We start from the raw sequence: 52,889 nt of genomic DNA, 5'->3' as shown, positions 1-52,889 counted from the left end.
CTTCTAATTAATTCTTCTATCCTATTATCTACTTGCTCATAAGTCAATCCCAATAAATTAATTAAATCAGCATATATATAATTTTCTTTTACAGAATTCAAATAAAACATAATTAAAATATCTCTATAATCCATTTCCCCACCTACTTATAAAGTTTTAGCAATATAATTTGATCTTTTTTGTGTTTTTTTTCGCTCCGATAAAGATTGTTTTGAATAAAAAGGATTATCATTTTTAATTCTAGGAAATAAAGGATTCCAATTAATTATTTCATTTTCTTTCCAAAAACTACTAAGTGTGTTATTAGGAGTATTATGATAAAAAGCCATTAATGACTCTGAACCTTTATATCCCAATACATTATCTAATCTATTATTATTGATTTTAACTTCTAAATCATAAATCAATTTTTTTGAAGAATTTAATTCATCGGATAAAAAAATATATTGATTTGAGAATGCTTTTTTATGCAAATTTGAATATATTATAGTTAAATCAATCATTTGTTGCTCAACAAATTTATTAATGTAGTTTATTCCTTCTTCACATGCTTCTAATACTATCAAAAAAAAACGCTTATTTCTGATAGCTACTTCTTCAGCACACTCTTCGAAAATACTTTCTAAAAATTTCTTCATAGTTTTTCCAGTTCCAATCATATCATCAATAAATACAATATTATCAATTTTTTCAATTGGAAAATCCGAGTCTTTTTTAAGAAAATAAAGATCTGTTTTAAAACAATGTTTCGATAATCCATTTGTAATACGATAACAACCATGCATATCGTAAGAACTAGTTCGATCTTTATTATTTTTATACACTGGTAAAAAAAGAGTATTCTCATAAGCATTCTCTTTAAAATTTTTTAAAATACTTGAGTGTTCTTTTGTAAAACTTGAGTGTAGATCTTTAAAAATATTATTAACTCTTTCATGCGTATAATATGCAAAATTTTTAAGTAGCTTTAAAAAAACTTTTTGCTCTTCATTATTAGCTTGATTTATCCAATTTAACAATCCATCTATACTATTCATATTCCATTCAATTTTACAACAATCTAAAATTTCGTTTAATTCTTTTTGCTCTTTTTGCTCTTTTTCCATTCATACCATATCCCATCCAAATTAGTTATAAATTATTAATTATTTTTCATTATATCCATTAATTTTTTTCAAAAAAATTATATTTTAAAAATAGAATATTTGCTGTTATATTTATCTTTTAAGTTCTAATCTTTTTTAAACATGATCATGTGAAATATCTAGCATATAGTCTTGAATATTTTGTTCTTAGAATCTATTATCGTTTGTATTACGTTTATTCTTAAATCTACATCTGATTTTCATTGCTCTACTGCATATAATATATAGAGAAAATAAATAAATTAAGAGTACATAAAGCAATCCAAAATCTGCTCTTATTTTATTAAATGCATACATATAGGTTGAACTTAAAGCTTCTCTACTTTCTTTGGGATTACTTTGTTCTGGAGAGAGTTCGAATAGATTAAGTTAACTTGGAACCAAAAATAAACATTACAATGATGCTGCTATCGATAGTCAATCAATATGCAAAATGCTATACGTAAAATTAGTATTTACTGTGCGATCCGATGAGCCTATTGCCGAAATGATAAAACCTGCACAAAGAATGCAAATCGAAGCGAGAAACAAACTGCATCTTATTATTACTTTTATCATATTGTTCTCTCCTTTACTTATGTATTTATTGCTATACCTTTTATCATGCAACTTCTCTTTTTAATTTACGTCCATATACATAACCACCTTAACACAACCAAGAAAGGAAATCCTTACCATGAATAAAAAAATGATATTCTCTGCTTTACTATCGTCTACTCTGCTGTTGCAATCATCTTTATGTAATCCTGCACTAGCATCTAGTTCTTCCTTTCCAACTACATATACTTTTTATTTTGCTGATGATCCTAAAGGGTTTATTGTGAATCCTACGATCAATCAGAACGGTACCATCTTTGTAGATATCCGTGAGTTAGCCCAAGATGCTGGATTAACATTTGCTTGGGATTCGACGGTACAACGTGCTTCGATTAACGGATTTATGAAAAAAGCAGCGATTCGCTTAGGAAGTCACACTGCTATGCTAGATGGGAAAATGGTTACCCTAAGTGCAGCCCCTTTTAAATCTAAAGAAAAAAGAAATAATGTTGAAGCCGTCTATGTACCTATTCGCTTTGCTGTACAACTGCTTGGTGGAGATCATATAGAAATAGATCGGCAACAAGTTCATGTCACAGCTCGCAACATCAAGTCTTATGATGTCATTACTGATGTCTACAATGGCTCTACCTATACTTTGAAAAAGGATGGTGGAGACTTATATGTAGCTCATGGGAAGCAGGCTCCAGTGAAGTTGGTCTCGCTTGATACAGATTTTAATTCGACAGATATGGAATTCGAGTTGACTGCGGGTGGATTGTTAATTCTTACGATTAATGATGCGTATGGAGAGCCACATATTCATAACCAACAAGTGAAGCTTATTTTTCAAAAAGGGAAGTTGATCCGAAAAGCATATACAGACTTTACCACAATCAACGACTCCGACATTTCTACGTATCAAGGTAAGATTGTCTTAAGCGATGGGAAAATATTGCGAATGATTGAAGATGGAACAGGAAATGTTGTCGATCAGCTGGATCTCGTCAAGCTTGGTGGGGACAGTAATGAAAAATATGCTGTAGAAGGTCTGTACGATGATGCCATCATTATGCGTACAGCATCCAAAGGACGACTGCTTCTCATTGATCACAACACTAACCAAACTATCACATTATACAAAGAACTACTGGATACTTCGTGGCAAAAACAGATTAGTGAAGATGTAGATATCGATTCTTTTGGTTCAGGTGATTATCTTCAATTTGATAAAAGAGTCAATCATACATTCTATTTCACTTTTCGTGCTGGCTCTAATCAGGAAAAGCATTTCACCTATACTTTAAAATCGTAGAATGTCCTACTGCATCTATATTGGATACTATCTATTCTAATCCAGAGGGGAAATTTAAGTGATGTACAAAAAAATAGCTTTAGCGACTATGCTGACGTCTACCTTACTGATTTCTACATTCACATCTGTATATTTATTAGTATCATCACACAAAAAAGGCAACATCCTCTACATATTCAATAGTAGAAGATGTTGCCTTTTCACTTCAAATTTCTATAACCCAAACGTTAATTATACCGTTCTTTAATCATTAAAAAATCATATTCAGCTTATTTCTCCCACTGAATATATACCGTTTCATTCTAGTTTTACCAGCTTGCTTTCTGTACTCCGGGAATCTGACCTTTGTGGGCTAATTCACGGAATACGATACGGGATACTTTGAATTTTTGTAGGTATCCTCTGGGACGACCGGTGATCTGGCAACGGCTTTTGAGCCTTGTTGGAGAAGAATTGCGTGGTAATTGTTGCAATGCTTCATAGTCTCCCTTTTCTTTCAGTTCACGACGTAAATCTGCGTATTTAGCGACCATTTTTTCACGTTGTTGTTGACGAACGACTTTTGATTTTTTAGCCATAATGTAATAACTCCTTTTATCATTCATTTGATTTGTTATTGATTTTGTTTATATTGCTATACCATTGACCTGCTTATTGACCTAATTGTGGAAAAGGATCTTTGAACTTTTTCCAGTTGGAGTTCATTTCTTCTTCCGTTAGTAAAGCCTGATCCAAAGACTGTTCAATCTGTGCACGATCTAGGTCGATTCCGATCATAACCAGCTTGGTCACTCGATCTCCCCATACCTCATCCCAATCTGTTGGTAGCGGGTAACTGTCGCCCAAGTGATACTGTCGTTCTTCTTCGCTCAGCGCTGCAATCCATAAGCCCGCTGGTGATAATTGCTTGGAACTGCCTGCTTGACTGAATGATATCGCTGTCCGATTACGTGTAGCCATCCATAGAATACCTTTCGCACGAACCACTTCTTGGGGCCATGTTGTAATCCATTGCAATAACCGCTCTGGATGAAAAGGAACTTTGCGCTTGTACACAAATGAACTGATTCCGTATTCTTCGGTCTCCGGTATATGTTCTTCTTTCATCATTTCTTGTATCCAACCTGCGGATTGACTGGCTTGTTCGAAGTCGAATCGCCCTGTATTCAAGATCTCATGCGGATCGACCTTACCATATGTGGAACGGATGATTTTGGCGTTCGGTTGCAGTCCACGAAGTGCGGTTTCTAATCGTTCTAATTCATTAGGTTCAATCAGATCGCATTTATTCAAGATCAACACATCGCAAAATTCTACCTGCTCAATCAACAGATGCACTATTCGGCGTGTATCATCTTCTCCTGCGGCTTGTCCACGATCTGCAAGAGATTCACGTGAATGATAATCGTTCCAGAATCCTTGAGCATCGACAACGGTCACCATTGTATCCAGACGGGTAAATTGCGTCAGATCGATACCCTGTTCTTCGTCTACATAACTGAATGTCTGAGCAACAGGAACTGGTTCGCCAATGCCTGTCGATTCGATCAACAGATAATCATAACGTCCATCTTTGGCTAGCCTTTCTACTTCCACTAATAGATCTTCACGCAGTGTACAGCAGATGCACCCATTAGACATTTCGACTAATTTCTCATCTGTTCGAGACAATCCGCCTCCATCGCGGATAAGATCAGCATCAATATTCACATTACTCAAGTCGTTAACGATAACTGCGACTTTCAAGCCTTCTCGATTATTTAATACATGATTCAATAATGTCGTTTTGCCTGCCCCTAGATAACCACTCAACACAGTAACAGGCATTTTGGATGCTTGTTCGATCATAGTCATGATTTACACCTCGCATTTCTTTAATCGTAATAATTACTATTAAATCCATGAATACACTGTACTCCTCTTATTTCTAGTTTGTCAAATCATTTTCACCGTATTACACATATGAAAATAAGATCATACATTAATTAATATTTATATTTTTTAGTTTACAATCGTAATCGTAACGATTATTATTTATGAAGCATAGTTATTCATTCAGCAAGCAAAACGCTATGCAATATGTACATCGTTAGTCATATCGTTTACAGATTTGCTATATATAAGGGGGATTTTTCTTGTTATCATTATTATCCAAAAAAATAGGTTACTCGATTTCGTTCGTTATACTTGTTTTATTGTTAAGTGCTTGTACTTCACAGACTTCTTCTACTTCGGGTGAAGCGACAAATACCAAAAAGCTAACCCTTTTATTCAATGTGCAAAGCAATACCATTGATCCTCATACCGATGTGAACTATACCGCTTCTCGTGCAGGGATTAGCGAAACGCTAGTTAAGATTGACGATGAGCAACAACTACAACCGTGGTTAGCCACTTCTTGGAAAAGTAAAGATGGACAACATTGGACATTCCAGATTCGTCCAAATGTTACTTTTCACAGTGGTGCTCCTGTCGATGCACAAGCGGTCAAATCTTCATTAGAACGTGTCACTCAAGAAAATCCAGCGATTCGTAATGCGCTACATATTGAGAAAATGACAGCTAATGGGCAAACTTTGCAGATCGTTACCGATACCCCTCTTCCTCAGTTCCCTTCTGAACTGGTGCATCCTAATACGGGTATTATTGATACGTCTGTCGATGGAAGTACACCAAGTGGTACCGGCCCTTTTGTATTGACCCAATTCAAGCCCGGTATAGAAGTAGATGTGAAGCGGAATCCGAGTTACTGGAATGGACAGGTTAAGTTAGATGAAGCAACCTTCTCTTTTAATGAAGATGCGAATGCTCGTCTATTAGCACTGCAATCGGGTAATGCAGATGTAGTCTATCGCTTCCCTGTAGAAAGTCTGTCTCAATTGCAAACGGATCCTAATCTAGTGATTGAATCTGTACCTGGATTACGTGCACATCAGCTTATTTATAATATGGAGAATCCACACCTTGGCAAATTACATGTTAGACAAGCGATCGACGCATTATTAAATCGTCAAGAAATTGTAGATGCTGTTATGTCAGGTCAAGCTTCGGTAGCGGAAGGTCCTTTCTTAGCAGATTCACCTCTTTCTCCAAAATACACAGCGAAGCCATTTGATATAGAACGTGCACGTACGTTATTTGCTCAAGCTGGATATACGGTAACTAATGGGCAAGTGACTAATAACGGAGCACCTTTAACTTTCAACCTTGTAACGTATCAGTCACGTGCTGAATTGCCTATTATTGCCCAGCTTGTACAAGCCAATGCTGCCCAATTAGGCATCAAGCTGAATATTCAGCAGGTCGATAATGCAGATGAGTATCTAGCCGAAAATAAAAATTGGGATATGGCGATCTATAGCTTTATTACAGCGCCACGTGGGGATGCCAGTTATCTCCTCAACTCAGTCTATACACCAACAGGTGGGCTGAATTATGGACAAGTCAAAGACCAAGCACTCAACACATTAATCCAACAATTGAACCAAACGGTAGATGTAGAACAACGTAATCAGATTGCCCAACAAGCAGTAGAAATGATCGATCGCAACTTGCTACACTCTTATATTATTCATCCGAATAACTTTGTGGCGCATCAGAAACGTGTCAGTGGCTGGGTCACAAGCAAAAGCGAATATTATATGTTAACGAAAGATCTGGATGTGAATTAATATGCGTATTTTTGTACAGAAAATAACAGGATTATTGTTATTTCTTCTGATCTTATCGTTTATTAGCTTTTGTCTACTGCAATTAGTGCCGGGTGATCCCGTTCGTAGCATGTTACGAGTCGATGATGTAGCTGTGACAGATGATCAGATACAGCAGATGCGTGAACAACTTGGGCTGGATCAATCTGTTTTTGTTCAATATGGATACTGGCTTCAAAATCTATTTTCGTTAGACCTCGGTAACTCTTATATGACTGGACGACCTGTATTTATTGAATTTATCGAGAAGATTCCATATACCCTTATGCTGACAGGCACTTCATTGTTAGTGATGATTATGATTTCGCTTCCGCTAGGGATTCTGTCTGCCCTTTATCGTGGTCGTATGACAGATCATTTGAGCCGAATCTTTGCACTGATTGGCTCTTCGATTCCTAGCTTCTGGTTAGGTCTGTTATTGATTGATCTATTTGCGGTTAAGCTTAGAATATTGCCTTCGATGGGTGAAGGTTCATGGCAACATCTTATTCTACCTTCGATTACACTTGGAATTGCGATGTCTGCGGTATATGTGCGGTTGATTCGGGCGAGTATTTTGGAAAGTAGTCATCAGGAATTTATTCGTTCTGCTCGAGCGCGTGGTGTAGGTAAACAGCGTATTTTCACTTTTCATCTTATGCGTCATAGTCTAATTCCATTACTGACTGTTTTTAGTGAAAGTATCGGCAGTCTACTTGGAGGAACCGTCGTTATTGAAGTGCTATTTGCATATCCCGGTCTAGGCAAATGGATCGTCGATGCGATAACAGCACGAGATTATCCGATTATTCAAGGCTATATGCTATTTATGAGTATTTTTATTGTTTTACTGAATATGATCGTGGAATGGTCTTATCGCTACATCAATCCAGCTATTGCGATCGATCCGCGTAAAAAAGGAGTGACTTCCTGATGAGTTTAAGCATAGGATTACGTTACTCTTTTTTAACTCTATTTCTTTTATTTCTGATTGTCGCTCTAGTCTGGACACCTTACGATCCTTACCAAATTCAGATGGGTGATCGACTTCAGACGTCCAGCGCTATCCATTGGTTAGGTACAGATCATCTAGGCAGAGATTTGTTATCTCGAATTATGGAAGGTGCTCGTACCACTGTAGGTATCAGTCTAGCGATACTGTTTGTATCTTTATTGATCGGTGTTCCTTTTGGACTGTTATCCGGTTATATCGGTGGCTGGTTGGATAAAGCATTCAAAAAAATCATAGATGCTTTTATGACATTACCGGATTATATCTTTGCCTTAATATTAACTGGATTATTAGGACCTGGATTAGTGAACTTGATCTTTGCGATTACAGCTGTCAAATGGGTCAGCTATGCACGTTTGGTACGGAGTATTGTACTGGAACAACGCCAAAAAGATTATGTCCGACTAGCAGAAATTAGTGGTATGAAGCCGTGGAAATTAGTTGTAAAGCATATTTTGCCACATACCATCGGTAATCTGCTTGTACTGGCTACACTCGATATCGGTAAAATTATTCTGATGATCGCTTCACTGTCGTATATCGGTCTGGGTCCACAACCGCCTAGTCCGGAATGGGGCGCTATGCTAAGTGAAGGCAAAACGTATTTCCAGACCGCTCCACATCTTATGATTTTCCCGGGATTATGTATAGTCATCACTGTATTGTTGACCAATAGCTGGGGTGATTTTCTACGTGATCGGTACGATGTGCATATTCAATCCCATTCAGCCAAGCGTTCAATGTCTTCTATTCTTTTCCGCAAAGGGGTGTAATCCATGTTATCTATACGTGGACTGACGGTTCATCATCAATTACAGACACTGGTTCATCCGCTAGATCTTCAGTTACATCGTGGAGAATGGTTAGCCCTTGCTGGTGAAAGTGGAAGTGGTAAAACATTGACCAGTCTAGCCATTGGTGGTTTACTTTCAGCCGATCTTCATGCTCACGGCAGTATTCAATTAGAAGGTAAAGAATTACTTCATTTATCAGAACCTGAATTTCGGCATATTCGTGGGCGTGAGATTGCTTATGTATTTCAAGATTATCAGAGTGCGTTCACTCCTTTTATTACAATTGGTAAGCAAATGGACGAAATGATACGTGCTCATACATCGTTATCCCGTCAACAGCGCCAACATTCCTGTTTAGCGCATTTAGAGCAAGTTGAATTACCTGCCAAGCCAGTCTACAATAGCTATCCGTTTGAACTCAGTGGCGGGCAATTACAACGTGCTGCGATTGCTACAGCGCTGTTGCTTTCTCCTAAAGTCTTAATTGCAGATGAACCGACAACAGCGCTAGATAGTCTAACATCGCGTTCCATTATTCAGTTAATTCAACGAATCCAGCAAGAAACAGGAATCGCTATTTTGTGGATTACGCATGATCTGCGTCAAGTCCAACGTACTGCCGATACATTACTTATTATGAAGTCCGGACAAGTCGTAGAATCTGGAAAAAGTCACAGCATCTTTTTCCATCCTACACATCCGTATACAGTTCAACTTTTATCTTCTATTCCCAAATTACCTTCTCGCTACCGATTAGAGTTACAAAATAAGCAGGTGAACACATGATGACAACGACATTTACACCTATTTTGAAAGCAGATCATCTTACTAAAATCTATAGCGATCGCCCTACTCCTGCATTATCTGATGTATCTTTGACGATAGGTAAAGGAGAATGTGTCGGTATTGTCGGTGAAAGTGGTAGTGGCAAAAGCACACTGGCACGCTGTCTATTACGTTTAGAATCGTTAGATCAAGGTACGATTGAATTTAGGCAACAACTGTATCATTCGCTTAAAGGTCATTCTTTGCGTCAGGCAAGGCAACATATAGGAGCTGTATTTCAGCATCCTACAGCCGCACTTAATCCTAAGCTCACGATTATCGATTCATTAATGGAACCGTTAGATTTACAACCATCACTACGTCCTTCTTTTATATCGCAACCGATTCGTAATCGAGAGCAGATCGCTACACAGTTACTTGAATATGTTCAATTACCTACCAAGTTGTTATCAGCCTATCCACATGAATTAAGTGGCGGGCAAAAACAGCGTGTCACCATTGCCCGGGCAATCAGTACTGAACCTGATCTGATCATCTTAGATGAGCCAACAGCCAGTCTGGATGTGACGAGTCAAGCCGCTGTACTGAAATTACTGCAAGAACTTCAACAATCGCTTCATTTATCATATTTGTTTATTTCTCATGATCTAGCTGCGGTGTATCAAATGAGTGATCGTATTCTGGTGATGCGTCATGGACAAGTTGTAGATCAATTTGCATCAAACGATCTGTATCATGAAGAACGCCATGAATATACAGCTTCGCTTTTAGATGTATTTTTGGCATAAAGAATACTATTGGCTTAGTTCACATCTTATATAGACCCTTTTGAGAGTAGATATCATTCTGCTTTCAAAAGGGTTTTTTATATATTCATATTGTAATCATTATATATATAAATAGTTCTTTTCGACTGATTTAATAATCATTAACCATCTATTTATAATGTATATCGTCTAAAATATTGACAAAATGTCGATACATCCATATGATTTATAAAGACGTTTTAACTATATAGATAAGTGAGGTTGGTCATTTGTTAAAGAAGATATGGAAACAATGGAAATGGATTGTTAGCATTTGTCTTATCATAAGTGTCAGTACAGTTGGATATTATACATATTCGATTTACCAATTTGCTCATACAATTTCAATCGCAGATGATACGTACCGTTCTCCTTCTATGGATCAAGATCAGGCTGCACCTGTATCTATTCCGAAATGGGATGGCAAAGAGCCTGTCCACATTTTATTAATGGGTACAGATACTCGGGATGCTGATAGTAATGGACGTTCCGATTCTATGATGGTGGCTACGATCGATCCGATCACCAAAAAAGCCTATTTGATGTCTATTTTACGAGATACGTATGTGGATATTCCGGGTCATGGAAGCAGTCGGTTGAATGCGGCTTATTCGTACGGGGGTGTCGAGCTGGCTAAAGAAACAGTCAGTGGTCTGCTCGGAATTCCGATTGATTACTATGTCACGATTGATTTTGAAGGATTTAAGACATTGGTGGATACGATCGGTGGTGTCGAGATCGATGTGGAAAAAGATATGGATTATACCGATGGTGGCGATCAGCACCGCTATGATATTCATTTAACCAAAGGTTTACAACATTTAGATGGAACTCATGCTCTTCAGTATGTCCGTTTCCGTCATGATGCAACATCCGACTTCACTCGTACAGAGCGACAACGTAAGTTTTTGACTGCTCTTGCAGCAGAACTACAAAGCTCTACGTCTATCGTCAAATTACCAAGTATTTTGAGTTCGATTGCGCCTTATCTGCATACCAATCTGTCTCTCAACGATATGATCAAATTATCTTCACTTGGCTTAGATATTAATCTGGATAAAACCGAAAAATTACAGATTCCACCGAATCATCTACTGCAAGAAATCAAAGTCAAAGGAGCTTCGGTGATCGGTGTTGATCCACAAAAGTTACACGAGTATGTGCAAAAGCAACTCTCTTCTAGCAACGATGATTCCAGTTCAGATACAACCGATAATAAGTAAACACAACAATTAGCGTCTGTGCCAGTGACTTGGTATGGACGCTTTTGATTTGTATTTCGCCTCTCTCATTTATATAAAAATTAATCCTCTAACAAAGACAAAATGCCTGTAATTGAATGTTCGATAAACGAACGTTCAGGTCGTGACTTCAACATCACTGTAAGCCCTATTAACGATACGATTAGCGTCTGTGCCAGTGACTTGGTATGGATGCTTTTTGGTAATTGCCCTGCTTGCACTCCCTGCTCCAAACGCTCTTGAAAAATGACCGTCAAATACATCTGATGTTCTCGCGTCAAAATTTCAATCTTTTCATCATGAGTTGCTAGTTCAACCATCGTATTGATACAAAAACATCCTCTACTTGGTTTCCCTTCATATCCTTCTCTAGCAATCTGTTCAAAAAAAGCACGAAATGCTTCTTGTACTGATACATGATCCTGTAATTGCTGACGAACTGATACTGCATGCCATTGATTATATTTGCGCAAAGAAGCTTCAAATAATTCTTGCTTATCGCCAAACGTAGCATACAGACTAGGACGCTGAATCCCCATTCCTGTGGTGAGATCTGTCAAAGAAGTCGCTTCGAATCCATTTTCCCAAAATAATTGCATCGCTGCATCTAAAGCTTGCTCTTCATTAAATTCACGTTTCCGTACCATGATTACATGCCCAACCTTTCTGTACCAATCAGTATATTATCATTCTATAGATGATCGATTTGATTGTCAAAGTGAATTTATTTCTATTGACAATTGATTTGTAAAGGGGTTATATTGCTTGCGAATCATTTTGTACCAACCGGTATAATTAAAATATATTATAAAAGGATGATCTATCGATGAAGAAAACATTAGTACATACTTCATTTTCTCGTTCTATGGCTTTCTTATTTGCAGTTGCTTGTGGGTTGGCTGTTGCTAATATTTATTATGCGCAACCCTTGTTAGATGCGTTAGCTTCAGAATTTGGTATTACTCATTCATTGATCGGTGTTGTAATTACAGTTACTCAAATCTGTTATGCACTAGGATTGTTTTTACTTGTTCCTTTGGGGGATCTGATTCAGCGCAGACGTCTGATTATTATTCAAATGGGGTTATCTGTGATTGCGCTTGTCATCGTAGGATTTGCGCCAACGATCTATATTCTTTTTGCAGGCTTAGCTATTGTTGGATTGCTTGCTGTGGTCACACAGACACTGGTTGCTTATGCTTCTTCACTTGCTAAGCCTACAGAACGTGGACAGATTGTAGGTATCGTGACTAGCGGGGTAGTGATTGGAATTTTATTTGCACGTTCACTTGCAGGTTTTCTAACCGATTTGGCGGGTTGGAGATCTGTTTATCTGGTATCTGCTTGTTTAATGACTTTGATTACATGTGTCTTGTTCAAAATATTGCCAAGTGATCAGCAAGTTAAATCATCACTCTCTTACACTCAACTTCTTCGTTCTATGCTAGATTTGTATATTCAACAACCGATATTACGTATTCGAGGCATACTAGCAATGTTGATCTTTATCGTTTTTAGTATATTGTGGACTTCGATGGTATTGCCCTTAAGTGAACCTCCATTCTCGCTCAGTCATACAGCGATCGGAGCATTTGGATTAGCAGGAATTGCAGGTACACTTGGAGCTATTCGAGCAGGCAAATTATCCGATCAAGGCAAAGCTCAATGGACTACAGGCATCGCCCTTGTATTGCTACTACTCTCCTGGGTGCCATTATCGTATATAGGATCATCACTATACTGGTTGATTGTCGGGATTGTGTTACTCGATCTCGCTGTACAAGCTGTCCATGTGACAAACCAGAGTATGATTTTCACTATTTTGCCTGAAGCACGTGGTCGATTAACAGCAAGTTATATGATCTTCTATTCAATCGGTAGTGCCATTGGTTCTATGTCTTCCACGATGATGTACAGTTATGCAGGTTGGAGTGGAGTATGTTATCTGGGTGCTGGTGTAAGTCTGCTTGCTTTGGTATTCTGGTTGATTACGCTCAAAAACCCAGCTCATTCACAGTCGCCAAGTTGACCTGTGATGAGCTAGGTTTTTGTTTTGATTGATCATGTATCGTATCGAAGATCTGATACAGAGGATACACAACTTATTACAAGATCTGAGGTGATGACTGACTGTTCATCTTCTGAAATATTTCGTCCAATTCTGCTCGTGAAGCGAGGCGTGATTTCTCAGAACTGCCATAGCCTACTTCGACTTCGCCTGCTTCAATTCGTTGCATGATGCTATCTGCAAATTCATCTACTGGTACGCCCCAGTCATGTAGCCCTACGCCACCTAGATCGGTATTGACACCTGGCGGGATAATCTCTACGACATTGATCGGCGAGCCTACTAATTGTTGACGCAACGATAATGTAAATGAATGTAGCCCTGCTTTGGTCGCGCAGTAGATCGGTGCAGATGCTTTGGGTGAGAAAGAAAGCCCTGAAGTGACATTGATAATAGCCGCATGACTTTGTTGACGAAGATGAGGTAGAAATAAAGTCGTCAAATGAATCGGCGCATCTAGATTAATGGCTAATTCTTGACGATGAGCCGCCCAGCTAATTTGGTTATCATGAACCGAGAAATTGCGCTGTATACCTGCATTATTCATAATCATATTTAGCTTGGGAAATTCAGTCAACACACGATCTGCTAATCCCACACGATGAGCTTCTTCAGCTACATCTGTAACGATCGTATGTAATGCTGGATATTGTTTCTGCACATCATCCAACCAATCTTGACGTCTTCCACAGATAATAACCGTATTGCCCAGCGCCATAAATCGTTTTGCAAAAGCCAAACCAATTCCTGATGCTCCACCTGTAATTAATATTGTATTTCCTGACATTTTCATCGTATAACCCTCCATCTATTGTAAAAATAGGACTTCTATTCATATACCCATTTTTACACAAACGATAGCTTAAATAGGGTAAACCGATTTAAAGATAATTTATTATTAGAGTAAATACATACTCTATGAAACATGTATAGTTTACAATTTATTTTGAGAGTTATATGTTAAACTCCATTCATAAGGAGCTGTAAATCATGGAACAGCAACGTTCATCTCAACGCAACAAGTGGAAAATAACGTTAATGATTGTATTGTTTATTTTAATTGTATGGGTACTTATGGGAATATATCAGTTTGCTGTTGCAAAATCATATAAAAAGCTGATCACAGTCTATAGTGATCAGCTTTTTATATGAGATATATAATTATGGCTATCACCCGATCAACAATGTATATACAATCCCGGGACCATGCACGCCGATTGTTAATTCATTTTCAATATCAGAAGAACGACTAGGCCCTGAGATAAAATGAATACCAGCAGGTAGATTCTCTCTGCCTTTACTATCCCATGGAATCAGTAGTTCGCCTAAGCGTGTCTGCAAGCGCTCGATCGGGAGTAACACAATACAGACGGTCGGTAATAGACTCACCGATCTACCTTGTGATGCAGAAGACGTTACCATAACTGTACCTGTATATGCAGCGGCTCCATCAGCCAAGACAATTCCGATATCCGCTTCGGCGGCTCTTGCTTTCCATGCTTCTTCTGTATGGCTATTCCACGCTGATATTTGTACATGAGGTAGGCGCGCTTCCAAAGTTAATGCTTCTGTCTCCGGTAATTGTTGGCGGACGATATACTGTGCATTCAACAGACGGCTTTGTTCAGCAATAAATGCACCTGCTTCTTCCAACGTCTGCATCCGTAATACATTACCACCCACTTCGGTAAAATGCTTTGTGAATTTTTCGATCTTTTCAGCTTCATTCCAATTGAAATCTTGCCAGATCTCTGGTGCCCCGCGAAAAGGATGTTTCGGTGCTTCTTGGATTCGTGGGCGTTGTAGACGATCTGCAATATGGTTCATAAATGTCTGCTGTTTGGCTTTGGACTTCTGCTCTAATTCATCAAGCCAATCTGCTTGCGATGAATCATGTTGTTCATGATCTGGCGTAAGATGAGAACTTTCAGGATTGGGTACCACGGGTGGCTTAGCAGAAAAAGGTTGATTGGTGTTACTCATGTGATTCCCCTCCTGTTCTGCTTGTGGACTTGTTATGTTGGCGATCTGCAAGTACTTGTTCCATTCGCTGACGTACCGCAGGGTCTATCGTTTTCGGTTGAGCCGCAGTCTCCGCAGATAGTTCTTTCCATTGATCACGGAAAGAATGATTCGCTAACGTTGGAGCTACACGGTACGTGTTCCATCCTTTAAGTGGCCCTAGTTTGAGATGAATACCACTATTATGCACAAATGGTTTTTGTGCAATTTTCCCCAAACGCATAGCTAGTGCAAATCGCTTCGAATTAGCCATTAATGTGGCAAACCCTCTCATACCGAGTGCTTCAAGTTTATCGCCATGACCTCGCTCGACTTTGCGCCTGCGTAGAGAAACAAGCATATCGTGGAGCGGAATTTTGACCGGACAAGCTTCATAACAGGCTCCACATAGACTGGATGCACTGGCGATATCATCCCATTCGGCTACATTTTTATTCAGCGCAGGTGTTAACACAGCCCCGATCGGTCCACTATATGTTCCGCCATACGAATGACCACCAATCTGACGGTAGACCGGACAGACATTCAGGCATGCCCCACAACGGATACAATTGAGCAATTCTTGAAATTCAGGATCACCCAACTGTTGTGAGCGACCGTTATCCACAATAATAATATGCATTTCTTCTGGGCCATCAGCATCTACAGTACGCTTGGGTCCAGTGATGCCAGACATGTACATGGTTAAGCGTTGTCCGGTCGCCGAACGTGGCAGTAGGGTCGCCATCACTTCAAGGTCAGCCCATGAAGGTACGATACGTTCCATCCCCATCAATGTGATCTGCGTCTTAGGAACTGTAGTTACCATACGGGCATTACCTTCATTTTCAAATAACACCATCGAACCGGTCTCTGCGATCGCAAAGTTACATCCGGTCATCCCGATATCGGCTTCCAGAAATTTTTGCCGTAATTTGCGCCGTACATAACCTGCCAGAATCGTCGTATCCGGTTCTAACGTTTCCCCTGCATCTTCGGATAAAAGCTCAGCAATCTGGTAACGATTTTTGTGTATAGCTGGAATTACAATATGAGAAGGGCCTTCGCCGGCTAATTGGATAATATACTCACCCAGATCGCTCTCAATCGCTTCAATGCCAGATAATTCAAGCGCTTGATTAATATGCACTTCTTCTGACACCATAGATTTGGATTTGATAACAGACTGTGCTTCTTTCTGTCTAGCGATCGTCATGACGATATCTGTCGCTTCTACTGCATTATCCGCAAAATGAACATGGACTCCATTACTACGAGCATTTTCTACAAATAGATTGAGATAATAATCGAGATGAGCAATTGTATGCAAACGAATCTGACGACCCCGTTCACGCCATTCTTCCCAGTTCCCATGTTCGGTAGAAGCTACTTTTTTACCACTTCGTAGACGATCAGTTGTAAAACGCACTGCATTTCGCAGAAAATCATCATTTAGCGCAATATCTGCACGTTCTTTGACCGTACCACGGGTAGAAGATGCTGGATTCATCGTACACTCACCCCTTCATATAGAAGTTCAGCTAGATGCATAACCCGTACTTGTTCACCACGATGTCTAAGATTGCCTGCAATATTCATCAGACATGCCATATCCAGACCGACCAATACCTCAGCTTCTGTCTCCTTGATATGATCGACTTTTTCAGTGACCATCGCTCCTGATATATCTGCCATCTTCACAGCGAATGTACCGCCAAAGCCACAGCAATCTTCAGCAAAAGGTAGCGGTACCAGTTCTAATCCTTGTACATGATTTAACAAGGCGATCGGTTCATCTTTGATTCCAAGCAGACGACTACCATGACAGGATGGGTGATATGTGACTTTATAAGGAAATGCTGCTCCGATATCGGTAATTCCCAATACTTTGACCAGAAATTGCGTAAATTCATACGTCTTACTTTCCAATTCGTGAGCTAGCGCTAAATATTCCGGTTCATCTTTAAATAATTCAGGATAATGATGAATCATATAGGTGCAAGAACCGGACGGAGATACAACAAAGTCGCTAGATTGAAACGCTTTCAAAATCGTCCGTGCGGCTGTTCTTGTCTCATCCCAATACCCACTATTGTAAGAAGGCTGACCGCAACAGGTCTGCACGGGTGGGAAATCAAGCTGTATACCATGTGCAGCTAATAGACGTACCATCGCTTCACCGACTTTGGGATAGATAGCATCACTCAGACAAGTAATAAATAACGATACTTTCACTCTGCACACCTCTTTCCTCTATACATAAGATGACAGCCATATCTTCTACGACTGCCATCTTTTATTTGCATATTCATAAGCGTATATCATTGTGTCATTAGCTTCTTGTTACATCATCGTTATTGACAAGGATACATTTAGACAACCGTCACTTGAATCGATTGTTCTTGATATTGCGCTATACTTTCAGGAGATAGACGGCGATCGGTAATAAGTTCATGAACTTCACTCAAGTCCATCACATGGGTAAACGCTTGAACACCGAATTTACTTGCATCCGCTAGCAAAATCACTTTATCCGCCATACCGACCATTTTTTGCTTCACTCGTCCTTGCATCTCGTTCGATTCACTAACGCCTCGTTCGGCATGGATTCCTTTGCACGACAGAAATACTTTATCTACATAATACGTATCTAGTGAACGCTCGGCTAAGGGCCCGACAAAGGATAGCGAGCGTGATAATAACAATCCACCTGTAGAAATCACATCAATCTTTTCTTTATTGCTAAGTTGTGTTGCTACACGAATCGAATTGGTTAGTACAGTCAATGGAATATCAGGTAAACTTTCCGCCATATACCATGCGGTTGTACTTGCATCCAGTATAATTCGATCTTGCGGCTCAATCAGCTTAATCGCTTCGCGAGCAATCCGCCGTTTCTCTTCTGCATACGTAATTTCACGTTCGGAAAAAGGAGTCTCAGGTTGCTCGTCTTTGACACTGACTGCACCACCATGAGAGCGACGCAGTAATCCTTGACGTTCTAAGCGATCCAGATCACGCCGGATCGTCTCTTCGGTCACCTGACACTGTTCACTCAGTTCCGTTACACGCATACTTCCTTTTTCATTCACCAGTCTTACAATCATGTCGTATCGTTCTGCCACCAACATATCCGCCACACTCCGTATCGTTATTGGGTAGACACTGTGATCAATCGCAGAAATTGCCCGTAAGCTTCTTCCCAAGCTTGTACCTGCTCCGGTTCATAGATTTCGATAGGAAAAGAATCCCGGATTACGGTTCTTGCTTCCTGCATGTCTTTGAATGTCCCCTGTGCTATCCATTGTACCGCTAAATTGCCAATTGCGCTTCCCTCAGCAGGGCCAGCCCACACCGGACGACCGATCGCATTTGCTGACCACTGACACAGCAGTTTATTTTGAATACCGCCACCTACCATATGCAATCCTTCAAATGTTTGGTCAGATAACTGTTCGTTCAGTTCTAGCACATAACGATATTTCAGAGCCAGACTTTCAAAAATACAACGCGTAAGCGCTCCATACGTATCAGGTGGCTGTTGTCCAGTCTGCCGGCAATATTGACGAATCCGAGAACACATATCTCCTGCATGAAGAAACAATACATCATCTGGATCAATCAGAGCCGCAAAAGCAGGAGCTTGCTGTGCATGATGAATCCATTGTTCAAATGAATAGTGATGCCCTTCCCGCTCAGCTTCACGCTTCAATTCTTGAAAAATCCACAGTCCCATAATATTTTTCAACAAACGATACGTGCCATAAGCTCCGCCTTCGTTGGTAAAGTTCCATTTCATCGCTTGCTCATGAATAATCGGTTGCTTCACTTCTGTTCCCATCAGCGACCATGTTCCACAGCTTAAATAGGCAAAAGAACCTGATAAAGCGGGTACAGCTACCACAGCAGAAGCGGTATCATGTTCTGCTACAGCTGTGACTGGAATCGCTGGAATCCCTAGATCAACCATTAATGAAGAACGTATACGCCCTGCTGATGATCCAGGTTGAACCGGTTTGTGGAACCATGAAGCTGGAATACCGATACTGGATAATAACTTGCGATCCCAATCTCCTTGTCTCACATTAAAGAGCTGTGTGGTCGTCGCATTCGTAAATTCATTAATCATTTCACCCGTCATAAAATAACGCAATAGATCTGGAATCATCAAAAAGCGCTCGGCTTCGCTCAGTAACGGTGAATCACTTTGGCGTAATGCAGCTAATTGATAAATCGTATTAAACGAAAGAAACTGAATGCCTGTCGCTTCAAAAATAGCACGTTTCGATAAGTGATCTTGTACTTTCTCCATCACTCCATGGGTATGCCAATCGCGATAATGGTATGGATTCCCCAGCAGTTCTCCATGTCGTCCAATCAATCCATAATCGACTGCCCATGAATCAATACCGATACTCTCTGGCAACATATGCTCTTGCTTGGCAATGATCAGTCCTTGCTGAATTTCATGATAAAGGCGCAAAATATCCCAATGTAAACGGTCGCCTACTTTGACTGGCTGATTGGTAAAGCGATGAATCTCTTGAGTCACGATCCGGTTATCGGTCAGCCTACCTATAATCGCTCGTCCACTGCCTGCTCCTAGATCGTAAGCAAGGATACTCACCAGCTTGCACCACCTTTGCCTCTCGCTAGAATCGAAGAACCATAATTATCAGCTAGATATGCTTTCATCGGATCAATCGGTACACCTATTTCTTCACGAATCGAATGTAACAATGGAGTCACATCAAATTCAAAAGCTTTACGCACCGCATCTTCTGCTCCTAATACATCACCTTTGCGCTGTGCTTCGGCTACTTCTTGGTGGTCAATCAATAACGCTTTGGCATATTGCGTCTGCACATTCATCACTGAGCGAATCATCGCCGGAATTTTGGATTCGATATTGTGAGATTGATCGATCATATAGAGCATTTTATTCACGGTATCTACCAATAGTTGTTCCTGACTATCCAGTGCATCCAAAATCTGATAAAAGATTAAAAATAACTCATACGGATTCATGGTACCGACAACTAGATCATCATCTGCATACTTATAACTGTTAAAATGGAACCCGCCCAAACGACCTTCATCAATCAAATACGAGACAATATGCTCCACATTGGCCCCCGGTAAATGATGGCCCGTATCAACCAGTACTTGTGCTTGCTCGCCTAACTTGAGCGACAAATTATACGCCATCCCCCAATCCGCTATATCCGTATGGTAGAAAGCAGGTTCAAAACATTTATATTCAATTAACATACGCATATCTGGATCAAGGATTTTATACATTTCTTGCAATCCTTCAAGCATCCAGTGTTTACGCTGACGAATACTGCCTTGACCGGGATAATTGGTACCATCGGCGAACCAAAGGCTGAAATCTTTAGATTTGGTTTCTTTCGCGATATCTACACATTCTTTCAAGTGAGCAATCGCTTTATTCCGAATCGCTGAATCTGCATGAGTGACGCTACCCAGCATATAATCTTCATCTTGGAAAAGGTTGGGATTGATCGCTCCGATTGTCAGTCCTAAACTTTCTGCATGGCTACGTAATTGACTATAGTCATCTACTTGATCCCACGGAATATGGATAGCTACGGATTGGCAAGCCCCTGTTACTTTGTGTACTTGGGCGGCATCTTCTAATTTCTCAAATGGGGTACGTGGCACCCCGACTTTTTGAAATACTTTAAAGCGAGTTCCTGAATCGCCATATCCCCATGATGGAGTTTCGATTTGTAGCGCTCTCAATCTTGAACGGACAGTGTTCAGGTCGATTCCTCGGGACTGTTGTTGTTCTTCAAATAAGGCATAGGCATTCATTTTGTGGGCTCCTTTGGCAATTTTATGGATAGGTATCTTTGAGGGGGATCGCTATGGGAATATTATTGTTCTTGTCGTCGCTGTTGAAGTCATATCCCTTTGATTTCCGCTTTGCGGTAGGGATATGACTTCAAAGGCGATCGTTTCACTCTTTCAGAACAATAATATTCCCTTCGCTCAGAGGGGAGAGATACCTATGAAGTAAAGATTTTAAAGGTTGATTGGTGTGTAGCTAATGTTACTTTATTGGGAGATCATTTAGAGTTACTTAGGGTGCTTTGTTGAGATAGAGTTTTAATTTTATTTTTAGAAATGCTTATTAGGTATTGCGTATAGATTTGAATAGTTTGCCATTATTGTTGTGGGATATATAAAAGTATACATTCGTATAGTTTTATATATTTATTTCCATATTATACCTATTATTGAATGATAAGAATGAGTTTATTTATTGTTATGATTTTAAAAGTATGATTTTGCTTCTTATAATTAATCGGGTTGCATCTTAACTGCATAGCTTAACGGGTGAATGCGGCTGGGACACCGCCGTCGATGGTTAGCATACAGCCTGTTGTTTTTTCGGCTTTGGATGAAGCGAAAAAGGCGATGCCTTCAGCGATATCTTTTGGATAAATATTGACCAGTAATGTAGTGCGTTTGCGGTAGTGTTCTTCTAATTGATCGGGTTCAATCCCGTAAGCGGCGGCACGTTCGTTACGCCAGTTAGAATTCCAGATTGCTGATCCTTGTAAAATGGCATCAGGTAAGATGGTATTGACACGGATGCCGTGTTCGCCACCTTCTGCTGCGATACAACGGGCAAGATGAGCTTCTAGTGCTTTGGCAGAACTATAGGCGGTTACACTTTTGCCTGCATAGATTGAATTTTTGGAGCCGATAAATATCATACTGCCGCCTAGTGCTTGTTCTTTCATCGCTTTAAAAGCTTCACGAGCGACCAAGAAGTAGCCTGTACCCAGAACATTCATATTCAGATTCCACTCTTTGAGTGTGGTATCTTCAAATTTACTAGAAGTGGCAAGACCTGCGTTGTTAACAATAATATCGATTCCGCCGTAATAAATAGCTGTCTCCGCATACGCTTGAGCAACTTGTTCTTCACTGGTGACATCCATCAGGACAGCCAGTACACGATGAGGGCCGTATTGAGCATTAATCTCATCTGCTACTTTTTGTGCACCTTCCAAATTCAAGTCTGCTAGCACTACATGAGCACCTTCACTTACCAGTCGACGAGCCGTTTCGCTTCCAATTCCTCCTGCTCCACCTGTAATGAGAGCAATTTGGCGTGAAAATTCCGTTTCGGCAGGTGCAAGCGATAATTTATATAATTCTAACGGCCAGTACTCTACATTGTATGATTCTGATTCGCTCAGGGACACAAATTGTCCAAGTGAAGTCGCTCCACGCATCACAGCAATCGCACGATGATATAATGCTCCACTGACCAAAGACATCGCATGGCTTTTGCCTGTATTGATCATACCGATTCCCGGAATTAAGATGACTCGTGGTGCGGCTTCGAACATCACATCGCCTTCATGGGCATTTTGTTCAAAGTAATCTTGATATTTCTGTTTATAATTGGTAATGCCTTGAATGACTGCTTGTTTGAGTCCTTCATGATCTTCAGCACTTGGTTGCCAGTCAATAAATAAGGGTGTCATTTTGGTATGTACAAGGTGATCTGGACAAGCAGCGCCTACTTGAGATAATCGACTTGCATCGTTCGCATTTACAAAAGAAAGTACATCTTCAGCATCGTCAAATGTTAAAATCATCCGCTTGCTGTCACTTACTGCTCCACGTACTGCTGGCATGATGTGAGCAACCAGTTCACGGCGTTGGTTAGCTTCTAGAGATTGAACTTTCTCGCCACCGAATAACAGTTGTTGTGAAGCTTTTTCTTCAATATAGGTTGCAGCTTTATTAATCATTTCGATCGTTTTGGCATAACATGCTTCCTGTGTAGCTCCCCATGTGACTAGACCATGTTTCTCCATCAAGACCAATTCAGCATTGGGATGATCCAGTACGCCTTGAGCGATCATTTTGGACAGTGTAAATCCCGGACGAATATAGGGAACCCAGACAAAGGTATCTCCGAAAATCTCTTGAGCTATTTCTTTGCCGTTATCTGCGCAACACAGACCGATAATCGAATCAGGATGAGTATGATCGACATGTTTGAAAGGTAAAAATGCGTGCAATAATGTCTCAATCGATGGACGAGGTGCTTTGGCATCAATCATACAATTTGCGAGATAAGCAACCATCTGATCATCAGGCATTTCTTCTTTTTCAAATAATGGACGAATATCATCAAGTCGTAATCCTGTAAAATGTTTGGCTTCCATCGACGCTAGATCAGAACCACTGCCTTTGACATACATCACTTCAATCTCACGACCTCGAAAATCAGTTGTGATTTCTTTGCTAGATGTATTACCTCCACCCCAGTTACATACACGGCGATCTGAACCAATAAGATTAGAACGATATACCAGTTGATCTACACCTTCTGTAATCTTTGCAACCTGTCCTGTGTTCCACTGATTCGGTATCATGATATTCCTCCATTAATGAATAAGTTTGGATAGATATTTGGATATGTTTGTTTTACTTTGATAGGAGTATATCATCTTTGAATACGTTTGAAAAGTTTATAAACAAAAATAAACGGGTTAAATTTTAAAAATGTTAACGCTTACTCAAAATTTTACGGAAAATAATAAAGTATTATAAAGATTACTATCTACTTAATTGACATATAAAAAGCCATTGTATTTGCTTCAGTCTATTTCTCTTAGAATAAACAGAGTCATATGCTGATAAAGCATTTTGTACAATGGCTTAATATGATGATATTGATTTTGGAAGTTCCTTTTTATACATGGATAGTACGCTTTCGCAGAATAACACTTTACTGACTATCTGCCATACCTGAATAGACTTGACCTGTAGCTTGAGATTCTGCTTGTGCTCTCGTCTTACCATCGGCTGCCCATAATAATCCACGACGCATCATTTCTTTGACAGGTGGCATATCTACGATATCGGCATGATGACCTAGCGAGTTGTAATACACTCTGCCTGTACCCCATCGCTTTGTCCAGGCGACAGGCATCTGTACTTGACCATTAAGACGATGTGGACCATCTACGATTGGAAAAGTCGTCGTCGCCAGCACTTCTATAGCTGGATCAATATGAAGATAATACTGTTCTGATTTCACTTGAAAATCAGCGATCCCTTCGACAAGCGGGCTGGAGCTTGGGTTGATATTGACGGTATACTCTACTCCATCATTTCCGGGATGTGCTACCCACTGTCCTCCTGTCATGAACTGCCAATCGACATTTTTACGAAAAGCATCACACATGCCTCCATGACAACCCGCTAGTCCTGTACCTTGTTGCACAGCCGCAGAGACATGATCTACTAATTGTTGTTCAATGTCATCCATCGTCCATACAGGTACGATCAGATCAAGCCCAAGTAATTTATCGGCATCTCTAAAAGCTTCTAGATCATTCGCTAGTTCTACCTCAAAAGAAGCTTCTTCCAGTATATCTGCAAATATGCGAGAGACTTGTTCAGGCTCATGCCCATCCCAGCCACCCCATACGATCAATGCTTTTCTCATCTTTAACACTCCTTAGAATTCTAATGGATGGTGCAAAAATTATGAAAATGATGCAAATTCAGGTTGCTTCCATTCGTAGTGAACACCGGTCAATGATTCAGACAGCGTCCATAATTGCTTAGAAAGATCGGCTTGATATAGCTTATCAATATGATCATCTGACTTGGGATATCCTTTGCGTCCACCTTTACCATCTGGCCCTATATATTCTCCGCCATGTACTGCTGGAGAAGTCGCCGCATATAAGGTAGGCAAAGCACCCATTAATGCAGGTTGTCCGAAAGAACGAGATAACAATCCAAATATGCCACTCACAGGCTTGCCTGAACCACGTGAAGCCAAGTTGGTATGTGTAAACCCTGGATGACAAGCCACACTGATCACATCCGCTTGATGCTGTGCTAGACGCAACTGTAATTCACGAGCAAATAGCATATTAGCAAGCTTACTTTGACTATAAAATTTAAATGCTCGATATCCTTTGCTACCATCCAGATTATCGAAATCGATCTTACCTGCATACGCCGCAATACTACTCAATGTTACGATTCGAGCCGAAGGCGTAGCAAGCAGATGAGGTAATAGTAAACCTGTCAATGCGAAGTGCCCTAAATGATTACTACCGAATTGTAACTCAAATCCATCTTGAGTGCGGCTATAAGGAGGCATCATCACACCTGCATTATTAATTAAAATCGATAATTGATGATGCTTCTGTCTGAACTCTTCAGCAAAATTACGAATACTGGCTAATTCACTCAGATCCAGACGCATTAATTGTAATTTGGCGGTAGGATGAACATTCTGAATATTTTGAAGGGCTTGTTGACCTTTTTCATAATTGCGTACAGCCATAATAATCTCTGCTCCGCGGCCAGCCAGTATACGAGTCGCTTCGTATCCTATACCACTATTGGCACCTGTAATAACGATCGTTTTGCCTTGCATATCAGGCACTTGTGATTCATCCCAGTGAGTCGTCATTGAATGTCCCTCCTTTTTATCGCTAATGGTCTTGCCCATTGCTGTAGTTCTACATATCAGCGATATTGATCCAACGACGTTCTTCAATCGAACGTTCGACTGCTTCTAATACTGCCTGACACTTCACTCCATCTTCAAAGTTAGGCGAAGCTTGCCGTTCTTCAGTGATCGCATTAACCAGCTCTAACATTTCATGAATAAACGTATGTTCAAATCCAATCGTATGTCCCGGTGGCCACCATGCATCCATATAATCATGAACATCATCTGTTGCTAATACCCGGCGGAATCCCTGTGTATCTGCTTCGTCTGATGTAAAGTAGACTTCTAATTCATTCATTCGTTCAAAATCAAACTTTACACTACCCAGACTGCCATTAATTTCAAATGAATTGGTCGAACGATGTCCTGCTGCAAATCGAGTGGCTTCAAAGCTGCCTAAAGCTCCATTTTCAAATCGACTCATAAATAATGTCGCATCATCGACCGTTACATCACCTTGTGGACCATTTTGATTTCCTTTAGCACTTAAGCCTGTCATTTCTGTAGCTATTGGACGCTTTTTGATAAATGTCTCACTCATTCCGATCACTTCTTCCATATCTCCTACAAGATAATGCGCAAGGTCTATTAAATGAGCCCCTAGATCACCATGGGAACCGGAACCGGCAATTTCTTTTTGCAGACGCCAGACTAATGGGAAATGAGGATCAAGCAACCAGTCTTGAAGAAACCATGCGCGAAAATGTCGAATTTCTCCCAACCGCCCGCTATCAATTAACTTTTTCGCTAATCGTACCGCAGGTGAAAAACGATAATTAAACCCAATCATATGCACAATTCCTGCTTGATTTGCGGCTTCTAACATTTCGCGTGAATCAGCAAGTGATAAGGCTAACGGTTTCTCACAAAAGAGATGTTTACCCGCTTGTACGGCTGCTAACGCAATTTCTTTGTGCATATTACTCGGTGCATTAATATCAATCAGATCAATATCAGGACGAGCGATCAAATCTTGCCAATCTGTTACATGTTCTGCCCAACCGAATTGCGCTGCGGCTTGTTCCACTTGCTTGGAATCACGACCACAGATAACAGACATGTGAGGCTTTGCTGCTTTTGGAAAAAACATCGGTAGACTGCGATATGCATTGCTATGCGCCTTCCCCATAAATTTATACCCAATCATGCCAATATGTATATCTTTCATCTGATCTCCTCCTTAGAAATATAACGCTTTCATAAAAAAGAATATCGATTTATCACTTGATTTTATTATGGCAGAATCAATAGTCGATCACAATCAAATCCAAAACAATGTTTGTCCAAAGCGAGAACGGGTATATATAGAAAGGAACACTATACTGATTTCAATACGAGGAGGAGTTAATCATGACAGAAGAAAACAAACAACCCGAAACTCATTCAGAAGATACACTGATGGAGAAAAAGAGAAAAGAGGATGGCTCCAATATCGAGACACAAGCCGATGAATGGACAGCCAAACCTTCTCCAAAAGCAGCTGGAGATGACGATAAATCTGATAAAGAGTAATCTTTTTCAGACATCCTTTTAATCTATACAGCATCATTTAGCAATTGTTGATATATTCTATTGTTACAACATACAGCCTGTAATCAAGCATTTAGATGCTCTGATAACAGGCTGTTTTTTTGTCGGTCATTATCGCTCGTCTTCTTTAAAGAAATCAAACTTAATAAATTTATCGAAAATAGTGTAAATAACAACTGCTCCTAATGGAATCATCGAATAATACCACATTGGATGATGCGCAACTTGACCTTCTGGTGCTCGAACTAAAAGTTCAAACATCACCAAGCAATACATCACGGCTATGAGCCTACCTGTTATATTTTTACCTTTTAACATAAGTAGTGTTCACCTCCAGTGCTTATAATGCGCTTTTTTTATTTATTCCTTTTTATCTCAAAAATGGATTTTATATTACCATCTTCATTTTACCATAGCTGTATGGGACAAATAAACCTTATCCCCTATCTTAAGCAATGAAAAAGAAGGTGAGACGTATGATACGCTTCACCTTCTTATGGGTTCTAACACTATCTATCATGCTTCTTCTATCGATCTCAAGCATTGTTCAATTGTTGCTTCATTGTCACTCTAGTACGTATCCATTTAGCCACTTCCATCAACAATACTGCTCCTAACGCAAGCCCTGTAGCTACAGCCCATTGCTGTACACCAAACTCTACAGGAATAGAGAAAATATCGCGTACCCCTGGAAGTAATGTGACTCCATATAGACACAGACATAGGGCTACTGCACCCAATACATATTTGTTGCTAAACAATCCTACTCCAAATGCGGTCTGTACATTGGAACGAGCAGCAAAAGTCTGGAACGTTCTTGCTAGAATCAATGTTGTAAATGCCATCGCAACACTCATTTCTGGTGAGTGTTGTAAACCGATATACTGTGACAAAATCACTGCAATACCGATCAGCACACCACGTGTAATCACAGCCTGCATCGTTCCACCTGCAAAAATACCTTCATTGATATCTCTTGGCTTCCGGCTCATCACATCAGGTTCTGCTTTTTCCATGCCTAATGCAATAGCAGGTAGAGAATCATTCGCTAAATTGATAAACAGTAATTGAATCGCTGTAAAAGGATTGATCCAATCCATAATCAAAGCGAACAAAATCGCTATAATCGCACCCAAGTTGCCTGCAAATAAATAGGCAATCGCTTTTTTGATATTATCGAATACTGTTCTACCTACACCTACTGCATTGACAATAGATACAAAGTTATCATCGGTCAGGATCATCGCTGCTGAATCTCTAGCTACATCTGTTCCGCTACCCATAGCGACACCAATATCAGCTTGCTTGAGTGCCGGTGCATCATTGACACCGTCTCCAGTCATAGCTGTAATCTTACCTTTTTTCTGCCACGCACGAACGATTCTGATTTTATTTTCAGGAGATACACGTGCATAGACAGCAATTTTCTCCAATTGATGATCGAGTTCCTGTTCAGACATTTGATCCAGTTCTTGACCGGTAACCGCAATATCTTGATCATCCATTAGACCAATATCTCTACCTATCGCTTGCGCTGTAGTTTTGTGATCTCCTGTAATCATTACTGTGCGGATACCTGCTTTTTTGGATTCTGCAATCGAACCAGCCACTTCTTCACGCGGTGGATCGATCATAGCGCTTAGTCCAACAAGGATAAGCTCCTGCTCATCCTCTATACCGACTTGAGTCTGATCATTAGGAATAATTTTGTATCCATACGCTAACACTCGCAAAGCACGATTCGAAAAGTCTTCGTTAGCAGTCTGCATACGCTCACGAATCTCGTCCGTTAGTGGAACGACTTTGTCACCTACAAATACTTGTGTACAGCGACCGATTAACACATCCGGCCCACCTTTAGTCAGCATTGCCTTTTGATCATCAAACATATGGATCGTAGACATCAGTTTACGATCGGAATCAAATGGGAGCTCACCTTGACGCGGAAATTCTTCACGAATTTCGTTGTAGTTTTTATTCTTTTTGTTACTAAAAGCGATCAAAGCGACTTCTGTAGGATCACCTAACTCTTTACCCTCATCATTGATATTCGAGTCATTACATAATACAGCGATATGCAGTAATCGGCGTTCGCCTTCCGACCATTGCTCAGGATCATCAGGGAAATCATCGGTACTTCCATCTGGTAAAAAATAATCAACTACCGTCATTTTATTTTGTGTTAAGGTTCCTGTTTTGTCGGTACAGATAACACTGGTAGAACCAAGTGATTCAACCGCAGGTAATTTGCGAATAATAGCATGTTGTTTTGCCATTTTATTGGTTCCAACAGACAACACGATCGTAACAATAGACGATAAAGCTTCTGGAATAGCTGCTACTGCTACCGCCACAGCAAACATTAATGCATTCAAGATAGCTGCCGTCATATCGACTACTTCATTTGAAAACCAGATCCGACCTGCTTCTACACCAAAAATAACGATACATAGCAGTAAAATAAATATACCTAACTTTTTACTAAAGCTTTCAAGCTTACGTTGTAGTGGTGTCTGCTTGGCTTCTGCACTTTCGATCAATCCAGCAATTTTACCTATTTCGGTATTTAATGCTGTTCCTGTAATCACAACTGTGCCTCGTCCATACACGACCAGTGAACCGCTAAACACCATATTGCGGCGATCTCCAATCGGCGCTTCTTCATGAATAAGATCAATATGCTTATCTACAGCTTCGGATTCTCCAGTAAGCATCCCTTCATCGACTTTGAGACTACCTGATTCTAGTAAGCGTCCATCCGCAGGTACATAATCTCCTGCTTCGAGAAGTACAATATCTCCACTGACCAATTCTCTAGCTTCGATACTTTGCTTTTTTCCATCCCGAATCACTTTAGCTTCAGGCGCAGACATTTGCCTCAGTGCATCAATCGAACTTTCTGCTTTACGTGTCTGTACAACACTGATAATCGCATTCAGTATTAACACAAAGAAAATAATAATCGATTCTACCCATTGCCCTAATATAAGTTGCACAGTTACAGCTGCTAATAATACGATAACCATGGGATCTTTGAAATTTTCTAAAAACAGCTTCCATGTTGGTGTTTTCTTTTTACCTTTGAGTTCATTGTATCCTTGCGTCTCAATACGCTGCTTCGCTTCTTGATTCGATAATCCTTGTGTCGAACTTTCAACTTCCTCAAGTACTTGATCGACTTCCTGACGATAATATTCCATTCCAACACTCCTTTATCTGTGATTACAGTCTGCTCTCTATTATGCCAATGTTGATATGTATCTTTTTAAATAACATATAACAACGGGTTTATACTCTTTTTTTACCCAAAAAAAGCTTGTATTATCTGCTTTTTATATGTACTTTTGGTGACAACTCAAAAAAGGAATCTGAACATCCTCTACCAAGCAGAATGCCAGACTCCTTTTTACAAAAACAGCATAAGTCGATATTGATATAGGATGATCTGATCTAAAAGAATCATTCTAATTCGTTTGTGTAGGATTCCATTGATCTGTTCCACCAAGTACCGTTTGGATAGTGATTGCTTTTGCCTGCTCATTGGTTAAGAATTTTGCCCATTTCACGCGTGCATTGTTGTTCGCTCCTGCACCTTTGCTTGCATATTCATAATAACGAGCTGTTGCTTCATTCGCTGGATCACGCCAGTTATCCCAACCTGTAGGTTGAATATGAGCTCCCATATCGGTATTGATATACGTCACTGCTGAATAAGGACGCCACGGTCTACCGAGGTATACTGATTGATTGGCTGTTCCACTGCTGGTCAGACGACTATTTAAAAAGACATAGCCATACTTCGTATCTGCACCTGTAGAAGCAGCAGTAACATAGCCTGAACCTAGACTATGAATCTGACATTGATCAAATACAGCTGTCGCCGATCCGAAAATAAAATCAACCGTTCCTTCAATATAACAATTTTTGAAATATTGCCTGCCTGTACCCGGTGTATAGACTGTATCTTGATGCCCTAGAAAACGAACATCGGTATAGACCGCTTTGTCTGCATTATTATAAAAAGCTACAGCTTGCCCAGCATTAATCCCTGCATTGTTGCGGAAAGTAATCGTTTTGGCTTGAAAATAATCGCCTTTGACCGTAGTACTTGCGCTATTGGTTGTACTTCCACTACTAGCATTGGTGGCATTGTAGCTAAGAATAGTCCCTGTCGTACTTTCTCCTTGTAATGTAATCCGGGGTTGAGTGATCGTTAATTTTTCAGTATACGTACCGTTTTTGATATAAATTATTTTCTGTTGATTATTGTTAGCTGGAATCGAATTGATGGCTGCTTGTACCGTTTGGTACTGACCTGAACCTTTCTGATCCACAACGATGGCTCCTGCCGGAATAGCCGCTGTAGCAGATGCTAATTCTGTAGAGCTGGATGAGGTTAGATCATTTACAGATGTAGAAGAGATCGTATTCGCCTCCGCAGAAGTTATCCCTACAATGGATAAAGATAAAGCAGTAACCATCGCTGTTGTTCCTAGCACTTTCCATGTTTTCATGCCAACACTCCTTCGAATAAAGTAAACTTTCTCAAAAAGATAACGCTTACATATTTAAGGATAACAACATTTCTTTCAACTAGGTTTCAGGTTCATAATACCTTTTATAACTTATTTTGGAAATATAAACATACAGAGATAATTGCCAATAAAAAAAACTACTCTTAACGAAAAGAGTAGCCTTTCTTTTTGAAGTTTAAAATAGTTATTGGATCTCTGCTTTGCTGATTGATCTACTATCATTAGATAGTATCTTAGACGATCAGATTAATTGCAATTGTTTGGCTTGTTCCTCGGTCAAAATAAACTGTTCATTGGCATAGGTATCATCATCTTGGTCCACACCGAACATCTTCATCACTTTTTCCCATATTCCTTTTTGAACAGCTTCTTCACGTGTAATAATAATTTTCATTGTATTCTCCGCCTTTGCTATATGTATATCGTCTTGCTTATCATTAAACCTTTCTCATAGTAGACTAAACGATTAGTATATAATCTCTGCTCTATTCGACTATATATGCACATAAATAAAACTCTCTATCGTCCCGCACTAATCAGCGAAAACGATAGAGAGCTTACAACTAACTTCATTTCTATCTTATTTATAAAAGCTTATCATGTTCGTACGTATTAGTACGGTTTAGCATCATGACCTTTTTCTTGGGCTAATTTGGCTGCTTTGTTGGCACGATGTAACGGTTTGTTCGAAGGATCAGCTTTAATTTTAGCTAATTCATCTGTTACACGCTGTGCATACTCCGTATCCGCTTGTTGTAGATTTGCAATAAATTTATCGCTAATCACATCAGCACATTGCGCTAGATTTGCTGCAATATTGGCTACTAGCTCATTACGTTCCCAATCTTCAAAGTTACGATACGTTTCTCCTGCTTGTGCAAAATCATTAGGACGATCTAGCTTCTGACGCATTAGATTCACATCATAATAATGAGGCTCATGATCAGCACCTGCTTTGGGAGCTTCTTTCAGACCACCCAGAGAAGAAGGCTCATAATTTACATGAGGATTCTGCTTCGGTGCTGTGTCTGGCTCATAACGCATTTGCCCGCCAGATTGGTTGGTAGCGACATTCGACTTCGGTGCATTAATCGGCAATTGCTGATAGTTCGCTCCTACCCGGTGACGCTGGGTATCCGAATAAGAGAATGTACGCCCTTGTAACAATTTATCATCCGAGAAGTCTAATCCATCTACCAGTACCCCAGTACCGAACGCCACTTGCTCGACTTCAGTAAAATAGTCTACTGGATTACGATTCAGTGTCATTTTGCCGACTGGAAGAAATGGGAATTGATCTTCTGGCCATAACTTGGTCGGATCAAGCGGATCAAAGTCCAGCTCAGGATGATAATCATCGCTCATAATCTGTACGCACAATTCCCACTCTGGATATTCTCCACGATCAATCGCATCATACAGATCGACTGTCGCATGGTTAAAATCTAACCCTTGCACTTGATTCGCCTGTTCTTGCGTTAGATTCTGAATCCCTTGTTCTACCGGTTCCCAGTGGTACTTGATCAATACGGCTTCTCCGTCTTTGTTGACCCACTTGTAGGTATTCACACCGGAACCTTGCATTTGCCGGTAGTTCGCAGGGATTCCCCATGGAGAAAAGAGGAATGTTGCCATATGTGTAGACTCTGGACTATTTGCCAGAAAATCAAAAAAGCGTTCCATATCTTGTACATTCGTAACAGGATCAGGCTTAAAGGCATGAACCATATCAGGAAATTTCAAAGGATCACGAATAAAGAATATTTTTAAGTTATTACCGACTAGATCCCAGTTACCATCTTCGGTATAGAATTTTGTCGCAAATCCGCGCGGATCACGTAATGTTTCAGGTGAATGATTGCCATGTACCACTGTTGAAAAGCGTACAAAAACAGGCGTTTGCTTTCCTTTTTCTTGAAAAAGTTTGGCACGAGTATACTTGGAAATAGGTTCATCGCCAGCTGTTCCATATGCTTCGAATACGCCATGTGCTCCAGCGCCTCGAGCATGAACAACACGTTCTGGAATACGCTCCCGATCAAAATGAGAGATTTTTTCTAAAAAGTTGTAGTTCTCTAGCGTAATCGGACCTCGATTACCTACGGTTCTTACATTCTGATTGTCAGTAACCGGATGTCCCTGACGATTCGTTAACGTTAATTCTTCTTCATGTTCACTTGCTTGCGGTTGCTTCTGATTATCGTCTGCCATGGATAGTCCGCCTTTCGAAAAAGTATGAACTTGCTGTATTCCAAATGAACAATAATACACAGGTGTACATCTTATCATTGCTTCTACTTTAGTCTTTTCCAAAGCATAGATCGATATCTTTGAAAAAGAATATAAGTATTACCTTTTTTTACCTGCATGAGCACATTATAAAACATTTTTTGTCTGAATAGTGTACTATTTTTAAATTTATGTCTGAAATGTGAATGAAGATATGATGAAGTTGGTAACGTTTGCTTTTCATTTTTAACTTCCTTATAATAAGAACAATCAGGCTATGGTGCCCCTTCCTTCTAATCCAATTGCAGCTTTATTAGGGACACCTGTTTCCTGATTTTTTTATTTGTTTTTGTATAACAATGGTTGGTGCTTACCCTATTAAGCGCTTAAGGAGTGAATATCGCCGATGGATCAATTTTCGATTTATTTACAACGTGAATTAAAAGTAATTTTACATACTCAGCAACAAGAATCTTCATTACCTGCTAATGTATTAGCTACAGCATTGACCAACTTAGAACCGCTAGGGTTTACATTTTCGCCAGCAGTATTAGATATATTAAATACATGGTCAGTAACTACTTTTACTGCGTGGTATAAGAAATTAGTGAAAGAACTCTGTGAAATGACAGGTTTTGAACGGAATTATCGGATGATGTACCCTCGATTCCCCGATCAAGTGATGCAAATGTCAGATGCACAGCTATACATAAACGCTCTTATTCATTATTGGACAGGCATATTACCTGAGAGTCATAGTACCCCTGAAGATGAACAACCGAAGATTATGCTATTGGATCAAGTCTCCTTACGTGTGATTCATTTAGGAACAGAAGAAGAATTTGCCCAAATATGTGAACATTTACTTCGTGCGGTCTCTGCACTTCCTGTAACAAGTCGTGAGCATTTGGTCTGGTTTGCGAATCATCAACCTCACTGGCAACAAAGTACACCTGATGTGATCCCTAATAAAGAGAATGCTGCTATCTTTATCGCAGCATTAATTTCTGCGGGTAAAATAGATAAAGACTGGTTACATACTCATGTGCAGACAGCTACCGATGTTTTGCGCATCGCTACTGCTTTGTCTAATGGGGATGTGAGTCTTGCAACAAATACTCGATTTGTTTCTTTTTCACGTGCTCAGCGGAAATTAATCCTAGCCTTGTTGGAAAATATCAGTAACCCGCTGGAAGATATGTTCCGTTATGAAGGCAGATGGATTCGATTAGGCGAAAGACTTCACCCGGGCGAATACCGTCAACATTTTCCACAAACAGCGATACATTTTGATGCTCTGCGCCATGGAGATCGTCCACAAACATTTTATTCCCAAGTGGAACAAGCTTTTGCTTCTCATCAGGATCAGCATATCTTAGAGCTATTAAGTCAGCGTCCAGGTGAATTTGTACGTCGTCTGGATCGATTGATTCGTAGTGGTGTTGATATGGAGGCTTTGTTGAATCGATATCGGATGATCGCTCCCGAAGTAGCCACACCTATTTTATTAAGTGTACTGGCTCATTTTGAAAAGCGTTCTTCTTCCTTACCTAGACGTCACTTTTTCCCAAAAGGCAATACAGCTAAGCTATTTGTATCTACTCAACCTCTTGTTCCTTTAACCGAACAGATAACGTCTTCGATTATTGCAGTCACAAAGCAAGCATTGATCGACAAATTTGCTAAACAGCCAGATCTGGGACAAATCTATATCGATCCTCAGTTAAAAAAACATTTTGTACCTTTAGGTGTACGTTCTGCTAGTAAGTCATTACGTACATTAACACGTGGTTCATGGATACCGCTGAATCAAGGCGATACCTTGCGCTTTTTTGTATGGTGGAAAGAAGGATGGGTAAATGATGTACATACGGATCGCGTAGATATTGATCTATCTGCTATTCTGTATGATGATCAATGGCAACGAATAGAGCATATTTCATATATGAATCTGCGTTCCGATCACTTTTTAGCGGCTCATAGTGGGGATATTGTTACGGCTCCTGAAGGGGCGGCAGAGTATATCGACTTGCATCTTCCTTCTGTCCGAGAATCGGGAGTGCGCTATATTCAGATGTCTGTGAATGCTTTTACATCACAAGTATTCAAAGATTTACCTGAATGTTATGCAGGGTGGATGATGCGTCAAGTGCCACAATCAGGTGAAGTCTTTGAAGCATCTACTGTGCAAAATCGTATAGATATTGCGGCTAATTCCCGTATCTGTATTCCAGTTATTGTCGATGTAGAACAACGTGAAATGTTGTGGACAGATATCGCTCTGGAGCATTATCCTGATGATGTTAATAATATTGCAACAAACCGGATGAGCTCTGCACTGATCGGACGAGCAATGACTGAATTGATTCGACCGAATCTGTATCAGTTGTTCCATCTTCACGCTGAGGCTCATGGAACATTGACTCCACATATTGAAGAAGCTGATATCATTTTCACAGCAGAGTTGGATCAGGATGCTTTGATTCGTTCGATGAACGACAAGACACTGTTACCCGATGCAAAAGTGATTAAGCCGCTAGATCAAGATCAGATTTTAGCTGATTTTTTATAATAAACGGTACTATGATATCTACATTTTGTATCAAAAATACCTTTGTGTACGTCTTATAAGTGTAGTGCCTGATGATTGCTTATTTGTACTCATAGGTTACTGCACTTTTATTCATTTCAACGATTCGATATGTATCACTCATATATGTCTAATCAAAAGGAGTACTTCATCATGTCTCTTAAACGAGTTACATTGCTAAAAGACAAAATCGTAGATTTCAATACCTATCCCTTTTCGCTTCCTCTTATTCAGCGTCTGGATCAGCTTCATTTCGATCATCCAGTTACTTTTTTTGTCGGTGAAAATGGGTCAGGGAAATCAACGCTTTTGGAAGGAATAGCGTATCAATGTGGATTTCATACAGCAGGAGGTTCGCGTAATAACAGTTATGAAGTCGATCAAGCCGAATCTGCTTTGGGGGACTATTTGCGTTTGTCATGGCTCCCCAAATTAACAAATGGCTTTTTCCTGAGAGCCGAATCTTTTTACCAGTTTGCTTCTCATATTGATGATGTAGACAGTATTAAAAATTATGGTGGTAAGTCTCTTCATCATCAATCGCATGGAGAATCATTTTTAACCTTGTTCACGCAAAAATTTACCCATGCGCGCGAAAAATCTATCTATCTCTTAGATGAGCCTGAAGCCGCTCTCTCTCCTGCCAGACAACTGTCTTTAATGAGGATTATTAAAGACCTTTCGCCACGCTCGCAGTTTATTATTGCGACCCATTCGCCGATTCTGCTCGGCTACCCTGATGCTGAGATTATCAGCTTCGATCAAGATCGGCTAGAGCCTATTCACTATCAAGATACCGACCATTACCAGATCACTAGACGATTTCTGGAAAATCCGAAAAGAATGCTGGATGAACTGTTCAGTGACGATGATTAGAAACATAAGTTTGCTTTATTCATCTTATCTATCTTCGAGGATATAGACCACTAATTCTAATATACCGAGCATATTAGCAATGATTAAGGTAAATAGACAGACTGTTCGCACCAGATCAACAACTCATTTCGTAAAAAATTCAACATAAAAAGCCTCTATAGTTCCAGCTTATAGAGGCTTTTTATGTTCCTAATTACAAGCTACAAGAACAATACCAGTCATCCCTGTAAGCTTGCTGACCCGACTAAATCACATCAAATTTCAAGCGATCCAACCTTGTATGCTGAATATACCATTGACCTTCGATCGCTACGAATGTCTCTTCGTAATAACCATACCCGTGAAAAGAAATATTTTCGCTTCCTTCTGGAAAGGTTACATAATCTTCCATCGGCGAGAAGACTTTCGCTTCGGTTGCGGAAATCATTTCAATTTCAGCACTATGTACCTGATGTACCGTTTCCGCAGGATGTACAAGGTCTTTGAACACTTTGACAATTGTATCTCGACCTTCTAATACAGGAATCGGATTGCCTTCTGTACTAAAATCAGCTACTGCATCCGAAGCAAATACACTCCCTAATTCATCCCACTTTTTCATATCAATCAGCCGACAATAACGAGATTTGGTATTACGAATGCCTTCATAAGCTAGCAGAAGTTCCATATCAGTCATAAACGAATATTTCATTATGATTCCCCTAACCGATTAATCTAATTCTAATCCTTTGGTCTCTTTACCTAGAAAAGCAACTGCCGCTACACCGATCAGAATCGTAACAAAAAAGATCGTAAAGATCGTACTAATAGCTACCCCTTTACCGACTAACATTCCGACTAGAAATGGAGCGATAACCCCGCCGACACGTCCAAATGCAGCAGCCATCCCTACGCCTGTTGAGCGTACTTTGGTCGGATACAATTCAGGGGTATACGCATATAATCCACCCCATGCACCCAGATTAAAGAAGGATAAACAAATACCAGCCATCAAAAGCGAAGCTGTTGTTGTCGCAAATCCGAACCAGATAGCACTAACAGCAGTCAGAATTAAGTACACAATCAATACAAATTTACGTCCAAATTTCTCAATAAAATAAGCCGCTGTAAAATAACCTGGCAATTGTGCCAATGTCATAATAAGCACGTACTCAAAACTTTTGATCAATGTAAAACCTTTCAATCCCATCACGGATGGTAACCACAAAAACATACCATAATAAGAAAACACAACTGTAAACCATAAAATCCACGCCATAATCGTAGTACGGCGATGTTCACTACTCCAGATATCTGCGAGTCCTTTTATAAAAGAAGCACGTTTGCCTGCTCCACCTTTAACAAACTTCGGTGAATCCTCAATCGCCCGGCGTAAATATAACGCATACAGCGCAGGTACAGCCCCTATAATAAAGCCCCATTGCCAGCCATATTGTGCGATAACAAAGTAAGCAACGACCGCTGAAATAATCCAACCGAGTGCCCAGAAGCTTTCCAGTAATACAACAGCTCGTCCGCGGTCTTGTACAGATACCGATTCAGACACCAGTGTAGAAGCTACTGGCAATTCTCCACCTAATCCAAAGCCTGCGATAAACCGTAACACTAGCAGTATGCCGAATCCTGTGGCTAGAGCAGATAACCCACTCGCAATAGAGAAGATCAACAAGGTCCACAACAAAATCGACTTACGTCCATAACGATCGGCTAGATATCCTGCTGTGGCAGCACCTACAGCCATACCAACCGAGTTAATACTGGTCAGATAACCGATTTGTTGCGGTGCTAGATTCCAATCTTTTGCCAGTGCAGCAGCGATAAATGAAATCATACCTACTTCCATCGCATCAAACATCCAGCTAAATCCAGCACTGACCAGCAATTTACGCTGTTTTGGATTTTGCAACATTTCTAACTTATTCATGCACTTTGCCCCTTCTTTCTCTGCGCTTGTACTTTTTGTTACATACTTTTCCAAACCCAATCTTCGTTCATTAGAGATGAACGGTCGGGACGATTATAACAGCGATCCTATTGATGTTGATCATTCTATGGAGATCGATCACTAACAATGGATGACCCTTTAGCTATCGTCCGAAGTGAATTTGGATTGTTTACGAATTCTATTATAACCAGATTCTCAGAAATATACCTCTCATCTTTTCATTTCAGACGCAAAAAACTTAAAATTTTTATTTTAATAAGCATTATTGTATTAACCGTCGATCAATTATGTATTAATTTTCCAATATATAGAATCGATTTGTAAAAATATTTTATACATAAATGAGTATCGTTTCTAATATTTAGAAATTAAAATTGGCTTAAGGATAATATCATTATCCAGACCACATTACAGGAGGAATATAATGAATATCAAGCATACGATTTTGGGGGTATCTTTTACAGTTATTCTAGGATTAACGGCTTTACCACAACAAGCATGGATGGCTCCTACCACTCCTGTTGTTGCTCCTTCTCCCGGAGCTTGGGCAACAGGACAGACGCCTGCCAACGTTTCTCCGAACAAGCCTGCAATTTTGTTTGTTCATGGTCTAACCAGCAAAGCCAATGTCTGGTATGAAGATAATAATATGTATGAGTATGCTTACAAAAATGGATATCAAACGGCTTTTATCAATATGTATGATATTACAGGTACACCGGAAGATATGTGGAAAGATGGAGAATTGCTTGCCGCCAAAATTCAAGAAATCAGCAAATACTTTGGCAAAAAAGTAGTCATTGTCGCTCATAGCAAAGGCGGAGTAGATACTCAATCCGCATTGGTACGTTACAATGCCTATCCTTACGTTTCTCGTGTCATTACACTCAGTACACCTCATCACGGTTCTCAATTAGCAGATCTTGCTTATAGCAGTTGGGCTGGATGGCTTGCCGATCTTGTTGGATCACAAAGTCCGGGTACCAGTTCACTTCAGACCTCCTATATGGATTATTTTCGATCTGAAATGGCAAAAGACCCTGATGTAAACAAAGTTCCTTTTTACACAATGAGTGGTAACAAATGGTCGGGTTCTGGTAAAGCTTCATATACTTTTGGCGGTTCATACTTATCGCTGTTCGGTAGTAACGATGGTGTAGTGACTACAGATAGTGCTCTATTGCCCGGCGCAACTTTGATTCAGTCCGGAGCTTGGAATCATAAAACAGTACGTACAGGTTCATCCACATTTGATCTGTTCAAATCATATATCGGTACTCTTCCTGCCGCTGTAGCCAGTCTCAAAACACCTGCTTCTGTTACAGAAAACACCTATCAGACCCAGCCATCGGTCACCAATCCAACTATGCCAAGCCGTTCACAATCGACTCCTCCTGTCGATCCATATAACGTGACCTCTGAAGACGGTCATGGACAATATTATATTCGGGGCGGAGAACATCAAGGTGTAGCGCATGAGACATTAACTGTAGAAAACAATGTTAAAACGATCTCGATCGATTGGCTCAGTGATCAACCACTAACTGATTTACAATTCATTTCACCAAGTGGGAAAAAGCAAAATATTAACGTACAATCGAATCCAGATGATGAATTTTTCCCAGGAGCTTATCATCAGATCGCTACACTACAGCAACCTGAAGCAGGAGAATGGAAAGTACAAGCGACCAGTGCAAGTAAAGGTGCTTATCTTATGACTGCTGTGTATACACCGGGTGCAGAGCAAGCAGAACTGAAAACTAACCTTAGCAATAATCAGTTACGTATGAACGTCAATACCGAAGGTCTAGACGAACAACGTACTCACCTGAATTACACGGTGAACTATTATCATCCTGATGGTACTAAGCTTGCACCACCTACCGAGCGTGCTAACCGCTCAATGACTACTCAAGAATCGGTAACTACACCTGTAGCGAATACTCCTTCTATTTATGTCGTTACAACCGATATCGATGGATATACAGAAGCAGGTTACCCGTACCGCCGTACTCTTGTAAAATCTGTTTATGTAGATGAGCAAGGCAATACGTATAGTCAGTAATACAATCGTGCTTCAGTTATCCTATTTAGAACCGATTGTGTAAGGTATCATTAAAGAATATTGTATTACATGATATGAAAAGCTCAACATCGAGAGTATTGCTCTTGTCGATGTTGAGCTTCTTTTTTTATATCTATTTAAATTAATCGTATTACCCTGATCTAAAGCATGATATCAGTAGTCTATTCATACCTAGTCCTTAGCTATTTATTGCAGCCTGCATCCTGATAAAATGTTTAATCTAAGGCTATAGCTTGAGGTTGTCTTTGGTGATACGTATAGATCGACTGAAATCCACATTGTTTCGCCAACGCTATCGCATCTGCTATACCTGCTCCTGTATGTTCTACAAAGTGAGAATCGGAACCAAGTGTGAGTAACTCTCCACCTAACTGTCGATATAACTGCAATACTTCTGAAGAGGGAAACGATTGATCGACCCCACTTCGCCAACCTGATGTATTAATCTCGATACCAATATTGCGTGCAATCGCTGTTTGCAGTATCGCTTCAATAACTTCTTGATGATCTTCTAACTTGTAATTGCCTACCGTTCCTACTGCATATCTTTTTAATAAATCCAAGTGAGCCATCACATCAATATCTGCACACTCTACCATTTTTAATACTTCTTTAAAATATAGATCATAATGATTAATACCTTCTTGCGCTAGAAAAAGTCTTAATTTACGCTCATCCATATTGTGTACAGATCCTAGAATAAAATCGAGTGGTTGATTAGCTAATACTGCTTGATACTGTGTCTGCATATGATGAGGTTCACACAATTCAATTCCTATTTTAATCTTCAACTGCCCTGCATATCGCTCACGAGCGTTTTCAATCTCATGTATATAATGTTCAAAATTCAAATGCCCGTACGTAGGCAGTACTGGATTAACTGCATAATGTTCTGTAAAACAAATCTCTTGGATGCCACATCGTACCGCTTCTGCACATACTTCATTCATAACCGCCTGTGAATCAAAAGAATGATTTGTATGTACATGGTAATCATAGATCATCGTCATGCTCCTTCTATTTTATTCTGTATCGTCATCAATCCAACGCACAAAAAAACTGTTCTTCTTCTACCGTAGCAGAAAAAGAACAGTCTGTATATTTATAGCTTACTTCGTTAATGTGCTAGATTCTTCTGCATCTTTAACCGGGAACCAGCCTGTCATTGTCATAATAGAATTCCACAATGGATCTGGAACAACCAAACGATCTTGGTCTTGTTTAGTCAATGAATAATCGATTTCAGACTCACGACCGGATTCTACTTTTTCAACCCAATCCGGATCTACGATCAATTCACGACCAAGTGCTACTAGTGGCGCACCTGTATTGATAACATTTAATGCATCCTCAGGTGTGTTAACAGCACCTACACCGATTACTGGAACTTTAGCGCCTACACGTTCTTGAATAATTTCAAGACGAGAACGTTTGTCATCTACACCACGACGTGGAGTCGAAGCATATTCCATTAGAGATACGTGCAAGTAGCTCAAGTTTTTCTCAGCTAATGCATCGATTAATACCAATGTATCTGCCATTGTGATCCCAGGAGTTTCTGGTTCTTCTGGAGAGAAACGGTATCCTACAATGAAAGGTCCTTTAGCATGTTCTTTTACTGCGCGTTGTACTTCGTCCACTACTGCTAATGGGAACGTTAGACGTTTTTCTAAGCTTCCGCCCCATTTATCTTCACGACGGTTCGCATGTGGAGAAAAGAATTGTTGCACTAAGTATCCGTTTGCGCCATGAATCTCTACGCCATCGAATCCAGCTTCAATTGCATTCGCTGTTGCTTTACCAAAATCAACAATAATATCGTCGATTTCTTGTGCTGTCAATTCACGAGGAGCTGGAGCTTCGCTACCATCATTTGTGCGATCTGTTGCGATTGCACTTGGAGCGGCTACATCACCATTAACCAATTCAGCCGGACTTAGACGACCTGCATGAAAAATTTGCAAAACAGCTTTAGCACCATTAGATTTCAATGTTGTTGCTAATTTGCGTAGACCTTCTGTAAATTCAGCACCTGTAGCACCAAATTGATTTTGGAAACCGATACCGCCTTTAGTTACATAAGCAACAGCTGTTACAGCCATACCTACGCCACCTGTGCGACGTGCATAATATTCAAGCTCTGCATCAGAAACAGTAGCATCTGTATTAGAAGAAAAATGTGTCATAGGAGCAAGAACAATACGGTTTTTTAATTCAATACCATCATTCAGTTGGAACGGTTCAAATAAAGATTTATATTTTGTATTCAAGGCTATCTCTCCTATTCTCTATATCGTACCTGTTATTATTTAATGTGACTATATATATTATAGTAACCAATTCAATTTTATGCAAGTAATATACTAAAAATAATTAAGTATACTAACAATACCTATTACTACAGTATATTCCTTTCTGCACAATAGGTATTGTTAGTTAATGTTGAAGCACTGTTTAAGATTGAGAAATCGTTTTGCGTTTGCTATTTACTGGAGAAGCTTTGGCTTTCTCTTCTTGCTTCTCTGTCTTTTTGCGTGGGGGTTCTTTTAAGAAGAAGATTAAAATTAATGCTAATACAGATAATCCTGAAGCTACTAAGAACGCCATATTCGTACCATGAATCAACGCATTTTCAGTGCTATTTCCTAATAGAGCAGATGAAGAACTAGCATTGGTCAAAATAGTAATTAACACCGCTGTTCCGATCGATCCACCAACTTGACGTAACGTATTGTTCATCGCAGATGCGTGAGATAACAAATGGGTAGGCAATTGATTCAGACCTGCTGTCGTTACTGGCATCAATACCATTGACATACCGAACATCCGTAGTGTAAACATAATCGTGATATACGTAATCGATGTAGTTGATGTTAAGAAAGCAAATGGAATCGTTCCGCCTGCCATCAGGATCAATCCTATCGTACTGATGACTTTAGCACCGTATTTATCAAAAATACGACCTGTGATTGGCGACATAATCCCCATCAGAATCGCTCCGGGTAAAACAATCAATCCTGAATGTAGAGCTGTCATATGACGAGCATTTTGAATATATAAAGGCATCAATGTGGATGCACCAATCATCGCTGTAAATACAATCACTGTAATAATCATTGAAACTGTAAACACGCGATCTTTAAATACACGGAATTCCAATAATGGTTCTTTTAATTTGAACTGACGAGTGACAAATAGATACAGACTGACTACACCGACTAGAATACTAATAATCACTGTAGGATCATTCCAGCCTTTAGAAGCGCTACTGAATCCGTACAATAGACCACCGAATCCTAATGTAGATAATGTTACTGAAGTCATATCCAATTTCGGATTTCTCAATTCACTTACATTTTTGAGGGCAAAGATAGCTATCACAAGGTCGATCACTGCAATCGGTAAAATAATGTAGAACAGTGTACGCCATGAGTATGAATCAACAATCCAACCGGACAGTGTAGGTCCAATCGCTGGTGCAAATGAAATGACCAGACCGATCATCCCCATGGCTGCTCCCCGTTTTTCTTTTGGGAAAATCACTAAAAATACAGTCTGCATCAGCGGCATAATAATACCTGCTCCTGCTGCCTGTACAACACGACCGACTAACAATGTACCAAAGTTAGGCGAAACGGCTGCAATGAGTGTTCCTAACGCAAATAAACCAACAGACGTAATAAATAACGCCCGTGTTGAAAATTTATCGATTAAGTACGCTGTCACTGGAATCATAATCCCGTTGACGAGCATGAAAATTGTTGTTAACCATTGAGCAGCTGTTGCATCAATATTAAGATCGCTCATAATATGCGGTAATGCTGTTACAAGTAGGGTCTGGTTCAATATCGCTACAAATGCACCTGCCAGCATAATAGCGACAATAAGCGTAATATTTAATTTCGGCTTATTCGGTGTTGAAATATTATCCATGTTTCTTTTCCTCCCATGTTGCACGATATACATGTTGTAGTTGAGCAACTTCCTGCTGAAGCTCTTCCCTTTTCTGTAAATATGCGATTAATGCTTCAATCATAAAGCTTTGCGGTATGACTTTTTTACGTTCCGTGTTTAATCGTTCGGTAGCGGCTATCAGATCCGGGCGAATCGATTCAGGTGAACGTTGATGAATCGCTGTACTGAGTTCACGTATGATTTTGCGCCATTCACTTTCGCCAAAATACTTATGTCGTACATCTGGGTCAGACAAATCAAACTGCTGTGCCATTTGTTCGGTAATCAGTGGTGTTCGATTCAGATGCTTTTGAATCATGGCTTCTAGACTTTCTACAACAAATTCAGATAAAGCAGACAGCTCAAAATTCGTATTTTTGTTCCATCGTAATAAAAACATAAATTCTTTGACGATTCCTTGCATGCACAAGGATAAGTCCCATACAATCGGTTCTACCTTATCTCCAAATGCCTGAAGAATCGCTTCCTTCTGCCAGTTCAACATCGTACGCTTGAATTGCAACATAGCTGCCCGAATTTGCGCACTCAATTCAAGAGGCATTGTCTGATTTAACACCAAGAAAAATTCATGCTTTAAAACAAACTCTTGAAACTGTACCACTAACTTCTGGGTAAATTGTTCTTTAGGTGATACATGATCTTCAAAATGTAATCGATTAGCCGCTAGCAAAATTTCTTCATGCATTTGCTTCACAATGTGTAACAAAATATCTTCTTTAGATTCAAATAATTTGTAAATCGAAGCTTTGGACATATTGCACTGCTCTGCAATATCCTGCACCGTTGTTGAGAAATAACCTTTTTCTGCAAACAACTGACCTCCAGCGATAAGGATCACGCGCTTCCGTTCTTCTACCATAATCAATAACCTCTTCTGCACTATACTTTCACACATTTAACCCCTATTAAAACGCTCAAAAACTTTCTAGTACTCACGAAACTCTCTAGTTCTTATACTTACTATTTTATACCCCGTTACGTTTGAAGTCAATCTTCCTACCTATAAATTATGTAAAATTGTTCATAAAAAGATTTAAAGTGGATGTGATTAGCCATCTACTAGCAGATGCTCATATCTGTTAACATAGCAAAAAAAGACAGCTTCTACAGGAATATCGTAGAAACTGTCTTTTTGCTTAACTCCATATTAAAGCTGTCCATATTGAGATATAGCAGTACTTTTTATTCGTTTAAAGCTTTTTCAAGCGCTGCTAGATTGGTACGCATAACAGATACATAATTTTCACCAGCAGATGTTTCTGCACTGGTTAATCCTTCTAAAGGATTCAGTACATCGGTTTTGGCACCTATTTCATCAGCGATCGTTTTAGCAACATTTGAAGAAACTAGCGTTTCGAAGAAAATCGTTTTAACATCGTTTTGTTTCGCAAAATCTACGATTTTCGCCATCGCTTCTGCGGATGGTTCTTGTTCAGGAGAAAGACCTGCAATCGGTACTTGAGTTAAGCCATAATCATGAGCAAGATAAGCAAATGCCGCATGTTGTGTAATAAAGTCTTTACGTTTCACTTTAGAAAGACTTGCTTTGTATTCAGCATCTAACTTCTGAAGTTCTGCAATATAAGCATCTGCATTTTTTTTGTAATCAGCTGTGTGATCTGGATCAAGTGTTGTTAGAGCTGTCTCAATATTGCGAACTTCAGTCTGTGCTTGAAGTGGAGATAGCCACACGTGAGGATCAAGAGATCCATGATCATGACCTTCTTCTGTCGCATGATCAGCTTCTTCTGCATGACCTGCTTCTTCGCCTTCATGCTCTTCTTCTGTGCTCTCCATCATTTGAATACCTTGACTGGCTTCGACTAATTTAGGGCCACTATCGCCTAATGTATCTTTCACTTGATCGATCCAAGATTCTACACCGCCACCGTTGTAGACAAGCATATCTGCATCTGTCATTTTAGCAATATCTTGAGCTGTCGGTTCCCAATCATGAGGTTCTGTACCTGCTGGTACTAACACTTGTACATCTGCAAGATCACCAGCAACTTTAGACGTAAATTCTTGCATCGGATAAAAGCTAGTCACGATATGCAGTTTCTTACCAGTCGTTGTTGAAGCAGTATTACCGTCTGTCGTAGGTGATGCTGAATTCGAATTATTACCGCAAGCAGCAAGTAATGTACTCATACTTAACAAAGCGATCAAAGGCAGTGTTACCCAACTCTTCTTTTTCATATTCATGTGTAATCTCTCACCTCTCCTAGTCCACTCTTATTTTTATATTGATCATAGATGTTGATGAAGCTTTATCTTTTATTCAAAACTTGTGTTTTGACTTTGCTGTTTTGTTCACTACGATTTTGACGTTGCCAGAATCGACGACTATCAATATCCGGCGCATATCCATCGTTTTTGTTACGATTCAGACGATAATAGATACGTTGGATACCCATGCCTACTAATAAGAATGTTAGCAATAATAGAGCCACTGTTGCTCCTGGAGGCGTGTTCACATAATATGAAGTGGTTAATCCTCCAAACATACCGATCAGACCAATAGCTACAGCAATCACTAGCGCTGAAGTAAATCCTTTGGCAAAGCGAAGAGCTAATGCCGCAGGTAAAGCCATCAATGCAGAGACTAATAACACTCCTACAATTGGCATTGCCGCAGCTACTGTCATTCCTGTTAATACTGCAAACGTCTGCGATAACCAGCGTACATGCGTTCCACCGATCTGAGCGGTTTCTTCATCAAAAGTCAGATTGTACAGTGGTCTTCTCATCGTGACCCAGTAAATAATAACCAGTGCAAATACGGTTCCGATAATCCATAACTGGGTGCTACTGACCGCAACAATAGAACCAAATAAATAAGAGCTGAAGCTACGGGTTAGTGATGAACTCATACTCATCAATACCAGCGCAAGCGCCAGACCACCGGTCATAATAACAGCGACCGATACTTCACCATAACCACGGAAGTTCCGTCTGAGTCGTTCGATAATCAATGCTCCTAATAAGGCAACAATAAATCCGCCAATAGACGGATTAAAACCAAGTACAGCACCGATCGCTACACCTGCTAGAGATACGTGAGAAAGCGTATCAGCCATTAATACCTGTCTACGCAAAACCAGATATACGCCAAGCAGTGGAGCGATGACAGCAATCATTCCTCCGGCCCAAAACGCGCGCTGCATGAACTCGTAGTCAAACATGCCCATCCTCCACCCTCCTCTCTCTCCAAACGAATAATACGATCCAAATATGGTTCTGCTTCTTCAAGTCCGTGTGTAACCATAACTACTGTACGTCCATGCTTTTGTACATGATGACGCATTAATTCATAAAATCCTTTACGACTTTCCAAGTCCATTCCTGTTGTAGGCTCATCTAGAATAAGCACATCAGGTTCTTGGGCAAGCGCACGTGCGATACAGACACGTTGCTTCTGTCCACCAGATAATTCCCCGATCTTACGATCACGAAGTTCCCACATGCCTACAGCTTCAAGAGATGACTGAACTAACTGCGCTTGCTGAGCACCAAAACGTCTAAATAATCCAAGATTCATATGACAACCGGAACGAACTAATTCATAGACCGTACTCGGGAAACCGCTATTAAATGAGGATACTTGTTGTGGGACATAACCGATCACGGGTTTGGACCCTTTTTCATTACGCTTAATCTGTACTTGTCCACTCCAAGGTTTCAATATACCAAGCAATAACTTGAGTGAAGTGGTTTTGGCAGCACCATTGGGGCCACTTAAAGCCAAAAATTCATTACTATATATTTCCATCGACAACCGATTCACTACCGGCTCACGATCATATCCAAAAATAACGTCTTGCATCGAAGCTAATAACAAGATATAGCGCTCCTTCCATTCTTTCCGTTCTTATCGTAATTTTTACGAATACCACCTGAATAACTTTACTCCTATGCTATTCCTCTTGTCAACCTATTTAAACAAAATAATTACGATTTAGGTTTTTTAGTGAATATGACTATATTTATATTAGCAAAACGTAAAAAAACAAGCTTTACTTCTACCTTAGAATGATGCTTTGTTCGCATCAGGCAGTTGTAAAGCTTGTTCTTGTATTTCAATGTATTAAATGAATTATTGTTTTAACAAAGAGAAGATAATTCGAGCATTGTCTGTATTATCGATCAGACCTGCAAATTGTTCTTTTTGTGGGCCAAAAGCATACACAGGCACATCTTCACCTGTGTGTCCGCCTGTTGTCCAACCTGTAAAGGAACGTGTATCAAAAATCTTCTCAATCGCATTATCAATCGTAGTTACATCTTTTTTCACAGCTGCTTTTTGTACCGATTGAATTTCAGTTGCTGTTAAAGGAATAGAGATATATTTTCTCAGTGTACTTTTCACATTTGCACCTTTAGCAATTTCATTTGCCATAAAGTCAGGTGTGCGTTTAGCTGCTTTTAACGATTCTACTTTGAAATTATACTCGCCACCAGCACCCAGAGTCATTCCACCTGTAGAGTGATCTGCTGTCGCTACCACTAAAGTTTCGCCATCTTTTTTCGCAAAGTCGATAGCCGCTTGATACGCTTTTTCAAAATCGCCCATTTCGCTCATCGCTCCGACAACATCATTATCATGACCTGCCCAATCAATCTGACTTCCTTCTACCATTAAGAAGAATCCTTTGTCATTTTGATCTAGACGTTTGATTGCTGCATTCGTCATTTCTTGTAAAGAAGGAGTTTTACTTGTACGGTCAATGGCTTTATCCAATCCACCTGGAGCGAACAAACCTAACAATTGATTACTATTATTGTTCAATAGACCGTTGCGATCTGTCACATAAGAATAACCTGCTTTTTTAAACTCTTCTGTCAAATTGCGGTCTTTACGTACGAAATAATCTTTACCTCCGCCAAGCAATACATCTACTTTATGCTTACCGTTGATCATCTCATCAAAATAATCGTCTGCAATCCCTGCCATATTTTTACGACTCGGATCATGAGCACCAAAAGCTGCTGGTGTCGCGTGAGTAATCTCAGAAGTTGCGACAAGACCGGTTGATTTGCCGTTTTCTTTCGCTTGTTCTAGCACTGTTTTGACGTTGGATTTGTCATTATCAACCGCTATTGCTGCATTGTATGTTTTGACACCACCAGACATCGCTGTTGCCGCTGAAGCTGAATCTGTAATATTTTCAGAATCATCATCAGGGTATGTTGTCTGTGCACCTACAAGATATGCATCGAATGCTGTTTTTTCTACTGCTTTGGTTGCAGGGTTATCTTTGAAATAGCGATAAGCGGTCATATAAGAAGGCCCCATGCCATCGCCAATTAGAAAAATAACATTTTTCACTTTAGCCGGTTGATTCACTTCTGTGTTCACATCGTCTTGTGCAAGTGCAGTCTGCGCCACTCCACTTGTCAAAGTAATTCCAGCCAGAGCTGCAATTGCGATCATTTTTTTCATTGTTTGTTTCATTTGTTTGTAAATCCCCTTTTTTTATAAATTATAAAATATATGTATCAACAACCATATTCACTATACCGATCATTTGTGAATTCTAAACCCTTTGAATATCAACTCTATGTAAATTCATATAAACAGCAAAAAAACGCTATCTTGTTAACGATAGCGTTTTTGGATATTTCTTTATTGTTGAGCATTTTTTTATTCTTTAAGCGACAAAGAATTGTAGCATTATCTTAACTCTCGATGGTGTACAAACGGGAACTTTCTTCCCAAATTTCGCCTTGCTCCAGACGAAATAGTCCTTTTTCATCATCTGGAAGATCCACATTAGGTGCATTGACTAGATTGGTCTGTGGCTCAGGGCAGATAAATTCGCCGCATGCGATATTGTTCCAGATCATCCAATGCTTATAAGCCGTTCCGACATCATAGACTAATTTCACACCTAGACGAGTATCTGTGATTTCTGTAAAGTTACGTCCACGTTGTGGCACAGCTGTATAATGGTTATCTGCTTCTTCGCCTGAAGGATTCGCTCCACCGTTTTGGAATTGCTCTTCCCAAGTAGATAGTGGTTGGAATTCACCTGTCGGTAACATACGCTCTGTCATCTGGTAACGCTTACCGATCGTTGCTTTGAAAGACATATCTTCTGACTTACTATCCGGTGCAAACGGAGCATTTAATGCAGTATGGAAAGCAAGCATAACTGGCATATCTTCTGCACCATCATTACGAATTTGAATTTGTTGCAACAACCCTTCTGCCGACAATGTATATTTTAATTTCACTGTAAACAAATGCGGGAAATATTTATATACTTCATGATGCTCATCGACACTTACACTAAGTAAGACTGAACTTGATTGTGCATTAGCTTCATATACATCCACATTCCAAGGAATGGTATGCAAAAATCCATGCAAATGATTATGCGTTTCAACTTCATTAATCGGGAATGTGTACGTTTTACCATTCCATGTAAACGTTCCATCTTCATAACGGTTCGGTGGGAAAAGAACGGGAATCCCATTGACACCTGGATTGGCTCGAAAAGCATCCATTTCATTTTCTTTCGGTTCACGTAAAAAGCGATATCCTTTTTCATTATCACGATAAGCAATCAGATTCGCTCCTATTGCTGGCAATACAATCGCTTCTTGCCCTGCATAAGTAAGTACAATAGCAGGTTCTCCTTGATAAGATTGTTCGGAAGCGCTAGTAAGATTAGACATGAACAAATTCCCCTTTTCTTATAGTAGGATAGAATATCAGATATTCACTTCGCAAAAATCATTTTTGATTTTACTAGATGATGTCGCGTTTTTACTGCCAAACGCTTACGTAAGATATTTTGCTTTGCAAAAATCATTTTTGGTTTTACTAGAAAATATCGCATTTTTATTGCCAAATGCTAGACAAGGCGGATTTTTTCTCCGCGTTTGGCGGATTCTAGACATGCGGCGATGACTTTGGTATTGCGGATTGCATCTTCCGGGCTATAAGGTAATGGAGTTCCATCAATTACAGCTGCGGCAAAAGCATCGACTTGAAGAGCAAAGTGATTAGCCACTTGTACATTTTCTCCGCGCTTGCCTTCATCGGTATAGATGACGACTTGAGGTTCATCTTCACTGTCATTGCGTCCAAAAGCATATGGTAATTTAATACGCCCTTTGGTACCTACAATTTCTAGAGCACAGCTTGGATATGCCCACATTCCACATTCAAAGGTTAATGAAGCCGAACCTG

General features: G+C 39.9%; 45 protein-coding genes (1 of these 45 only partly in view). 13 read left to right on the top strand and 32 right to left on the bottom strand.

All coding sequences use genetic code 11. The annotated features are described in order from the left end of the window. Positions 1 to 146: 146 nt before the first annotated feature. A complete protein-coding gene (locus tag PTI45_RS02385; RefSeq protein ID WP_069325932.1) occupies positions 147 to 1,106 on the bottom strand; it encodes a phosphoribosyltransferase in 960 nt (319 codons plus the stop codon). Positions 1,107 to 1,821: 715 nt separating this feature from the next. Between PTI45_RS02385 and PTI45_RS02380 the strand changes: the two genes are divergently transcribed. Beyond that, positions 1,822 to 2,997, top strand: a complete 1,176-nt coding sequence (locus tag PTI45_RS02380; protein ID WP_069325931.1) for a stalk domain-containing protein — start codon at positions 1,822 to 1,824, stop codon at positions 2,995 to 2,997. A gap of 308 nt (positions 2,998 to 3,305) precedes the next feature. Here the strand turns inward: PTI45_RS02380 and rpsN are convergent, their stop codons facing one another. Together rpsN and PTI45_RS02370 are read right to left on the bottom strand one after the other, a co-directional pair. Further along, positions 3,306 to 3,575: a 30S ribosomal protein S14 gene (gene rpsN, locus PTI45_RS02375; protein WP_069325930.1), complete on the bottom strand. Its 270-nt coding sequence runs from the start codon at positions 3,573 to 3,575 to the stop codon at positions 3,306 to 3,308. A 73-nt stretch (positions 3,576 to 3,648) separates the two neighbouring features. Then, positions 3,649 to 4,854 carry a GTP-binding protein gene (locus PTI45_RS02370; protein ID WP_425415562.1) on the bottom strand — a complete coding sequence of 402 codons (1,206 nt, stop codon included), beginning with the start codon at positions 4,852 to 4,854 and terminating at the stop codon, positions 3,649 to 3,651. 278 nt (positions 4,855 to 5,132) lie between these two features. On the opposite strand from PTI45_RS02370, the gene nikA reads away from it, so the two are divergent. From nikA to PTI45_RS02340, 6 genes are all read left to right on the top strand, one after another. Then, the gene (nikA, locus tag PTI45_RS02365) at positions 5,133 to 6,668 is read left to right on the top strand and encodes a nickel ABC transporter substrate-binding protein (protein WP_069325928.1); all 1,536 of its coding nucleotides are present in this window, start codon (positions 5,133 to 5,135) and stop codon (positions 6,666 to 6,668) included. A gap of 1 nt (position 6,669) precedes the next feature. After that, positions 6,670 to 7,620: a nickel ABC transporter permease gene (gene nikB, locus PTI45_RS02360; RefSeq protein WP_069325927.1), complete on the top strand. Its 951-nt coding sequence runs from the start codon at positions 6,670 to 6,672 to the stop codon at positions 7,618 to 7,620. Continuing rightward, the gene (nikC, locus tag PTI45_RS02355; protein WP_083243299.1) at positions 7,620 to 8,471 is read left to right on the top strand and encodes a nickel transporter permease; all 852 of its coding nucleotides are present in this window, start codon (positions 7,620 to 7,622) and stop codon (positions 8,469 to 8,471) included. Before nikB ends, nikC begins: the two co-directional genes overlap by 1 nt. A gap of 3 nt (positions 8,472 to 8,474) precedes the next feature. Further along, a complete protein-coding gene (locus PTI45_RS02350; RefSeq protein ID WP_069325926.1) occupies positions 8,475 to 9,278 on the top strand; it encodes an ABC transporter ATP-binding protein in 804 nt (267 codons plus the stop codon). After that, on the top strand, positions 9,278 to 10,066 hold the full coding sequence (locus PTI45_RS02345; protein WP_069325925.1) for an ABC transporter ATP-binding protein: 789 nt from the start codon (positions 9,278 to 9,280) through the stop codon (positions 10,064 to 10,066). Before PTI45_RS02350 ends, PTI45_RS02345 begins: the two co-directional genes overlap by 1 nt. A gap of 260 nt (positions 10,067 to 10,326) precedes the next feature. Next, the gene (locus tag PTI45_RS02340; protein WP_069325940.1) at positions 10,327 to 11,307 is read left to right on the top strand and encodes an LCP family protein; all 981 of its coding nucleotides are present in this window, start codon (positions 10,327 to 10,329) and stop codon (positions 11,305 to 11,307) included. Positions 11,308 to 11,387: 80 nt separating this feature from the next. On the opposite strand, the gene PTI45_RS02335 is transcribed toward PTI45_RS02340, so the two are convergent. Continuing rightward, positions 11,388 to 11,972, bottom strand: coding sequence for a TetR/AcrR family transcriptional regulator (locus tag PTI45_RS02335; protein ID WP_069325924.1), 585 nt, complete (start codon positions 11,970 to 11,972; stop codon positions 11,388 to 11,390). Between the two features lie 179 nt (positions 11,973 to 12,151). Here PTI45_RS02335 and PTI45_RS02330 point away from each other — a divergent pair, with 179 nt between their 5' ends. Further along, a complete protein-coding gene (locus tag PTI45_RS02330; RefSeq protein WP_069325923.1) occupies positions 12,152 to 13,354 on the top strand; it encodes an MFS transporter in 1,203 nt (400 codons plus the stop codon). 76 nt (positions 13,355 to 13,430) lie between these two features. Here PTI45_RS02330 and PTI45_RS02325 read toward each other — a convergent pair whose 3' ends face one another. After that, complete coding sequence (locus PTI45_RS02325) at positions 13,431 to 14,186, bottom strand: SDR family oxidoreductase (protein WP_069325922.1); 756 nt, start codon at positions 14,184 to 14,186, stop codon at positions 13,431 to 13,433. A 197-nt stretch (positions 14,187 to 14,383) separates the two neighbouring features. On the opposite strand from PTI45_RS02325, the gene PTI45_RS24020 reads away from it, so the two are divergent. Beyond that, positions 14,384 to 14,545, top strand: a complete 162-nt coding sequence (locus PTI45_RS24020; protein ID WP_175425105.1) for a hypothetical protein — start codon at positions 14,384 to 14,386, stop codon at positions 14,543 to 14,545. Positions 14,546 to 14,563: 18 nt separating this feature from the next. Here the strand turns inward: PTI45_RS24020 and PTI45_RS02320 are convergent, their stop codons facing one another. The 10 genes from PTI45_RS02320 to PTI45_RS02275 all read right to left on the bottom strand — a co-directional run bounded on the left by PTI45_RS02320 (position 14,564) and on the right by PTI45_RS02275 (position 27,093). Beyond that, positions 14,564 to 15,376: a LutC/YkgG family protein gene (locus PTI45_RS02320; protein WP_083243297.1), complete on the bottom strand. Its 813-nt coding sequence runs from the start codon at positions 15,374 to 15,376 to the stop codon at positions 14,564 to 14,566. Then, positions 15,369 to 16,904, bottom strand: coding sequence for a LutB/LldF family L-lactate oxidation iron-sulfur protein (locus PTI45_RS02315; RefSeq protein ID WP_069325921.1), 1,536 nt, complete (start codon positions 16,902 to 16,904; stop codon positions 15,369 to 15,371). The genes PTI45_RS02320 and PTI45_RS02315 overlap by 8 nt, the downstream gene beginning before the upstream one ends. Continuing rightward, positions 16,901 to 17,629 carry a (Fe-S)-binding protein gene (locus tag PTI45_RS02310; protein WP_069325920.1) on the bottom strand — a complete coding sequence of 243 codons (729 nt, stop codon included), beginning with the start codon at positions 17,627 to 17,629 and terminating at the stop codon, positions 16,901 to 16,903. Before PTI45_RS02310 ends, PTI45_RS02315 begins: the two co-directional genes overlap by 4 nt. A gap of 137 nt (positions 17,630 to 17,766) precedes the next feature. Next, positions 17,767 to 18,525, bottom strand: coding sequence for a DeoR/GlpR family DNA-binding transcription regulator (locus PTI45_RS02305; RefSeq protein ID WP_069325919.1), 759 nt, complete (start codon positions 18,523 to 18,525; stop codon positions 17,767 to 17,769). A 20-nt stretch (positions 18,526 to 18,545) separates the two neighbouring features. Next, positions 18,546 to 20,021, bottom strand: coding sequence for a rhamnulokinase (gene rhaB, locus PTI45_RS02300; RefSeq protein ID WP_069325918.1), 1,476 nt, complete (start codon positions 20,019 to 20,021; stop codon positions 18,546 to 18,548). Next, positions 20,018 to 21,232 carry an L-rhamnose isomerase gene (gene rhaI / locus PTI45_RS02295; RefSeq protein ID WP_069325917.1) on the bottom strand — a complete coding sequence of 405 codons (1,215 nt, stop codon included), beginning with the start codon at positions 21,230 to 21,232 and terminating at the stop codon, positions 20,018 to 20,020. Before rhaI ends, rhaB begins: the two co-directional genes overlap by 4 nt. A gap of 518 nt (positions 21,233 to 21,750) precedes the next feature. After that, on the bottom strand, positions 21,751 to 23,820 hold the full coding sequence (locus tag PTI45_RS02290) for a bifunctional aldolase/short-chain dehydrogenase (protein WP_069325916.1): 2,070 nt from the start codon (positions 23,818 to 23,820) through the stop codon (positions 21,751 to 21,753). Positions 23,821 to 24,176: 356 nt separating this feature from the next. Continuing rightward, positions 24,177 to 24,899, bottom strand: a complete 723-nt coding sequence (locus tag PTI45_RS02285) for a ThuA domain-containing protein (RefSeq protein WP_069325915.1) — start codon at positions 24,897 to 24,899, stop codon at positions 24,177 to 24,179. Positions 24,900 to 24,938: 39 nt separating this feature from the next. Then, the gene (locus PTI45_RS02280; protein ID WP_069325914.1) at positions 24,939 to 25,883 is read right to left on the bottom strand and encodes an oxidoreductase; all 945 of its coding nucleotides are present in this window, start codon (positions 25,881 to 25,883) and stop codon (positions 24,939 to 24,941) included. 49 nt (positions 25,884 to 25,932) lie between these two features. Further along, positions 25,933 to 27,093, bottom strand: coding sequence for a Gfo/Idh/MocA family protein (locus tag PTI45_RS02275; protein WP_069325913.1), 1,161 nt, complete (start codon positions 27,091 to 27,093; stop codon positions 25,933 to 25,935). A 182-nt stretch (positions 27,094 to 27,275) separates the two neighbouring features. Here PTI45_RS02275 and PTI45_RS24015 point away from each other — a divergent pair, with 182 nt between their 5' ends. After that, entirely contained in the window at positions 27,276 to 27,437 is a 162-nt protein-coding gene (locus PTI45_RS24015) for a hypothetical protein (RefSeq protein ID WP_175425104.1), read from the top strand. A 129-nt stretch (positions 27,438 to 27,566) separates the two neighbouring features. Here PTI45_RS24015 and PTI45_RS02270 read toward each other — a convergent pair whose 3' ends face one another. The 5 genes from PTI45_RS02270 to PTI45_RS02255 all read right to left on the bottom strand — a co-directional run bounded on the left by PTI45_RS02270 (position 27,567) and on the right by PTI45_RS02255 (position 34,201). Further along, positions 27,567 to 27,773 carry a hypothetical protein gene (locus tag PTI45_RS02270; RefSeq protein ID WP_069325912.1) on the bottom strand — a complete coding sequence of 69 codons (207 nt, stop codon included), beginning with the start codon at positions 27,771 to 27,773 and terminating at the stop codon, positions 27,567 to 27,569. 218 nt (positions 27,774 to 27,991) lie between these two features. After that, the gene (locus PTI45_RS02265) at positions 27,992 to 30,655 is read right to left on the bottom strand and encodes a cation-translocating P-type ATPase (RefSeq protein WP_069325911.1); all 2,664 of its coding nucleotides are present in this window, start codon (positions 30,653 to 30,655) and stop codon (positions 27,992 to 27,994) included. Positions 30,656 to 30,919: 264 nt separating this feature from the next. Continuing rightward, entirely contained in the window at positions 30,920 to 31,969 is a 1,050-nt protein-coding gene (locus PTI45_RS02260) for a pectinesterase family protein (protein WP_245703394.1), read from the bottom strand. Between the two features lie 262 nt (positions 31,970 to 32,231). After that, positions 32,232 to 32,384: a hypothetical protein gene (locus PTI45_RS24010; RefSeq protein WP_175425103.1), complete on the bottom strand. Its 153-nt coding sequence runs from the start codon at positions 32,382 to 32,384 to the stop codon at positions 32,232 to 32,234. Positions 32,385 to 32,602: 218 nt separating this feature from the next. Then, positions 32,603 to 34,201: a catalase gene (locus PTI45_RS02255; RefSeq protein ID WP_069325910.1), complete on the bottom strand. Its 1,599-nt coding sequence runs from the start codon at positions 34,199 to 34,201 to the stop codon at positions 32,603 to 32,605. 424 nt (positions 34,202 to 34,625) lie between these two features. Here PTI45_RS02255 and PTI45_RS02250 point away from each other — a divergent pair, with 424 nt between their 5' ends. After that, positions 34,626 to 36,791 (top strand): TerD family protein, encoded by a 2,166-nt coding sequence (locus tag PTI45_RS02250; RefSeq protein WP_069325909.1) that lies wholly within the window; start codon positions 34,626 to 34,628, stop codon positions 36,789 to 36,791. A 171-nt stretch (positions 36,792 to 36,962) separates the two neighbouring features. Then, positions 36,963 to 37,685 (top strand): AAA family ATPase, encoded by a 723-nt coding sequence (locus PTI45_RS02245; RefSeq protein ID WP_069325908.1) that lies wholly within the window; start codon positions 36,963 to 36,965, stop codon positions 37,683 to 37,685. 244 nt (positions 37,686 to 37,929) lie between these two features. Here the strand turns inward: PTI45_RS02245 and PTI45_RS02240 are convergent, their stop codons facing one another. Further along, positions 37,930 to 38,376 carry a nuclear transport factor 2 family protein gene (locus tag PTI45_RS02240; protein ID WP_069325907.1) on the bottom strand — a complete coding sequence of 149 codons (447 nt, stop codon included), beginning with the start codon at positions 38,374 to 38,376 and terminating at the stop codon, positions 37,930 to 37,932. A gap of 18 nt (positions 38,377 to 38,394) precedes the next feature. Then, positions 38,395 to 39,609 (bottom strand): MFS transporter, encoded by a 1,215-nt coding sequence (locus PTI45_RS02235; RefSeq protein WP_069325906.1) that lies wholly within the window; start codon positions 39,607 to 39,609, stop codon positions 38,395 to 38,397. Positions 39,610 to 40,054: 445 nt separating this feature from the next. Here PTI45_RS02235 and PTI45_RS02230 point away from each other — a divergent pair, with 445 nt between their 5' ends. Beyond that, positions 40,055 to 41,695 carry an esterase/lipase family protein gene (locus PTI45_RS02230; RefSeq protein WP_069325905.1) on the top strand — a complete coding sequence of 547 codons (1,641 nt, stop codon included), beginning with the start codon at positions 40,055 to 40,057 and terminating at the stop codon, positions 41,693 to 41,695. Positions 41,696 to 41,931: 236 nt separating this feature from the next. On the opposite strand, the gene PTI45_RS02225 is transcribed toward PTI45_RS02230, so the two are convergent. From PTI45_RS02225 to PTI45_RS02180, 10 genes are all read right to left on the bottom strand, one after another. Further along, a complete protein-coding gene (locus PTI45_RS02225; protein WP_069325904.1) occupies positions 41,932 to 42,720 on the bottom strand; it encodes a histidinol-phosphatase HisJ family protein in 789 nt (262 codons plus the stop codon). Positions 42,721 to 42,825: 105 nt separating this feature from the next. Then, positions 42,826 to 43,986 carry an NADH-dependent flavin oxidoreductase gene (locus PTI45_RS02220; RefSeq protein WP_069325903.1) on the bottom strand — a complete coding sequence of 387 codons (1,161 nt, stop codon included), beginning with the start codon at positions 43,984 to 43,986 and terminating at the stop codon, positions 42,826 to 42,828. Between the two features lie 184 nt (positions 43,987 to 44,170). Then, positions 44,171 to 45,649: an MDR family MFS transporter gene (locus PTI45_RS02215; RefSeq protein WP_069325902.1), complete on the bottom strand. Its 1,479-nt coding sequence runs from the start codon at positions 45,647 to 45,649 to the stop codon at positions 44,171 to 44,173. Further along, positions 45,642 to 46,550 carry a TetR/AcrR family transcriptional regulator gene (locus PTI45_RS02210; RefSeq protein WP_069325901.1) on the bottom strand — a complete coding sequence of 303 codons (909 nt, stop codon included), beginning with the start codon at positions 46,548 to 46,550 and terminating at the stop codon, positions 45,642 to 45,644. Before PTI45_RS02210 ends, PTI45_RS02215 begins: the two co-directional genes overlap by 8 nt. 323 nt (positions 46,551 to 46,873) lie before the next feature. After that, on the bottom strand, positions 46,874 to 47,896 hold the full coding sequence (locus PTI45_RS02205) for a metal ABC transporter substrate-binding protein (RefSeq protein WP_069325900.1): 1,023 nt from the start codon (positions 47,894 to 47,896) through the stop codon (positions 46,874 to 46,876). A gap of 65 nt (positions 47,897 to 47,961) precedes the next feature. Further along, positions 47,962 to 48,882 carry a metal ABC transporter permease gene (locus tag PTI45_RS02200; protein ID WP_069325899.1) on the bottom strand — a complete coding sequence of 307 codons (921 nt, stop codon included), beginning with the start codon at positions 48,880 to 48,882 and terminating at the stop codon, positions 47,962 to 47,964. Next, the gene (locus PTI45_RS02195; protein ID WP_069325898.1) at positions 48,828 to 49,532 is read right to left on the bottom strand and encodes a metal ABC transporter ATP-binding protein; all 705 of its coding nucleotides are present in this window, start codon (positions 49,530 to 49,532) and stop codon (positions 48,828 to 48,830) included. Before PTI45_RS02195 ends, PTI45_RS02200 begins: the two co-directional genes overlap by 55 nt. A gap of 255 nt (positions 49,533 to 49,787) precedes the next feature. Next, positions 49,788 to 51,146, bottom strand: coding sequence for an alkaline phosphatase (locus PTI45_RS02190; protein ID WP_069325897.1), 1,359 nt, complete (start codon positions 51,144 to 51,146; stop codon positions 49,788 to 49,790). A gap of 224 nt (positions 51,147 to 51,370) precedes the next feature. Further along, on the bottom strand, positions 51,371 to 52,372 hold the full coding sequence (locus tag PTI45_RS02185) for an aldose 1-epimerase (RefSeq protein ID WP_069325896.1): 1,002 nt from the start codon (positions 52,370 to 52,372) through the stop codon (positions 51,371 to 51,373). Positions 52,373 to 52,551: 179 nt separating this feature from the next. Then, positions 52,552 to 52,889, bottom strand: partial view of a Gfo/Idh/MocA family protein gene (locus tag PTI45_RS02180; RefSeq protein WP_069325895.1) — the final stretch only. It continues 670 nt past the right edge of the window; 338 of the gene's 1,008 nt are visible here — the last part of the coding sequence; the start codon falls outside the window, past its right edge; its stop codon occupies positions 52,552 to 52,554.

Source organism: Paenibacillus nuruki (assembly GCF_001721045.1).
Classification (GTDB): domain Bacteria; phylum Bacillota; class Bacilli; order Paenibacillales; family Paenibacillaceae; genus Saccharibacillus; species Saccharibacillus nuruki.
This window is presented reverse-complemented; position numbering and strand designations above follow the sequence as displayed.

What these genes read in the sequence shown, in the direction of transcription:
- PTI45_RS02385 (WP_069325932.1), bottom strand. Translation starts at nt 1,106, where the DNA reads ATGGAAAAAGAGCAAAAAGAGCAAAAAGAATTAAACGAAATTTTAGAT.
- PTI45_RS02380 (WP_069325931.1), top strand. Translation starts at nt 1,822, where the DNA reads ATGAATAAAAAAATGATATTCTCTGCTTTACTATCGTCTACTCTGCTG.
- rpsN (WP_069325930.1), bottom strand. Translation starts at nt 3,575, where the DNA reads ATGGCTAAAAAATCAAAAGTCGTTCGTCAACAACAACGTGAAAAAATG.
- nikB (WP_069325927.1), top strand. Translation starts at nt 6,670, where the DNA reads ATGCGTATTTTTGTACAGAAAATAACAGGATTATTGTTATTTCTTCTG.
- nikC (WP_083243299.1), top strand. Translation starts at nt 7,620, where the DNA reads ATGAGTTTAAGCATAGGATTACGTTACTCTTTTTTAACTCTATTTCTT.
- PTI45_RS02350 (WP_069325926.1), top strand. Translation starts at nt 8,475, where the DNA reads ATGTTATCTATACGTGGACTGACGGTTCATCATCAATTACAGACACTG.
- PTI45_RS02345 (WP_069325925.1), top strand. Translation starts at nt 9,278, where the DNA reads ATGACAACGACATTTACACCTATTTTGAAAGCAGATCATCTTACTAAA.
- PTI45_RS02335 (WP_069325924.1), bottom strand. Translation starts at nt 11,972, where the DNA reads ATGGTACGGAAACGTGAATTTAATGAAGAGCAAGCTTTAGATGCAGCG.
- PTI45_RS02330 (WP_069325923.1), top strand. Translation starts at nt 12,152, where the DNA reads ATGAAGAAAACATTAGTACATACTTCATTTTCTCGTTCTATGGCTTTC.
- PTI45_RS02325 (WP_069325922.1), bottom strand. Translation starts at nt 14,186, where the DNA reads ATGAAAATGTCAGGAAATACAATATTAATTACAGGTGGAGCATCAGGA.
- PTI45_RS24020 (WP_175425105.1), top strand. Translation starts at nt 14,384, where the DNA reads ATGGAACAGCAACGTTCATCTCAACGCAACAAGTGGAAAATAACGTTA.
- PTI45_RS02320 (WP_083243297.1), bottom strand. Translation starts at nt 15,376, where the DNA reads ATGAGTAACACCAATCAACCTTTTTCTGCTAAGCCACCCGTGGTACCC.
- PTI45_RS02315 (WP_069325921.1), bottom strand. Translation starts at nt 16,904, where the DNA reads ATGAATCCAGCATCTTCTACCCGTGGTACGGTCAAAGAACGTGCAGAT.
- PTI45_RS02305 (WP_069325919.1), bottom strand. Translation starts at nt 18,525, where the DNA reads ATGTTGGTGGCAGAACGATACGACATGATTGTAAGACTGGTGAATGAA.
- rhaI (WP_069325917.1), bottom strand. Translation starts at nt 21,232, where the DNA reads ATGAATGCCTATGCCTTATTTGAAGAACAACAACAGTCCCGAGGAATC.
- PTI45_RS02290 (WP_069325916.1), bottom strand. Translation starts at nt 23,820, where the DNA reads ATGATACCGAATCAGTGGAACACAGGACAGGTTGCAAAGATTACAGAA.
- PTI45_RS02285 (WP_069325915.1), bottom strand. Translation starts at nt 24,899, where the DNA reads ATGAGAAAAGCATTGATCGTATGGGGTGGCTGGGATGGGCATGAGCCT.
- PTI45_RS02280 (WP_069325914.1), bottom strand. Translation starts at nt 25,883, where the DNA reads ATGACGACTCACTGGGATGAATCACAAGTGCCTGATATGCAAGGCAAA.
- PTI45_RS02275 (WP_069325913.1), bottom strand. Translation starts at nt 27,093, where the DNA reads ATGAAAGATATACATATTGGCATGATTGGGTATAAATTTATGGGGAAG.
- PTI45_RS24015 (WP_175425104.1), top strand. Translation starts at nt 27,276, where the DNA reads ATGACAGAAGAAAACAAACAACCCGAAACTCATTCAGAAGATACACTG.
- PTI45_RS02270 (WP_069325912.1), bottom strand. Translation starts at nt 27,773, where the DNA reads ATGTTAAAAGGTAAAAATATAACAGGTAGGCTCATAGCCGTGATGTAT.
- PTI45_RS02265 (WP_069325911.1), bottom strand. Translation starts at nt 30,655, where the DNA reads ATGGAATATTATCGTCAGGAAGTCGATCAAGTACTTGAGGAAGTTGAA.
- PTI45_RS02260 (WP_245703394.1), bottom strand. Translation starts at nt 31,969, where the DNA reads ATGAAAACATGGAAAGTGCTAGGAACAACAGCGATGGTTACTGCTTTA.
- PTI45_RS24010 (WP_175425103.1), bottom strand. Translation starts at nt 32,384, where the DNA reads ATGAAAATTATTATTACACGTGAAGAAGCTGTTCAAAAAGGAATATGG.
- PTI45_RS02255 (WP_069325910.1), bottom strand. Translation starts at nt 34,201, where the DNA reads ATGGCAGACGATAATCAGAAGCAACCGCAAGCAAGTGAACATGAAGAA.
- PTI45_RS02250 (WP_069325909.1), top strand. Translation starts at nt 34,626, where the DNA reads ATGGATCAATTTTCGATTTATTTACAACGTGAATTAAAAGTAATTTTA.
- PTI45_RS02245 (WP_069325908.1), top strand. Translation starts at nt 36,963, where the DNA reads ATGTCTCTTAAACGAGTTACATTGCTAAAAGACAAAATCGTAGATTTC.
- PTI45_RS02240 (WP_069325907.1), bottom strand. Translation starts at nt 38,376, where the DNA reads ATGAAATATTCGTTTATGACTGATATGGAACTTCTGCTAGCTTATGAA.
- PTI45_RS02235 (WP_069325906.1), bottom strand. Translation starts at nt 39,609, where the DNA reads ATGAATAAGTTAGAAATGTTGCAAAATCCAAAACAGCGTAAATTGCTG.
- PTI45_RS02230 (WP_069325905.1), top strand. Translation starts at nt 40,055, where the DNA reads ATGAATATCAAGCATACGATTTTGGGGGTATCTTTTACAGTTATTCTA.
- PTI45_RS02225 (WP_069325904.1), bottom strand. Translation starts at nt 42,720, where the DNA reads ATGATCTATGATTACCATGTACATACAAATCATTCTTTTGATTCACAG.
- PTI45_RS02215 (WP_069325902.1), bottom strand. Translation starts at nt 45,649, where the DNA reads ATGGATAATATTTCAACACCGAATAAGCCGAAATTAAATATTACGCTT.
- PTI45_RS02210 (WP_069325901.1), bottom strand. Translation starts at nt 46,550, where the DNA reads ATGGTAGAAGAACGGAAGCGCGTGATCCTTATCGCTGGAGGTCAGTTG.
- PTI45_RS02205 (WP_069325900.1), bottom strand. Translation starts at nt 47,896, where the DNA reads ATGAATATGAAAAAGAAGAGTTGGGTAACACTGCCTTTGATCGCTTTG.
- PTI45_RS02200 (WP_069325899.1), bottom strand. Translation starts at nt 48,882, where the DNA reads ATGGGCATGTTTGACTACGAGTTCATGCAGCGCGCGTTTTGGGCCGGA.
- PTI45_RS02190 (WP_069325897.1), bottom strand. Translation starts at nt 51,146, where the DNA reads ATGAAACAAACAATGAAAAAAATGATCGCAATTGCAGCTCTGGCTGGA.
- PTI45_RS02185 (WP_069325896.1), bottom strand. Translation starts at nt 52,372, where the DNA reads ATGTCTAATCTTACTAGCGCTTCCGAACAATCTTATCAAGGAGAACCT.